General features: G+C 37.7%; 54 protein-coding genes and 1 pseudogene (1 of these 55 running past the window's edge). 25 read left to right on the top strand and 30 right to left on the bottom strand.

Annotated features, from left to right (window positions below; genetic code table 11):
- Window positions 1-1,614: the 5' portion of a glycosyltransferase gene (locus GQO80_RS11120; RefSeq protein WP_157208436.1), read on the bottom strand. It extends 705 nt beyond the left edge of the window; only the first 1,614 of its 2,319 coding nucleotides appear in the window; the start codon lies at window positions 1,612-1,614; its stop codon lies beyond the left edge, outside the window.
- A 264-nt stretch (window positions 1,615-1,878) separates the two neighbouring features.
- Here GQO80_RS11120 and GQO80_RS11115 point away from each other — a divergent pair, with 264 nt between their 5' ends.
- Both GQO80_RS11115 and GQO80_RS11110 read left to right on the top strand, forming a co-directional pair.
- On the top strand, window positions 1,879-2,724 hold the full coding sequence (locus GQO80_RS11115; RefSeq protein WP_157208435.1) for an SDR family oxidoreductase: 846 nt from the start codon (window positions 1,879-1,881) through the stop codon (window positions 2,722-2,724).
- Between the two features lie 216 nt (window positions 2,725-2,940).
- Complete coding sequence (locus tag GQO80_RS11110; RefSeq protein ID WP_157208434.1) at window positions 2,941-3,453, top strand: hypothetical protein; 513 nt, start codon at window positions 2,941-2,943, stop codon at window positions 3,451-3,453.
- A 178-nt stretch (window positions 3,454-3,631) separates the two neighbouring features.
- Here the strand turns inward: GQO80_RS11110 and GQO80_RS15965 are convergent.
- The 6 genes and pseudogenes from GQO80_RS15965 to GQO80_RS11085 form a co-directional block, all read right to left on the bottom strand.
- A pseudogene (locus GQO80_RS15965) lies at window positions 3,632-3,736 on the bottom strand (hypothetical protein); the annotation flags it as partial.
- Window positions 3,737-3,872: 136 nt separating this feature from the next.
- Window positions 3,873-5,348 (bottom strand): aminotransferase class V-fold PLP-dependent enzyme, encoded by a 1,476-nt coding sequence (locus GQO80_RS11105; protein ID WP_232333164.1) that lies wholly within the window; start codon window positions 5,346-5,348, stop codon window positions 3,873-3,875.
- A 22-nt stretch (window positions 5,349-5,370) separates the two neighbouring features.
- Window positions 5,371-7,401, bottom strand: a complete 2,031-nt coding sequence (locus GQO80_RS11100; protein ID WP_157208433.1) for a protein-disulfide reductase DsbD family protein — start codon at window positions 7,399-7,401, stop codon at window positions 5,371-5,373.
- Window positions 7,402-7,419: 18 nt separating this feature from the next.
- Window positions 7,420-7,866: a protein-disulfide reductase DsbD domain-containing protein gene (locus GQO80_RS11095; protein ID WP_157208432.1), complete on the bottom strand. Its 447-nt coding sequence runs from the start codon at window positions 7,864-7,866 to the stop codon at window positions 7,420-7,422.
- A 3-nt stretch (window positions 7,867-7,869) separates the two neighbouring features.
- Window positions 7,870-10,716: a M16 family metallopeptidase gene (locus tag GQO80_RS11090; RefSeq protein ID WP_232333163.1), complete on the bottom strand. Its 2,847-nt coding sequence runs from the start codon at window positions 10,714-10,716 to the stop codon at window positions 7,870-7,872.
- 302 nt (window positions 10,717-11,018) lie between these two features.
- Window positions 11,019-11,345 (bottom strand): DUF4292 domain-containing protein, encoded by a 327-nt coding sequence (locus GQO80_RS11085; protein ID WP_198037770.1) that lies wholly within the window; start codon window positions 11,343-11,345, stop codon window positions 11,019-11,021.
- On the opposite strand from GQO80_RS11085, the gene GQO80_RS16010 reads away from it, so the two are divergent.
- From GQO80_RS16010 to GQO80_RS11035, 10 genes are all read left to right on the top strand, one after another.
- A complete protein-coding gene (locus tag GQO80_RS16010; protein WP_394351006.1) occupies window positions 11,289-11,477 on the top strand; it encodes a sigma factor-like helix-turn-helix DNA-binding protein in 189 nt (62 codons plus the stop codon). The two genes, GQO80_RS11085 and GQO80_RS16010, sit on opposite strands and share 57 nt — an antisense overlap.
- Window positions 11,478-11,680: 203 nt before the next feature.
- Entirely contained in the window at window positions 11,681-12,331 is a 651-nt protein-coding gene (locus GQO80_RS11075) for a DUF47 domain-containing protein (RefSeq protein WP_157208430.1), read from the top strand.
- A gap of 19 nt (window positions 12,332-12,350) precedes the next feature.
- Window positions 12,351-14,147 carry an inorganic phosphate transporter gene (locus GQO80_RS11070; protein ID WP_157208429.1) on the top strand — a complete coding sequence of 599 codons (1,797 nt, stop codon included), beginning with the start codon at window positions 12,351-12,353 and terminating at the stop codon, window positions 14,145-14,147.
- 31 nt (window positions 14,148-14,178) lie between these two features.
- Entirely contained in the window at window positions 14,179-15,546 is a 1,368-nt protein-coding gene (locus tag GQO80_RS11065; protein WP_198037769.1) for an OprO/OprP family phosphate-selective porin, read from the top strand.
- 20 nt (window positions 15,547-15,566) lie between these two features.
- Window positions 15,567-17,120, top strand: coding sequence for a lamin tail domain-containing protein (locus GQO80_RS11060; RefSeq protein ID WP_157208427.1), 1,554 nt, complete (start codon window positions 15,567-15,569; stop codon window positions 17,118-17,120).
- Between the two features lie 104 nt (window positions 17,121-17,224).
- On the top strand, window positions 17,225-17,977 hold the full coding sequence (locus tag GQO80_RS11055; RefSeq protein ID WP_157208426.1) for an SdiA-regulated domain-containing protein: 753 nt from the start codon (window positions 17,225-17,227) through the stop codon (window positions 17,975-17,977).
- 19 nt (window positions 17,978-17,996) lie between these two features.
- Complete coding sequence (locus GQO80_RS11050) at window positions 17,997-18,638, top strand: hypothetical protein (protein WP_157208425.1); 642 nt, start codon at window positions 17,997-17,999, stop codon at window positions 18,636-18,638.
- A 2-nt stretch (window positions 18,639-18,640) separates the two neighbouring features.
- Entirely contained in the window at window positions 18,641-19,111 is a 471-nt protein-coding gene (locus GQO80_RS11045; RefSeq protein WP_157208424.1) for a CYTH domain-containing protein, read from the top strand.
- 70 nt (window positions 19,112-19,181) lie between these two features.
- Window positions 19,182-20,780 carry an SLC13 family permease gene (locus tag GQO80_RS11040; RefSeq protein ID WP_157208423.1) on the top strand — a complete coding sequence of 533 codons (1,599 nt, stop codon included), beginning with the start codon at window positions 19,182-19,184 and terminating at the stop codon, window positions 20,778-20,780.
- 8 nt (window positions 20,781-20,788) lie between these two features.
- Window positions 20,789-22,246 (top strand): hypothetical protein, encoded by a 1,458-nt coding sequence (locus GQO80_RS11035; RefSeq protein WP_157208422.1) that lies wholly within the window; start codon window positions 20,789-20,791, stop codon window positions 22,244-22,246.
- A gap of 129 nt (window positions 22,247-22,375) precedes the next feature.
- On the opposite strand, the gene GQO80_RS11030 is transcribed toward GQO80_RS11035, so the two are convergent.
- The 5 genes from GQO80_RS11030 to pelA (GQO80_RS11010) form a co-directional block, all read right to left on the bottom strand.
- Window positions 22,376-23,122 (bottom strand): rhamnogalacturonan acetylesterase, encoded by a 747-nt coding sequence (locus GQO80_RS11030; protein ID WP_157208421.1) that lies wholly within the window; start codon window positions 23,120-23,122, stop codon window positions 22,376-22,378.
- Window positions 23,123-23,127: 5 nt separating this feature from the next.
- Window positions 23,128-25,125, bottom strand: coding sequence for a pectate lyase (gene pelA / locus GQO80_RS11025; protein WP_157208420.1), 1,998 nt, complete (start codon window positions 25,123-25,125; stop codon window positions 23,128-23,130).
- A 21-nt stretch (window positions 25,126-25,146) separates the two neighbouring features.
- Entirely contained in the window at window positions 25,147-25,917 is a 771-nt protein-coding gene (locus GQO80_RS11020) for a cupin domain-containing protein (protein ID WP_157208419.1), read from the bottom strand.
- 162 nt (window positions 25,918-26,079) lie between these two features.
- Complete coding sequence (locus tag GQO80_RS11015) at window positions 26,080-28,794, bottom strand: T9SS type A sorting domain-containing protein (protein WP_232333162.1); 2,715 nt, start codon at window positions 28,792-28,794, stop codon at window positions 26,080-26,082.
- Window positions 28,795-29,092: 298 nt separating this feature from the next.
- On the bottom strand, window positions 29,093-30,658 hold the full coding sequence (gene pelA / locus GQO80_RS11010) for a pectate lyase (RefSeq protein WP_157208418.1): 1,566 nt from the start codon (window positions 30,656-30,658) through the stop codon (window positions 29,093-29,095).
- Between the two features lie 272 nt (window positions 30,659-30,930).
- Between pelA (GQO80_RS11010) and GQO80_RS11005 the strand changes: the two genes are divergently transcribed.
- On the top strand, window positions 30,931-31,854 hold the full coding sequence (locus tag GQO80_RS11005; RefSeq protein ID WP_157208417.1) for an alpha/beta hydrolase: 924 nt from the start codon (window positions 30,931-30,933) through the stop codon (window positions 31,852-31,854).
- Between the two features lie 108 nt (window positions 31,855-31,962).
- Here GQO80_RS11005 and GQO80_RS15770 read toward each other — a convergent pair whose 3' ends face one another.
- The 16 genes from GQO80_RS15770 to GQO80_RS10930 all read right to left on the bottom strand — a co-directional run bounded on the left by GQO80_RS15770 (window position 31,963) and on the right by GQO80_RS10930 (window position 40,888).
- On the bottom strand, window positions 31,963-32,106 hold the full coding sequence (locus GQO80_RS15770; protein WP_198037768.1) for a hypothetical protein: 144 nt from the start codon (window positions 32,104-32,106) through the stop codon (window positions 31,963-31,965).
- Between the two features lie 32 nt (window positions 32,107-32,138).
- A complete protein-coding gene (locus GQO80_RS11000; protein ID WP_157208416.1) occupies window positions 32,139-32,300 on the bottom strand; it encodes a DUF1328 domain-containing protein in 162 nt (53 codons plus the stop codon).
- Window positions 32,301-32,403: 103 nt separating this feature from the next.
- Window positions 32,404-32,865 (bottom strand): ferritin-like domain-containing protein, encoded by a 462-nt coding sequence (locus tag GQO80_RS10995; protein WP_157208415.1) that lies wholly within the window; start codon window positions 32,863-32,865, stop codon window positions 32,404-32,406.
- 19 nt (window positions 32,866-32,884) lie between these two features.
- The gene (locus tag GQO80_RS10990; RefSeq protein ID WP_157208414.1) at window positions 32,885-33,370 is read right to left on the bottom strand and encodes a hypothetical protein; all 486 of its coding nucleotides are present in this window, start codon (window positions 33,368-33,370) and stop codon (window positions 32,885-32,887) included.
- 16 nt (window positions 33,371-33,386) lie between these two features.
- The gene (locus tag GQO80_RS10985) at window positions 33,387-34,046 is read right to left on the bottom strand and encodes a hypothetical protein (protein ID WP_157208413.1); all 660 of its coding nucleotides are present in this window, start codon (window positions 34,044-34,046) and stop codon (window positions 33,387-33,389) included.
- Window positions 34,047-34,079: 33 nt separating this feature from the next.
- Window positions 34,080-34,430, bottom strand: coding sequence for a hypothetical protein (locus tag GQO80_RS10980; protein ID WP_157208412.1), 351 nt, complete (start codon window positions 34,428-34,430; stop codon window positions 34,080-34,082).
- Complete coding sequence (locus GQO80_RS10975) at window positions 34,417-34,827, bottom strand: hypothetical protein (protein WP_157208411.1); 411 nt, start codon at window positions 34,825-34,827, stop codon at window positions 34,417-34,419. The genes GQO80_RS10980 and GQO80_RS10975 overlap by 14 nt, the downstream gene beginning before the upstream one ends.
- A 3-nt stretch (window positions 34,828-34,830) precedes the next feature.
- Window positions 34,831-35,112, bottom strand: a complete 282-nt coding sequence (locus tag GQO80_RS10970; protein WP_157208410.1) for a YtxH domain-containing protein — start codon at window positions 35,110-35,112, stop codon at window positions 34,831-34,833.
- Window positions 35,113-35,189: 77 nt separating this feature from the next.
- Complete coding sequence (locus tag GQO80_RS10965; protein ID WP_157208409.1) at window positions 35,190-35,342, bottom strand: lmo0937 family membrane protein; 153 nt, start codon at window positions 35,340-35,342, stop codon at window positions 35,190-35,192.
- 31 nt (window positions 35,343-35,373) lie between these two features.
- The gene (locus tag GQO80_RS10960) at window positions 35,374-35,898 is read right to left on the bottom strand and encodes a DUF4142 domain-containing protein (protein ID WP_157208408.1); all 525 of its coding nucleotides are present in this window, start codon (window positions 35,896-35,898) and stop codon (window positions 35,374-35,376) included.
- A 206-nt stretch (window positions 35,899-36,104) separates the two neighbouring features.
- Entirely contained in the window at window positions 36,105-37,895 is a 1,791-nt protein-coding gene (locus GQO80_RS10955; protein ID WP_157208407.1) for a CHASE3 domain-containing protein, read from the bottom strand.
- The gene (locus GQO80_RS10950) at window positions 37,895-38,341 is read right to left on the bottom strand and encodes a response regulator (RefSeq protein WP_157208406.1); all 447 of its coding nucleotides are present in this window, start codon (window positions 38,339-38,341) and stop codon (window positions 37,895-37,897) included. The genes GQO80_RS10955 and GQO80_RS10950 overlap by 1 nt, the downstream gene beginning before the upstream one ends.
- 21 nt (window positions 38,342-38,362) lie before the next feature.
- The gene (locus GQO80_RS10945) at window positions 38,363-38,926 is read right to left on the bottom strand and encodes a helix-turn-helix domain-containing protein (protein WP_157208405.1); all 564 of its coding nucleotides are present in this window, start codon (window positions 38,924-38,926) and stop codon (window positions 38,363-38,365) included.
- A gap of 67 nt (window positions 38,927-38,993) precedes the next feature.
- Entirely contained in the window at window positions 38,994-40,106 is a 1,113-nt protein-coding gene (locus GQO80_RS10940) for an AI-2E family transporter (RefSeq protein ID WP_157208404.1), read from the bottom strand.
- A 100-nt stretch (window positions 40,107-40,206) separates the two neighbouring features.
- Window positions 40,207-40,392: a CsbD family protein gene (locus GQO80_RS10935; RefSeq protein WP_157208403.1), complete on the bottom strand. Its 186-nt coding sequence runs from the start codon at window positions 40,390-40,392 to the stop codon at window positions 40,207-40,209.
- A 25-nt stretch (window positions 40,393-40,417) separates the two neighbouring features.
- A complete protein-coding gene (locus tag GQO80_RS10930; RefSeq protein ID WP_157208402.1) occupies window positions 40,418-40,888 on the bottom strand; it encodes a Dps family protein in 471 nt (156 codons plus the stop codon).
- A gap of 310 nt (window positions 40,889-41,198) precedes the next feature.
- Between GQO80_RS10930 and ubiE the strand changes: the two genes are divergently transcribed.
- A complete protein-coding gene (ubiE, locus tag GQO80_RS10925; protein WP_157208401.1) occupies window positions 41,199-41,924 on the top strand; it encodes a bifunctional demethylmenaquinone methyltransferase/2-methoxy-6-polyprenyl-1,4-benzoquinol methylase UbiE in 726 nt (241 codons plus the stop codon).
- A 4-nt stretch (window positions 41,925-41,928) separates the two neighbouring features.
- Window positions 41,929-42,657: a type IX secretion/gliding motility protein PorT/SprT gene (gene porT / locus GQO80_RS10920; protein ID WP_157208400.1), complete on the top strand. Its 729-nt coding sequence runs from the start codon at window positions 41,929-41,931 to the stop codon at window positions 42,655-42,657.
- Window positions 42,658-42,800: 143 nt separating this feature from the next.
- Here porT and GQO80_RS10915 read toward each other — a convergent pair whose 3' ends face one another.
- Window positions 42,801-43,532: a TrmH family RNA methyltransferase gene (locus tag GQO80_RS10915; RefSeq protein WP_157208399.1), complete on the bottom strand. Its 732-nt coding sequence runs from the start codon at window positions 43,530-43,532 to the stop codon at window positions 42,801-42,803.
- Window positions 43,533-43,796: 264 nt separating this feature from the next.
- Here GQO80_RS10915 and tamL point away from each other — a divergent pair, with 264 nt between their 5' ends.
- The 6 genes from tamL to GQO80_RS10890 all read left to right on the top strand — a co-directional run bounded on the left by tamL (window position 43,797) and on the right by GQO80_RS10890 (window position 50,537).
- On the top strand, window positions 43,797-46,352 hold the full coding sequence (gene tamL, locus GQO80_RS10910) for a translocation and assembly module lipoprotein TamL (RefSeq protein WP_157208398.1): 2,556 nt from the start codon (window positions 43,797-43,799) through the stop codon (window positions 46,350-46,352).
- A 134-nt stretch (window positions 46,353-46,486) separates the two neighbouring features.
- The gene (gene fbaA, locus GQO80_RS10905) at window positions 46,487-47,557 is read left to right on the top strand and encodes a class II fructose-bisphosphate aldolase (RefSeq protein ID WP_157208397.1); all 1,071 of its coding nucleotides are present in this window, start codon (window positions 46,487-46,489) and stop codon (window positions 47,555-47,557) included.
- A 284-nt stretch (window positions 47,558-47,841) separates the two neighbouring features.
- A complete protein-coding gene (gene accD, locus GQO80_RS10900; protein ID WP_157208396.1) occupies window positions 47,842-48,699 on the top strand; it encodes an acetyl-CoA carboxylase, carboxyltransferase subunit beta in 858 nt (285 codons plus the stop codon).
- A 164-nt stretch (window positions 48,700-48,863) separates the two neighbouring features.
- Window positions 48,864-49,223 (top strand): hypothetical protein, encoded by a 360-nt coding sequence (locus GQO80_RS10895; RefSeq protein WP_157208395.1) that lies wholly within the window; start codon window positions 48,864-48,866, stop codon window positions 49,221-49,223.
- A gap of 626 nt (window positions 49,224-49,849) precedes the next feature.
- Complete coding sequence (locus GQO80_RS15765) at window positions 49,850-50,008, top strand: hypothetical protein (protein WP_198037767.1); 159 nt, start codon at window positions 49,850-49,852, stop codon at window positions 50,006-50,008.
- Window positions 49,998-50,537 carry a GNAT family N-acetyltransferase gene (locus tag GQO80_RS10890; protein WP_157208394.1) on the top strand — a complete coding sequence of 180 codons (540 nt, stop codon included), beginning with the start codon at window positions 49,998-50,000 and terminating at the stop codon, window positions 50,535-50,537. Before GQO80_RS15765 ends, GQO80_RS10890 begins: the two co-directional genes overlap by 11 nt.
- Window positions 50,538-50,773: 236 nt before the next feature.
- Here the strand turns inward: GQO80_RS10890 and GQO80_RS10885 are convergent, their stop codons facing one another.
- Entirely contained in the window at window positions 50,774-51,874 is a 1,101-nt protein-coding gene (locus GQO80_RS10885; protein ID WP_157208393.1) for a sensor histidine kinase, read from the bottom strand.
- A 145-nt stretch (window positions 51,875-52,019) separates the two neighbouring features.
- Between GQO80_RS10885 and rpsO the strand changes: the two genes are divergently transcribed.
- The 4 genes from rpsO (at window position 52,020) to lnu(I) (ending at window position 57,418) form a co-directional block, all read left to right on the top strand.
- The gene (gene rpsO / locus GQO80_RS10880) at window positions 52,020-52,289 is read left to right on the top strand and encodes a 30S ribosomal protein S15 (protein WP_157208392.1); all 270 of its coding nucleotides are present in this window, start codon (window positions 52,020-52,022) and stop codon (window positions 52,287-52,289) included.
- A gap of 339 nt (window positions 52,290-52,628) precedes the next feature.
- Window positions 52,629-54,893: a polyribonucleotide nucleotidyltransferase gene (locus GQO80_RS10875; protein ID WP_157208391.1), complete on the top strand. Its 2,265-nt coding sequence runs from the start codon at window positions 52,629-52,631 to the stop codon at window positions 54,891-54,893.
- Between the two features lie 352 nt (window positions 54,894-55,245).
- The gene (locus tag GQO80_RS10870; protein WP_157208390.1) at window positions 55,246-56,367 is read left to right on the top strand and encodes a tyrosine-type recombinase/integrase; all 1,122 of its coding nucleotides are present in this window, start codon (window positions 55,246-55,248) and stop codon (window positions 56,365-56,367) included.
- A 280-nt stretch (window positions 56,368-56,647) separates the two neighbouring features.
- The gene (gene lnu(I), locus GQO80_RS10865; protein ID WP_135071929.1) at window positions 56,648-57,418 is read left to right on the top strand and encodes a lincosamide nucleotidyltransferase Lnu(I); all 771 of its coding nucleotides are present in this window, start codon (window positions 56,648-56,650) and stop codon (window positions 57,416-57,418) included.
- Window positions 57,419-57,671: the final 253 nt, after the last annotated feature.

The following is a 57,671-nucleotide window of genomic DNA, read 5'->3' as shown; positions in this document are numbered from 1 at the left end:
TTCCATTAAATAAAACGTATAGCCTAATGCCCAAATAGCTCTGCCGTTGGCGTCTTCTAGGTTTACTTCATTATTTTGATGGGTAAATGCTTTATCCTTGTTCACATAATTTAAAAACAGCCCCGTGTCGCGTTGGCATTTTAAAATAAAATGGATATAGGTTTTAATCAAATTCAAATCGGCTTCGGTTCGTGTTAACTTATAATGTTCGCACATTGCAATTAGGGCTCGTGCATTATCATCTAAAGTAAAGCCAGACTCTAAATCGGGCGTGTTTATTTTTGAAAATTGGATGATGCCCACCTCCGTGGTCATGTTTTTCAAATGTTCTAAATTTATCACGGGTTTGTTATAGATTAACTTTAATGGTCTTTTGGTTTGTTCAGAAAATATTTGCGCATGGGCAATGGCGGCGTTTTCCCATGAATTTGATGAAGATGCGTGTAAACCGCTCATCTTCATAGCATGCTTTAATTCCTTGTTATTCAACAATTCATTGACTTTTTTGGCCAATTGTTTCGAATTCCCAAAGTCGAATAACAAGCCATTTTCTTTACCCAACACTTCAGTTGCATGCGGAATAGGAGTTGAAATGATGGGGCAGCCACAACTTAAAGCATAGGAAAACGTTCCACTTACCGCCTGATTGGGGTCTTTAGAGGTAAACACATAACAATCGGACAGTTGTAGATATTCCAGTAATTCGGAAAGCGGCACAAACTTATTTACAAAGCGCACATGGTTGGTTATCTTTAAGGTTTCGATTTGTTGTTGCAGGGCGTTCCTGTAAACTTCGCCTTCCTGATTTAAAAGTGTTGGATGTGTTTTACCTACTATCAAAAAAATAACATTTGGATGTTCCTTTATAATTTCCGGTAGCGCATCCAGAGTGGTCTCAATACTTTTACCAGGGCCTAAAAACCCAAAATTTGAAATAACTTTTCGGTTTTCTAAATGGTATTTTTCTTTGAGGAACGATTTTTCCTGATGTTGTACCAAATGGGTGCCATGGGCTATTATTTTTATTTTTTTCGGGTTCACGCCATAGGTGTTTATCAATAATTCAGAGGATGACCTGGTCATAACCGTTACCACATTTACCAACGACACCATTTTTTTCACATAGGTCTCCAACAAGGGGTTTGGGTGGGGCAACACCGTGTGGAAAGCCAGTATGATTGGTTTTTTTATGTTTTTCAAAAACATTAAAAAGGCTTCCTCATTATTTTTAAACAAGCCAAATTCATGCTGAACCATTACCAGTTCAATACCATCATCTGAATTTATTTTTTTAACATTATGCTCAAATGATTGGATTTCATCGGTATTTAATACCAATTCTACTTCCTTTTTATACATGTGCTTTTCTGTATGCGAATCAAGAGCACCTATTTTTACGTCTATACAGGTTGCATAGGCATTGTCAAGTGCGGTTTTTAAATCGTAGGTATAGGTGGCGATACCACATTCTCTAGGCGGGTAAGTAGAAATAAGGAGGATTTTAGGTAAATGTTCAGCCTTTGCTACCTTATGGCGTCTATTCTTTAAATCTATTTTTTGCTTTTTCGTTGGTTTTTTTGTTAATGTGATGGTGTTGGATATAGCGCGTTTCATGGTATAAATCTTTAATATTGTTTGATAAAAGTTCTGTCATTCATTTGGATTGATTTATGATAGAACCCTTTTGCCAAATTATCAATTGGAAAAAGCAGTAGTTATCCTAAAAAAGTAATTTGTTGACCCAATCAAATTGAGGACGAATTATTGACGTTTTTAGATATTAAAAGTGAATCGTTTGATAGAGTTAACTTTTGTTTTAATTAAGTTTAACAGTATCTAAACCAAGTATTTACTTTACACTTCTTAAACATTAAACAAATGAAACCTACAAAATTTCCATCGCAAAAATTGGAACAACCTGGAGATGCCCATAAAATGCAACCCAAACCCGAACTAATAAATAAAAACTATCGCGGTTCGGATAAATTAAAGTCAAAAGTAGCTTTAGTTACCGGCGGCGACAGTGGCATTGGTGCAAGTGCCGTATTGCACTTTGCGAAAGAAGGTGCTGACATAGCATTGGTTTATTTGAATGAAACCAAGGATGCCAAAAAAATAAAGAAGGAAGTAGAAGCCATGGGCAGGAAATGCCTATTAATAAAGAAGGATTTAAGAACAGAAGCGAATTGCATGGCCAGTGTTAAATCCTGTATTAAAGAATATGGCAAATTAAATATAGTAGTGAATAATGCCGCAATGCAATTTCCCCAAGACAGCTTAAAGCAAATTGATAGAAAACAATTGCTAAAAACTTTTGAGACCAATATCTATCCGTACTTTTATGTAACCAAAGCGGCCATGGAATATCTTGGTAGTGGCGATGTAATAATTAATACAAGTTCCGTTACAGCATATCGGGGCAGTAGCCATTTGGTTGATTATGCGAGCACCAAAGGAGCTATTGTGAGCTTTACAAGGTCATTATCGGCTCAATTGGCAAAAGAGAACATTCGTGTTAACGGTATTGCACCAGGCCCCATTTGGACTCCACTGATACCGGCAAGTTTTGATGATGTTACTGATTTTGGTCAAGATACACCCATGGGAAGAGCGGGCCAACCAAGTGAAGTTGGACCGGCATACGTGTTTTTGGCGAGTGAAGACAGTAGCTACATAACCGGACAGTTCATTCATATCAATGGTGGCGAAATTATTGGTGGGTAAATAATTAGTTAAGCATTATTATTTTGTAATGAAATGTTCTATTTATTACTTTCAAAACATGACCTAAAAAAAATAAATGCGTCAAATTTTTGAGCTAAGTAAATGGAAATGTTGTAATATTTCAACCTGATGCTATAATGCATTTTTCTTAATTACCAAGCATCTTTGTAATTTCAATATCAACCAACATAAAAAACAACAATCATGTTATACTCAATGAAACGTTTATTTCTTATAGGTTTTTTAATTTTTGCAACAAACGTGTTTGCCCAAACCCACGACGGTTACAAACGTAATTTTAAATATGGAATAGGCATCAATGCCGGTTTTCCATTAAACGATCCTTACACCTTTAATTTGGGTGGCGATGCTAGGGTGCAATACAATATCTCGGAAACGTATTCCATTTGTTTAACGGCTGGGTATCAAAATCTGTTTGTAGATAATGAAAAAAATTTAGGATATATACCTGTAAAAGTGGGTTATAAAACGTTTTTATTTAGCAATGAGTTTTATGTTATGGGTGAAATTGGAGGTGCCTTTTCAGCCACCAAGGCCTATAACGCCAATTCAATGCTTTTCTCCCCTAGTATTGGATATGCTACAAAAAAGGTGGACCTAAGCCTGAGATATGAGTTCGTGAAAAATTTTCCCATAATAAAAGATAATATTGCCGATACCGGGTTGGCACAACTATACCTGCGATTAGCTTATGGTTTTGATTTGTAAAAACCAGCTTTAATTGAAGAGATTCATTTAAAAATCAATGCTATAATCTCAAAAAAAAAACTTGACAACTATAAAGCTATCTAGTTTTTATTTTTCATCTGAACATTGTTTCGTTTTAATTTACACTAACTAACAGCTTCGTTATACGCTAGATTAAAAAAATTATCGGCTTCAACAAGGTAGAAACATTTGATGGCATGATATCGGATAGTTGACGCAATCGGGTTAAATTAATATCCATTATGGTGGTGTCGGCTCCCAATCCTGCTGCCATTTTTGCAGCCTAGGTGCCTGCAGGTGTTAACGAAACCCTATTTTCATTGGGTTTTATTTCTTTTGGAATACCTATTTTCATTCGTGTTAGTTGGTTGGTTAGTTAAAAGTTATTTTTACTTGTGTTGTTGTTATTAAGTTGTTTTTTAGTGTATCATAAACCAATCTTGGGCTATTTTACTTTCGGTTGTAGGTTTATCGCAATGCACATACTCATTTTTTAAAGCATGGTAGTGGTAATCTGTTTCCCATGTTTTGAAATTTTTGGCTACTGCTTCAATAGCATCGCATATAAATTCAATTTCAGCATTGGTCATGGTTGGATGCAAGGACATGCGAATCCATCCTGGGCGTTCTATTAAACAGCCTTCCAATATTTTTTTCTCGATGGATTTTGAAGTGGGCTCATCCACGTTTAAAAGATAATGCCCATAAGTACCTGCACAAGAACAGCCGCCCCGGGTTTGCACGCCAAATCGGTCATTCAATAATTTTACAATCAAGTTGTAATGCGCGTTTTCTATATAAAATGAAAACACGCTCAATCGGTTGGTGTGTTCGGGCGCCAAAATTTTTAAGTTTGGAATTCGTCTAAGCCGTTCAAAAACCAAACTGTTTAGTTCGTGTTCTCTTTCCAGTATATTTTTCACTCCCATTTCCTCTTTAAGCTTGATGGAAAGTGCAATTTTTATGGCCTGTAGAAACCCAGGGGTACCACCATCTTCGCGGGTTTCTATATCATCAATATAATCATGGTCGCCCCATGGATTGGTGTAGCTAACGGTGCCACCTCCAGGATTATCGGGCACTACATTTTTATATAATTTTTTGTTGAATATCAAAACCCCTGAAGAGCCAGGGCCCCCTAAAAATTTGTGTGGTGAAAACGTAATGGCATCCAGATACTGTTCTTCATCTTCAGGGTGCATGTTTATCTCAACATAAGGTGCCGAACAAGCAAAATCTACAAAGCACAAACCATTGTTTTGATGCATGATCTTTGCTATTTCGTGGTAATTGGTTCGTATGCCCGTAACGTTGGAGCAACCCGTTATGGCCGCTATTTTTAAGGGTATAGCTTGGTAAGTGTTCAAAAGGGTTTCCAGATGTTTTAAGCACGGTAAGCCTTCTTCATTAGACGGAATAACCACCACTTTCGCAATGGTTTCCAACCATGAGGTTTGGTTGGAGTGGTGTTCCATGTGCGACACGAATATGATGGGTTTTTTTTCTTCGGGAACTTGCGTGTGGTCTTTTAAATTTTCATTGAGCCTAATGCCCAAAATACGCTGAAATTTATTGATAGCCCCCGTCATGCCGGTTCCAACGGTAATCAACACATCATCACTTGAAGCGTTTACATGTTTTTTTATAATGGCCCGGGCATCATGGTAAGCATGCGTCATCACACTTCCGGTAATGGACGTTTCGGTATGTGTATTGGCCACATAAGGACCAATGTTATTCAATAATTTTTCCTCAATGGGCCTGTACAATCGGCCGCTTGCCGTCCAATCGGCATAAATAATTTTTTTCTTCCCGTAAGGCGATTCAAACTCCTGGTCGATACCTACAATGTGCTTCCTGAATTTAGAAAAATAAGACTCTAATCTTGTTTCCATTTGATTCATGATGGTAGCCATCTTAATTTTTAAAATTGGAAATGCCTTTTTGAAGCCACTCGTAATACACATCGGCATCGGGCGTAAACGATACCGGATCGATTAAGTTTTCTTCATTGTGATCCATCAACACATAAAAAGGCTGCGAATTTGCTTTATATTTTAATGTTTGTAGTTCACTCCATTTTTGCCCAATGTATTTCAATTGCTTACCCGGTTTTAGTTTGGATTCCACTACTTCGCTGGCCTCTAACGGACGTTTATCATCTACATACAATGAAATTAATACCACCTTGTTTTTTAAAATGTCCAATACCTTAGGGTTAGGCCACACATTTTGCTCCATTTTTCGGCAATTTACGCAGGCCCATCCTGTAAAATCTATCATTACGGGTTTGCCTACTTCTTTGGCATAGGCCAAACCTTTATCGTAATCGTTAAAGGCAACAATATCGTGTGGAGCCAATAAATGGGCACCTTCCGGTAAATTATCGTGGTTGCCGTTTGATGATGCGCTACTTGTGCTTACTTTTGAAAAACCAACCCCATACGGCGATTCGCTATAATTTTGTGGCGGCGGAAATGCGCTAATCAAATTTAAGGGCGCACCCCAAAGTCCGGGAATCATATAAATTGTGAAGGATAGCACCACCAAGCCCAAGCTTAAACGCCCCACAGAAATATGCGTTAGCGGCGAATCGTGAGGCAATTTAATTTTACCGAAAAGATACAGTGCCAACGTGCCAAAAATAGCAATCCAAATAGCTAAAAACACTTCCCGTTCCAACAGATGGGTTTGTAAAACCAAATCGGCCTGCGATAAAAACTTGAATGCCAACGCCAATTCCAAAAAGCCCAACACCACTTTAACCGTATTGAGCCATCCACCCGATTTTGGTAATGAATTTAGCCAACCCGGAAACGCTGCGAATAATGCAAACGGCAAGGCAATAGCCAATGAAAAACCTAACATACCTATAATAGGTGCAATACCGCCTTTTGAGGACGCCTCAACCAGTAAGGTACCAACAATAGGGCCCGTACAAGAAAACGATACAATTGCCAATGCCAGTGCCATAAAAAAGATACCTATAAGTCCGCCCCTATTGGCCTGGGAATCGACTTTATTGGCCCAAGAGTTGGGCAACATAATCTCGAAAGCACCCAAAAAAGAAACCGCAAAAACGATTAAAATTAAAAAGAAAATGATATTAAACCATACATTGGTAGCCAGGGCGTTTAGCGCATCGGCACCAAAAACACCCGTAACCGCCGTACCTAAAAGCACATAGATAACGATGATTGACAGTCCATAAATTATAGCATTTCTAATGCCCAAAGCCTTGGTTTTGCTTTGTTTGGTAAAAAAACTAACCGTCATGGGTATCATAGGAAACACACAAGGTGTTAAAAGTGCTGCAAACCCTGATAAAAACGCAATAAAAAAGATGGTCCAAAGTCCTTTTTTTGTGTTTTTTGAAGTTGAACTGCCCGCTAAGTTTTCTGCCTTTGAACCTGAACTTGCTTCATTACCGACGTTTTTTTCAGCATTGGGGCTTCCAGAATTTTGAAGACTTTCCCCATTATTCAAAGTAGTTTTTTCAGTTTTTGGGATATTAAAAACCAATTCCACCTCGGTTGGCGGCAAACACCTTGCATCATCGCAAACCATGAATTCCACAAAGGCTTTTATGGTACTTGTGTTTTCTTTTACTTCAACTTTCTGCTTAAAAGTGGTCGATTTTTCAAAATACTTGATTTTCATTCCGAAAACAGGATCGTCAACCGTCTTCCCTTTTTCTTCTGAAGTATTTCCTAAAATCTTAAAACCGCCTTCACTATCATCATAAGTAAATGCTGTGGGAATGGGGCCATCTTCTGGAACGTTTTGTGAATAGAGGTGCCACCCTGTTTGGATGGTAGCCTTGGAAACCAACGCATATTCAGATTCTGATAATTTTTCAACGGAGGTTGTCCATTTTACTGGGTTATAAACTTGGGCATGCCCGAACCAAATGCAAAAAAATGTAAGGAGTAGGATGGTTTTTTTCATTTTAAAAACGTCATTCTTTTATTTTATATTAAATACCAAATCGACTTCGCTGGGAGGCAAACATCGGGTATCATCGCAAACCATAAACTCTACCGTTCCCTCAACTTTAAAAGGTGCTTTATCCTTTAATTTAATACGCTGTTTAAATAGTGCCTTATTTTCAAAAAATTTAATTTGCATATTAAACACAGGATCGTTTACGGTGTGTCCTTTATCTTCCAAAGTATTGCCTTTTTTAAGGTATTTACCATTGCTTTTAAATGTAAATGTGGTGGGTATGGGCCCATCGGCCGGAACGTTTTGCGAATATAAATGCCATTTGGCATCTATGGTTGCGGTAGCCACCAATTCATACTCTGTACTCGAAATTTTGGTAACAGAAGTAGTCCATTTTACAGGTTCTAAAATTTGGGCTTGGGTGAAGCCGATGGTTAAAAATGCCAGAGCTAAAATTATTTTTTTCATTTTTTATTGTTTTGGTTTAAAGACAACTTCATACGATTTTCCGCCGTTAAGCACTTGCTTTGCAACTTCCTGAATCTCTTTTTTAGACATTTTGTTTACAATATTTTCAAAATTTGAAGGGTCGTTGATATTTTCGTTATACCTAAAGTAGGTTGAAAGCCATTGCATGTCGTAGTCGTTTTTATCTTTTGCCTGTTGGCGTTCTTTTATGAAATTTGTTTTTGTTTTGTGAAGATCATCATCATTAATCGTACCATTTGCTATTTTTTGAAGTTCTTCATTCACAATTTCCACTAATTTATCGGCCTTATCGGGGTTGCAATCAAATTGGAAAAACACCATTATTTGCGATTTAGGTTCCCTGGAAAAACTGGCGCTGGCACGTGGGCTATAAGCACCACCTTCGGCCTCCCGCACGGTTTCTGTAACCCTTAATTGCAAAATATCGCCTAGCGCATCGGTGTAAATAGCGTTTTCGGTTGAATAGGGCACTTCTTTTTTGTAAGCAATGTTTACCGATGCCTTGGGGTCTTCCATGGTTAAATAAATGTCCCTATCAATTTTGTTTGATAGCCATTCCGCGCCGTTGTTGTTAAATGTTTCCTTAGTGTTTTTTGTTGGCAAACTAGCCAAGTACGTTTGTAACAGCGGTTTTAATTGTGCCTCCTTGACATCGCCCACAATAAAAAATTCGAAATCGGACGCATCGGCAAAACGCTCATTATAGATGGTTTTTATTTTTTCAAATGAAATGTCTTTAGCATAATTTTGATCAAAAATGCGTTCTTTAGGATTGTTATTTCCGTAAAGTGCCAAAGTTAAGCTATCGCGCATTTTTTCGCCTATATCTTTACTTCTTCTAATTATATAGTTATTGATGTTGCTTTCCAACACCTTAAAAGCCTGTTCATCGAAACGCGGTTTTACGAACGACACGTGTACAAGTTGCAACATGGTTTCAACATCTTTGGTGTTTGAGCTACCCGACAGGGCTTCGGTTATATTGTATATCCCGGTGCGCACAGCCGCCGTTTTTCCTGCCAATATTTTTTGCAGGTCGGTTGCTGAAAAATCGCCCAAACCAGACATTTGTATTAGGTTACTAACCAAACTGGCCGAGGGTAAATCTTCATCTTTTAACAACGAAGTACCACCGTAGCTTAGGGCGTTTAAGGCTACTTTATCTTTTTCTTTATCTACAAATTTGTAATGCACCTTAATGCCATTGCTTAGGGTATAAGTAGTTGCATTGGTTTCTTTATTTAATGCCGATTTTTTGATAGTTCCTGGTTTGATATTTAGGTCTGAAACCAAGGTTTTTCCTGCCAATGCCTCGGTGTAAGGAGCTATGGTTGCATCGTTTTCAAGATTTGTAATGATTTGATTTACTTGGGTTTCGGTTAAATTATCTTGGTTTGCAACCCCCGTTACATTTACAAATCTGTTGTTTTTAGCAAATAATCGTTTAATGGTACTGTTCAATTCATCTGGGGTTAAGGTACCAACTATTTGTTTTGCTAAATCGTATTCTTTTTCAACAGGTGTTATGGTGCTATTGTTTAGGAAATTATTTTGAATGTCCCTTTCAATTTGGCCATGGCTCCTATCGTCTTTTTTGGCAATTTGGTTTTCGTACGAACTTGCCGTTTTTGCAACCGCCCTATCAATTTCAGGTTGGATGAAGCCATGTTTTACAGCCCTTACCACTTCGGTTAACACCTCGTTAAAAGCTTCCTTTTGTTGGTTTGGCTTAGGTGAAATTGATACTGAAAGAAGGTTTGATGTTTTCGACATTTGCCTAAAATCGATGCGTGCGCCCAAAAAACTTGCTTCCGGTTTTTGTGCTTTTTCTGAAATACGCGCAGAAAGCATACTAATTGCCATCGATTCTAATAACGAACGTTTTAAATCGGCAACCGTTTCATCTGCCCGTGACTTTTTTTGGCGAACACCAAATGTGATATTGGCGGTAGATACCTCTGGGTCGAGCCCTAAACTGTACAACAAGGTTTCGTTGTCTGGTATATCAACAATAAAACGTTCCTTAGGATTTTCAACTGCTGGTATTTTTGAAAACTTTTCAATTATTTTTTGTTCAATCTCGTTAATATCGATATCGCCAATAATGGCTATGGCCTGTAAATCGGTTCTGTACCAATCGTGATAAAAATCGCGAAGTGCCTTATAATCAAACCCTTCCACAACCGACATTAACCCTATGGGCAACCTTTTGGAATATTTTGAATGGTTGAAGGTAATGGGCAACGAGGTTTGGTACAAACGCATTTGCCCGTTTTGGCGGGTGCGCCATTCTTCTTTTATAACGCCGCGTTCTGCATCAATTTCTTCATCGGTCAACAATAAATAATGGGACCAATCTTGCAAAATGGTTAAGCAAGTTTCAACCAACCCATCTTTGGTAGGAATGTTGTTTAAATTATACACCGTTTCATCAAATGATGTGTAGGCATTGATATCCTTTCCAAAAACGGCACCATGCTTTTGCAGGGTATTTAAAATGCCCTTTCCGGGAAAATTTTGTGTGCCATTAAAAGCCATGTGCTCTAAAAAATGGGCCAAACCTTGTTGGTCGTCATTTTCCAAAATGGACCCTACATTTTGAATGATATAATAGGAAGCGGCATCTTTTACAACATCGGTACTTTTAATATAATAGGTCATGCCGTTTGGCAAAACACCTTTTTTAACACGCTCATCTACTGGTAATTTGGCGTTTAAGTCTAACGATTGGGCATTGAAAGTTTGCGAAATAACACCTATTAAAAAAAATAATAAGGCTTGTTTAATGGATACGGTTTTTATCATCTTGATTTTTTTTGATTTCATCATCTTTTATATAGAGTCTTTTTTTTTGATTTTCCCTTATTAATGAAATGTTAAATTTTATTGTTTTTATTGTGAAAAATATACAAATTCATTGAAAAACGTATAAACCAGACAATTTGAAGCGGTTTAAAGTTAAGTTTTTACTTAGATCATGTTTTGGTTTATTTACCCCAAATATCTTATTTTTTAAAACAAAAAGCTACAAAAACATAAAAGAGGACTGAAAAAACAGGTCCTCTTTTTGTCATGCTCTGTTTTATTGAGTGACTAATTCAAATATAAAACAAAATAAACGCTTAAACTGTTTAAATTTTACTTTTTTCTATGTTGCTAAAAATAACCTCATCAATAGGTTTTAAGTGTGCCTCACTTACTTTAACGGTCATGTAATTATTTAGGTTAATTGAAAAGGGTACCATAACACCATCGCTATTTTTGTAATCTTCATACTTTGTGATGGCCTCATAAGTGCCGCCGCCAGTTCTTGGACTTCCTAAAACGGTAGATATGATTTTTTTGATAAGATAAGTGTCCTTATCGATAAAGTATTTGGTGGTACTGGTTTCATCCTTGAATTGAACAACATAGCTGTTTTCATTGTTGGATGTATTTTCATCGGCGAGCGGTGCCAAGAAGTTTTTTATGAAAACAAGATTCTAGGGCTTAAATATAATGAAGTTGCCGAAAAATTGCAGATTTCAATAAAAACCGTAGAAGACCATATATCAAGAGCTTTGGGCATTTTAAAAACATGCATGAATTAAATTCAACCCAAGCACGAACACTACACACTCGCCAATTAAATTAAATCCAACTTAACTTTTTTTATATAATCCTTTGTTTTATATGTAGTTATGTTTTTTACAAACACTACATACAATTTCACAAAATTACAGCATGACAATTGTCATATTTCTCGCCTTACAACTGGCGTAACTTTATATAGTTAATTGTAAATGACTGGATTATGCTGAACATTTTTAAAACCTCAAAATCAATATCCCGTAGTATCGATGATTTTTTTGATAAGATTGACTTGGGCATTTTAAATTTCAAAAAAGGTGCTAGCAATTATATTAATGGTAACACCTTCGAGTTTGACCAAAACATAAAAGCGATAAGCATTTTAGAGAAAGAGGCCGATGCCATAAAAAGACAAATTGAAAATGATTTCTATTTACATTCCTTAATGCCCAATTACGCGAGCGATATTTTGAACTTATTGGAAGCTATCGACGATATAATAGATAGGTCGAAAGATTTATTGAGCCAATTTGATGTTGAAACACCACACGTGCCGGAATCCATAAAAAAAGATTATTTAGAACTGATATCGCTTTCATCAAAATCGGCCGAAAATGTCATTCCTGCGGCCAGGGTATTTTTTAGGTCGCCCGATGAAGTTAAGGATAGGATACAAAAAGTACTTTTTTATCATCGTGAGACCGATGTTTTATCCAATAACATCAAACGAAAAATATTTCAGGAACTGGAATCGCTTCGGCTTAGTGAAAAAATACATCTTAGGTATTTTGCGCTTCACATCGAGCAAATTTCCTATTCGGCTAAACGTGTAGCCCATCAACTTTCAACCTTAGTAATAAAAATCAAAATGTAAGTTTCGCAAAAAAAGCACTATGTTTTTATTCTTTCTGTCAAGCGGTCTTTTTTTAGGATGGACTTTAGGAGCCAATGATGCTTCTAACGTCTTCGGGTCGGCCGTGGGCTCAAAAATGATTCGCTTTAGGCAAGCTGCCATTGTTGCTTCAATCTTTGTTGTTTTGGGTGCGGTAATACAGGGGTCTGGTGCTTCCCACACATTAGAGGATTTAGGTTCGGTTTCTGCATTGGGCGGTGCTTTTACCGTGGCACTGGCTGCTGGTATTTCGGTATTTTGGATGACAAAATCCAATTTACCGGTATCTACTTCTCAAGCCATTGTTGGTGCCATTATTGGCTGGAACCTTTTCACTGGCAATCCCACCAACTATATGTCGTTAACAAAAATTGTTTCCACTTGGGTTTCAGGGCCCATTTTAGGTGGCATTTTTGCTATTTTGCTGTTCCTGCTTTTAAAATATGTTCTTCATAAAAGCAAAATCCATCTCATTAAATTGGATGCGTACCTTAAATACGGCTTGCTTATCGTAGGTGCTTTTGGTGCTTACAGCTTAGGGGCCAATAACATTGCCAATGTTGTGGGCGTATTTGTGCCTTCGGTACCAAACATCCTGCTCGATTTTGGGTTTTTCAAACTTAACGGCACGCAATTGTTGTTTTTAGCGGGTGGTTTTTCTATAGCTATGGGCATTCTTACCTATTCAAAAAAGGTGATGATGACCGTAGGAAATTCATTAATGCGCTTAAATGCCGAAACCGCCTTGGTGGTGGTATTGGCACATTCCATCGTACTGTTTGTGTTTTCTTCACAAAGCTTGTCAAACTTTTTTGTAAGCATGGGTTTGCCCGCCATACCCTTGGTTCCGGTTTCTAGTTCACAGGTTATTGTTGGTTCCATTTTAGGCATCGGCATTTTAAAAGGGGGCCGAACCATACAATTAAACGTGGTGGGCAAAATTGCGTTGGGTTGGTTGTTAACGCCAATAATTGCAGGATTAATAGCCTTTTTTGCCCTATTTTTTATGAGTAATGTTTTCAACCTAAAAGTATCTGAAAACCCATCAAGATTTGTTAAAGGCGATGTTGTTGTAGATAATACGGTTAACCACGCATACGATTCGGCTACCAAAAAAATAGAAAGTCTTGATTTATCGGCTCCCGAGCCCACGAAGATAAATTTATACAAACCCGCTGTGGTACTTTTTATTGTTGTGCTCCTAGCCCTTATTTTATACCAACTCTATATTATCAATAAATTAAAGGAAAGAAGCAAAATTGAGGAACATCAAGAGCATATTGAAAGATACAATGTGCAACAAATGATGCTGGAAACGGAGCTTAAAATAACTACCGATGCCAATTTGAAATTGGAAAAGGAAATTCATTCAAAAGAAAAAGACCTAAAGAAAATTGCCCTGGATATTACCAAAAAGAATGAAATCCTATCTACGCTCAAAGAGGAAATCCAAAAATTGAAGCAAAAACCAGAACAAAGCCTAAAATACAGCGATTTACAAGCCTTAAATGTATTGATACTCGATACCCTCAATATTGACAACGAAAGAAATTCATTAGACAAATACCTAAAAGAGCTCAACAATAGTTTTTATCAAAATCTTGAGAAAAAATATCCCGAGTTAACCGAAAACGACAAAAAGCTATGTTCCTTATTACGATTAAAATTAAGTTCAAAAGAGATAGCGTCCATTTTAAATATCATCCCCAAAAGCGTAGAAGTAAACCGATATAGACTGCGCAGAAAGATGGGGCTGGAAAAAAACGATAAACTCATAAAAATTTTAAGAAAACTATAAACGATTAAATATGAACCATAAATTAAATAAAATGAAAATTAAACTTCACACACTAGCGGTAGCATTAATCCTTTACAATATCGGGTTAAATGCTCAAGAAACGAAACAGAAGGATTCCGTAAAAGTAAACCAATACGGGCAGGAAGTTTCTGCTTTAAGCCTTAGCGGAGAATCGCAGGACGGCTTTTTAAAGTTCACCTCAAAAGACAACAGTTATGCCTTTTGGTTCGATAACAGGGTTTATTTTGATGGGGCCGTTTTTTCAAATAAAGCCTTAAACCCCATAGGAAATGGCGTAACCATCCGAAGGGCCAGATTTGCCATCAAAGCAGTAATGTGGAACAATTGGTATGGCGAAGTAGATGTTGATTTTGCCGGTTCTGCCCTAGAACTTAAAGATGCGTATTTAAAATACACCTTCGATTCGGGAAACTTCAACATTAAAGCGGGCCATTTTAGGGAAAGTTTTGGAATGGAAACCCTTACCACCTCGCGTTACCTTATGTTTTTGGAACGTTCGTATTCATCAAAATTAGATCCTTCACGTCATTTGGGTGTCCAGTTACACTATGCCAATGACAGGTATCTATTAACAGGTGGCGTGCATTTTAATACGGTTGGCGAGCTGGAAGAAGTTACGTTTTCGCAAGATGCCAATAAGGATTTAGGTAAGGATGAAGGCTATTCACTTACAGGACGAGCTGCATACCGACCCATTTTAGATGATGAAAAGGTGCTTCACTTAGGGGTTGCCGCATCTTACAGAACACCCAAAACAACCGCAGAAGTACCAGATTCTTACCGGTTCAGCACACGTTCAAACACGTCTATCAATAGGAAAAAATATATCGATACCGATGATATTTTGAATGTTGACAATATGAACCTGTTGGGCTTAGAATTGGCTGGTTCTTATAAAGGATGGATGTTTCAAGGTGAATACCGAAACGTGAACATTAACAGAATGGGTGCCTTATCGAGCATTAATTTGAATGGTTTTTACATGCAATCTGGCTATTTGCTTTTTGGTGGAAAATACAATTACAACGCTGCCGATGGCGAATATACCCGTATTACCAGAGGAAAAAAATACGGCGATTTAGAAGTAGCGCTTCGATATGATTATGTTGATGCCAACGATATGGATGCCGGCATATACGGAGGTTCGGCTGAAGGCTATACTGTGGGCTTAAACTATCACGTAAACCCTAATGTGAAATTCATGTTGAACTATAGCTATAACAACCATGACCGCTATGCCAACGGCAAAGGAAAACTGTACATTGGCCATGATATTAATGGAAACTTGACCAAAGACCCTGCAGCAGCGGTGGAAACCAAAGGAAACGCGGGCGATGATTTTGGCATGTTGGCATTGAGAATGGAAATTGATTTTTAATAATTTAAAGACAGATTAAAATGAAAAATTTAAAATATTTATTAGTGATAGCCTTATTTTCAATAATAAGCTGTGTAGAAGACGAGGTACTTCAAGATGATTCCGGACCAGTAGTTACGACTCCGGTAAAATTAAACGAAATTATGTCAACGGGCACTCCAGACTGGATCGAACTGCATAACCAAGGAACGGAAAGCATCGATTTATCTGGCTATAAACTGGCAGATAACAGTCAGGAATGGAAAATTGATAATCTTACAATTCCCGCAGGTGGTTTTGTTACTTTTGATTGCGACGATTCAAACGTACCCAATGTATCGACCAATTTTAAAATATCATCAGGTGGCGAAAAAATAACGCTATACAATGCCAGTGGTGAGGTTATAGATCAAATCACAACACCAGATATGTCTGCCCAAGTAGGCTTAACCTATGGAAGGGAAATTGATGGTGGCGATGTGTGGGTTGTTCAAAGTCCTTCCAAAGCAAAAGCAAATAGCAATGTGAACACAGTGCCCATTATCAATGCGCAATTGATTCCTGCTTTGGATGACAATTCATATTTTGATTATAAAGTATCCGCATCCGATGCAGATGGTATTAGAGATGTTAAATTATACCTAGAAATTGGTTCGGTGGCTTCTATTGTTGAAATGGCGCCCATAGGCAATGGTGAATATACTTACAGAATTCCGGCGTTAGTGAGCGATACTGCCGTAAAATATTATGTTGTTGCCACCGATGAAACGGCTAAAAAAAGCTATTTCCCAGAAACAGCGCCAACTACCAAGGCCAGTTTAACGGTTGCGAACGGTAAACCCCAGTTTGTTTCTGTTGGAATTTCAAATGAAAACCCAGCCGAAGATGAACCCATGGTTTTCACCGTAAAAACAAACGATAAAACCGGCGTAAAAGAAGTTAGGTTGTATTATGTTTTAAACGATGCCTTGGCCACTACCAAACTAACCGTTACCCTTAGCACAACCGATAATATCACCTTTACAGGTACCGTTCCGGGGCAAGCAAACAATACAAAAATAAGTTATTACCTACGAGCCGAGGACAATGCTGGTTTAAGAACCTATTTCCCAGAAGAAGTGGTAACCAATGGCGTTGTTACCAGTGCATTTAACCACGATGTAGCTTCAACATGGCCTTTTGTTAAGGTGGCGCCTTTGGCCATATTAAACCAATTGGTTATAAACGAAATACAGGCATCAGGCACTCCATTTGATTATATTGAACTTTACAACGCTACCAATGCACCCATAAATATTGGCGGTTACAAAATTTATGATTCAGGAGGTATCGCGGCTGCTTATAGCATCCCTAGCGGAACAACCATTGCTGCAAAAGGCTTTTTTGTAATTGAAACCGGAAGCGGATCGCCTCAAGGACAATTTGGTATTTCAAGCTCAGGTGAAGATATTACTTTGGTAAACGCTTCCGATGTTACGATAGACCAATTATTAAAAGATAATTGGCCCGGTATTCCTTTGGTGGCCCGAAAACTAGATGGCGCCGCTAAATGGGTGGTTCCAACAGCCGAAACAAAAGGCACTACCAATAATTAGTTTTATTGTGAATGTTGAATTAAACCGCAATTGTTAAATGATTGCGGTTTAATTAAAAAATGCCCGCATAGTGCTTACAAACCAGTTAATAGCTACTTTTAAACATGAAACATTTAAAAAAAATAGTCTGGATGCCCGTGTTGTTGCTGCTATTTTTGGTAGCATCATGTAGTAAAAATGATGCTCAGGAAACAACAAACAGTAAGTTGGAATTAGTGGCAAGTTACAAACTAAATGTTTTGGAACCTTCGGGTTTGGCCATTAACAGCGAAGGCACCGTGTTATATACCGTTAGCGATAATTCCAATAAAATATACAAATTATCCACCATTGGAAACGTACTTCAAACTTTTGGATATACTGGAAATGATTTGGAAGGTATTTCCGTAGTATCCAATACTAAACTATTGGTTGTTGAAGAACGAACAAAAGAAGTTGTGGAATATGATATGGTAACGGGCAATTATTTCAAACATAAAATAGACTACAAAAACACCGATGCCAATAGTGGTTTGGAAGGTGTGGCATATAACACAAACGACCAAACGGTATTTGTTTTAAATGAAAAAGATCCGGGATTGTTAATCCGGTTAAGGCCCGATTATACTATTTTATCTTCGGTAGCATTAAATTTTGCCTCCGATTATTCAGGGATTTTCCACGAAAGTGCCACCAACAATTTATGGATTGTAAGCGACCAAAACAAAACCATCAACAAATGTAACCTTATGGGGAAATTAATTGAAAGCTACCCTATTAATGTTACTAAAGCTGAAGGGATTGCGGTTAGTTACGATAAAATTTATGTGGTAAGTGATGCCGAGGCAAAACTGTACATATTCAAAAAACCCGATTAATAATTAATAATAAATAACAATGACAAAACCAGAAATGCAAATAGGCGAAATATCTAAACCCCGTTTTGAGTTTAGAAGTTTTGGACAGAATTTTGATGAATCAGCAAAACGGATGTCCAGATTTTCGGTGCCAATCCCAGAAAAAGTTTGGGAGCGGGAATCGGAAGAGATTTATATCATGTCAAAAGCCAACGACATCAACAACACCAAATTACGCGATGGCAAAATGGACATCAAAACCTATGTACAAACCGTTGATGGCCTAGAGCAATGGAACCCTTTAATGAAAGGCGAATTTCCTATTTCCAAAGAAGTATTATTAAACGAGGTGTTCCCTGCGTTTCAGGTAAAAATACCAGAGCTAGCAAAAAACACCTATACCGTTGAGGAATTTTTGGCCCTAATCGATGCGCACCCAGATTTACAGCGCGTGCGCGTTTACAAGCAACGTTTTGGCTACATGGTAAACAATACCCTGTGCGAAGTAGGAAACGTATTGATTAACGGTGCAAAAATTGTAACCATCAATTCCGAATCCACTGAAATAGAGGATATTAAAAAAACAATTGCAGATTGTAAACTAGAAGGCGTAGAAAACATCAACTATTTGCAGGCAATTAAAAGAGTAATAGGTTGGATTAATAAACCCTTAGCAAATTAATTATGGCACAAGAGATAGAACGAAAATTTTTGGTTAAAAGCGACGCTTTTAAACAAGAAGCAGTACACAAAATGCGAATTACACAAGGCTATTTATCGTCCGTTCCCGAAAGAACGGTACGCATTCGCATAAAAGGCGACCAAGGTTTCATTACCATTAAAGGCATAGGCAATGCATCGGGCGCATCGCGCTACGAGTGGGAAAAAGAAATCCCTGTGGAAGAAGTAAACGAACTGTTAAAAATATGCGAACCCGGTGTTATTGATAAAACACGTTTTAACGTAAAATCGGGCGACCATACGTTTGAGGTTGATGAGTTTTATGGCGACAATGAAGGTTTGGTTGTAGCAGAAGTAGAATTAGCTTCAGAAGAAGAAAACTTTAAAAAACCAGAGTGGTTGGGTGAAGAAGTTACGGGCGATGTGAAATATTTCAACTCTATGTTAATGAAAAACCCCTTTAAGAATTGGTAAAAACAAGCAGCCCGAATAGCATTTTATTCGGGCTGCTTACATTCAGTTATTGAATATTAAAACACGAAACATGGCAGAAAAATCTAAAAAAGAAGCATTTGATGTATTAGATATGCACAATTACCGCATGGAAAAACTTCCGGTAAGCGAAAAATCTAAATTTGAAAAAATATTGGCCATCGTGGGGGTTCCACTGGCTATCATTTCATTTCTTTTGATATTGTTTTTTATCGACATTCCTTTTTTACAGCATATAAACGTGGACTCCCTAAGCAAAAGTGCCGCTAAGAATTATAATGCCATAGGTTTGGAACCGTTTATTTACAGCAACAAAGCCATGTTGGCCATTTTTGCAGCCTCCTTAATTTTATGGATTACCGAGGCCATCCCAAATTACCTTACATCCTTAATCTTGATTATTGCCTTGGTACTAACCTCGGTTCTGCCCGAAGATGTGGCGTATGCACAACTGGGGCATACCGTTATGTGGCTTAATATTTTATCGTTTATCTTGGCCAGTATGCTGGTTGCCACGGGCGTAGCCAAAAGGTTCGCCTTATGGTTCATACTAAAATTTGGTAAAAATGCCTCGTCGGTTTTAATAAGTTTTATAGTTATAAACAGTGTTTTGTCGCTATTTATTTCTGCTACCACCGCAAAAGCGGCCATTTTGCTGCCCATTATGATGGTTGTTGCAGCGGTTTATGGCGCCACCAGAGGCAACAGGAATAATATGGGCCGGAATTTAATACTTCAAAACTTATTTCAAATTAATATGGGTGCCGCTTCGTTTATGACGGGTTCCGGTGCCAATTTATTGGCCGTTTCGCTTATAGCCGGGGCCATAGGAACCGATATATTTTTCTCCGAATGGATGATAGCCGCCTTTCCAGTAGCTTTAGCGCTCATGTTAATTGCTTGGATTGTAGGCACCAAAATTATCTTCCCATTAAAAAAAGAAGATCGCGTTCCAAACATTGAAGGCGGTATGGAAAGCCTAAAAAAAGAATTGGACAGTATGGGTCGGGTTTCGTTTAATGAAATAAAATCAATTATCATATTTGCCCTGATCTTGCTTTTATGGGTTACCGACAAATGGCACGGAATTAGTCCAACGGCAGTCGCATTTTTGGGAGCTATTGTTGCTTTGTTGCCCCGCGTAGGCATTATAAAATGGAATGAAGTGGATATTCCTTGGCATTTACTATTGTTCTCGGCAGGAGCTTATACTCTGGGTGCCGGTTTTAACGTAACCGATTTGCCCTCAATAGCCGTTAATGCCTTTTTTGACACCTTGGGTTTTGGTGAAAGCACCCCGTTCTGGATGCTCTATATTATTTTAACGGGGGTTATGCTCTTTAGCGCATTGTTTATGCAATCTAAAACCATGCGAACCATGATATTTATTCCTATAGCCATTGGTGTAGCCATTCGTTTCAATTTTCCAATTATGAGTTTGGCATTTCCCGTGGCCATGTTAATTGAGCATGTATATGTGCTGCCTTTTAATAGCAAACCCTCGTTGTTGTTATATTCAACAGACCATTATAGTTGGTCGGACACCTTTAAATTTGGTATCACCATGCAACTCATAGCGTGGGGCGTTTCAATTGTAATGGCCATGACCTATTTTAAATGGTTGGGCATTACACCAAACGGATTGTTTTAATTAAAGATATGCTTAAAAAATCAATAGAAATACACGATAAATTTTCTGCGGTCATCGAAGTAGCCTACGATATTCTTTCTAAAAAAAAGGTATCGGAATATACCACCATTACCTATATTTTCTTCCCGAATACGTTAAACATTAACGAAAGCAAATATCCAAAAACCAAATTTTACAATGATGTTAGGTTATTTTTAAAATACGATATCAACTACACCAATTTAGACGAATTAAGTAATGGCAAAAAATCGCTTCTGAAAAAAACAGTTGAAAAAACAGAAACCTATATCCAAAATAAAGATGAAAAAAACAGGCTATTGTTTGAACAGCATATAAAAATGCTAGCTTCAACCTATAACAATTTATTAAAACAGGAAACACAAATTCTTTTAAGTTCACACGCCATAAACAAGGAAAACATTCAACTATTTTTAAATAAGATAACGAAGGTGCTTACTGAATTTAGGTTGTTGGTTGCTAAGGTAATGGCTTCAAACATAAAAGAACACCATAAAAAAGTGGTATTATTTGCAGATGAATACATGAGCAATGCCGTAGAATTGGAGCTTATGCATTTATACATGCTATTTGAAAAAAAATTAAATGCAAAAGAAGACCTTATCGATATTATTAGCCTAATAAACTACGAGCAAAAGTATAAAAAGCAACAAGATTATGGTTCGCCAAAGGACAAAAACCTTAATGCCGAAGAGCTATTGTACAGGCGGAACCAACTAAAAAAATACATTGAAAGTGTTTTCTTTTTAAACCAGGATGTTAGAAAGGACGGTGCCGTTTACGAGCAAACCCTACTGGCCTTAGCTGCTGGTTTAGCCATGATTTTCTCTACGGGAATCGCTTTTTATTTTCAGCAAAATTATGGCAACTTTACCACACCTTTTTTTATAGCATTGGTGGTAAGCTACATGCTAAAAGATAGAATTAAAGGAACGGTTAGCGCTTTATTTATAAGCAGGTCAAACAGTTTTTTTTATGATTATAAAATTAAAATAATCAATTCGCTAGACAAAAAAATAGGCCTTTTTAAAGAAAGCTTTGGGTTTGTTCCCTTTAAAAAATTGGATCCAGAGGTTAGAAAATTAAGATTGCAAAACCAGATTATCGATATTGAGGCCAAAGCCCTAAAAGAGCACATTATTCAGTATAAAAAGAAAATCGTGCTATTTCCTGATAAATTTGGAAGCGACCTTTCCAACAATAATATTTCGGGGCTAACCGACATTACGCGCTTAAACTTTCATCGCTTTATCCAATATATGGACGACCCAAAAAAAGATTATATCTTGGTAAAAAAAGGGGCGGTTTATTCAAAATTTGCAAATAAGGTTTATCACATCAATATTGTTCAAAAATATTTTACCGCAAAAGGCGAAGTGTATTACCGGTACCGAGTTGTATTGAACAGAAATGGCATCAAACGCATTGAAAACATCACTTTAGATTAAGTTTTAAACAACTGCATCGGTTAATTTGCCTAAAGTGTAAGATGAAAAAATATTCCTTCAAAATAACACAAAAACCACCTATTGTTTTTGACCACATTACCAAATTTTTTGGTTTTTTTAACAGGATTTCTATTTAATGAAACGGGATAAACCGGGCACTTTCTTTTTTAGCTCCAAAATGGCGAGTTTTGCTACTTCATTAGCGCCCAGGGCCGATAAATGGGTATCGTCTGCTTTGGCCTCTTTATAATAGGCGTTTTCACCGGCCGCAAAATGAAGATGCAACTTTTTTGATCCTTCCACGCCATACGATTCCTCCAAACGTTCCGTAAAATATTGTAAATCTATAAAAGGCACCTTATACTCTAGGGCTACCAAACGGGTTTCCACGGGGTATTCGCCATGGGTATCAATTAATGTACCTTCTTCATTAAAATTACGCCGTACAATTGATGAAAACAATACGGGGGTTGCTCCCTTTTTCCTAGTTTCCTCTACAAATTTTATTAGATTATGGCGATAGGTAACATGCGGGTTGGTGTAACGATCGGGCGATTTTTCTTTTTGGTCGTTATGCCCAAACTGAATAAAAACATAATCGCCTTTCTTGAGGGTTTTAAGGATGGAATCCCATCGGTTTTCGGCTATAAAACTTCTACTGCTTCTTCCGTTTACGGCCCTGTTATCTATAATGGCATCTGCCTTAAAATACTGCTGCAACACTTGCCCCCAACCATGCTCCGGATTTATTTCAGGATCTTTTTTGTTGGCCATCGTAGAGTCTCCAATCATGTAAATAGTGGTGTTTTGAGCCATACAACTTGTGGCTATTACCAGTAATAGTACGATGCTATTGATTTTAATATAATTCCTCATTTTAATTATAGATTTTGATACCAAGCTGAAGTTGATTTGAGAATAGTTTCCAAGGTATATTTTTTTGCTTCAGATGCCTTTAATTGATGCGACCACACCACCCTAGCCTCTGGTTTGTAACCTTCGCCGGTACCTTGATATTCGGCATAAAACGCTAACTTTTCGGCTTCTTTATTCGACCAATTGTGCCAACCTTCTGGTTTTATATGCTTGCCAAGGTTACAGTTTATGAATACTGTTTTTGCATACGTGCGCCAGGGCCTTCCCAAAAAAACGTCGTTTACATTTTCAGGAGCGGTAAGCTTACAACCTTTAAACACATAGCCAAATTCCTGTTCCTTTGGTGTTGAGGCCGCTGTAACGTAGCCACTTGATTTACTGCTTATTTCGCAATTTTCAAAAAGAACCGTGGCTTCACCAAAAATAAAATCGACCGTACCTTCGATATAGCAATTTTTAAAATACTGTTTAAAACCTTCGCCTGCTGTATAAACCGTGTCCTGATTTCCTAAAAACGCACAATTTTCAAAATAACACCTATTGGCGATTACGGATAAGGCAATGGCTTGACCAACGGGTCCGGACGTGTTCCTGATACTGAGGTTTTTAGCCACAAAATCGTTTCCTTCAATTAAAACGGTTGCCGTGTGAAAGGTGCTGTTTCTGCCCAAATCGATCTTACCAAAATAATCATCAAAGGAAATAATGGTATTTTCTTTGCTCTCACCAATTAATGAAACCTGTGTATTCCATGAAAATACCTGTACTTTTTCATTATAGACCCCATTTTTAACATGGATAATAACGCGCTGGTACGGAAATGCCTTTGCAGCATAAATGGCTTCTTGAATGGTGTAAAAATCGCCACTGCCATCTTTGGCAACTATCATATTAAAATCGTCCTTTATAGCTTTTTTTTCTTTTATGCCATTATCGTATTTTGCTTTCCATTCGGGGTACTTTTTTAAAACTTCGCTAGCTCTATCGGTGTACCAACCATAACCGTTTCTACGCTCGTAACCTATATCGCTTAAAGCATATTTTACTATCCCATCGCGGTCGCAAAAAAATGGCCTGTTATCTTCCAATGCCATAAAGCGCGCCCATAATGGACTGGCATTGGCGTCGTTTACAATTTTCTTGTCTCTTTTTTTAGTTTGTTCATCATATTCCCAAACTTGCTTTATGCCCATTATCTTAACTTTTTCAAACCATGCAACCGCGCTGTTTATGGCTGTTTTAATAGCTTCGGTTGGGTTTTCCAAATCCATGAGCAGCAACACGATATTGGCCGATTCACTACCGCTCAAGGATGGCAATTCATAAGCCCTGGCCTTAGTGGGCTGTAAAGTTATTTCATCGTGTTGGGCACACCAAGCCGTTAAAATCCCGTTTTGTTTGTATTGTGTTTTCAAAATACAGTCAATGCCCTTGTTGAAAGCAACGTTGATTTTTTTTAGGGTTTCTTCGGAAGGTTTTATAGCATATTTTCCTGTATTCTCTTTTAAGTTTTTAAGAAGATTTAGAATGTTCACCATCGAATCATCATTAAAGGTAATATGTGTGTAATAACCTTTTTTTAACGGATAGAACTGCGGCCAACCACCAGAATCGTATTGTGCCTCAAGAATATAATCCAAGCCCGAAAGAAAGGCCATTTTATAGGTTTCATTGGCCGTTGCTCGGTACATTTTAGAAAGAAAAAGCATTTCTTGCGTGGTGGCGCCGTTATCGGTGGTAACCTCATCGGTACTGCTTTTTTGACTTTCTAATTGTAGTTTTTCTTCCTTGCTAAGCGGTTTTTGCATTTGAATGTTCTTGGGCCAACCACCAATATTTCGTTGATAGAGCAAAACATTTTCGGCAATCGCTTTGGCTTCTTGGGTTGCAAACCAAGCACTGTCCTTATTGTTGATTATAGTGCGCCATGATTTATCATGAACTTGGGCCTGTGATGAAACTATTGTGGCAATAACCGCTATGATAAAATGTTTAACTATCATTATTTTAGAGTTGATGTGGTGTTATTTCCATTTAAACGCAAAATATTTACAGGGTATTTCGCCTGCATTTCGGATACCGTGCATTAATTGTGAATTTACAAAAAACATATCGCCTGCGGTACCTCCATAAACATTTCCGTTGATGGTCATTTCGGTATTTCCAGCAATTACCAACATAATTTCGCTTTCGATATGGGTATGTGGATTATGACTTGGTCCCTGTTTGTCGAGTTGGGTAATATGCATTTCAAAACGCTCGCACATGGCTGTGGGCCTATCAAAATAAGCTATACCGCCGCCCCTTGCACTTGGTTTAAACACCAAACTATCCGGATTAAAAACCATCGACCCACCATTTGCGATGCCCCTTTCAATAACCATGGGCTTTTTAGATTTGTATCGCATCACATAATAGGTTAGGTTGGTGTTCCCTACGTTTTCAATGGTATGCGCTTCTTGTGGCATCACTAAAACCACCCCACCGGCTCCCATAGTATCACTTTTCCCTTCAATGGTAACTTTCATCAAACCTTCTTTAACAATAATGCATGTTTCAATGGCTTTGTTTGCAGTTGACTTGCTGGGTTTAGCCCCGGGAAGTTGCGTGGTTGCGTATATTTCCAAATATTCAAAATGAGGAGAAACACCCTCCAGTAACTTTCTGGGTTCGCCCTTTTCACTTTTATTTATTTGAAGTTCATTCCATTTGTAAACACCTTCTTTTACCGGTTTTAACTGGGCATTTGCCGTTACCGCGAGTAGCAAAACGATACTTGTTATTAAGGTTTTCATTTTGTTATGTGATATTATATTTTAATCGCTTCGTTTTGTGAACCTGTACTGTTATTTCCAACGCTAAAATCTGTAATAATATTTTGAGAGCACGAAAACTGGATAGATACAGAGACCCGGAAAATATAAAATTAAGTTTTTTTTTAGTACTTACTTACGCCATTAGTGAACGATGATTTTTTGAGTATGTAAAACCTGTTTCGTTTCCGAATCGAATACTTTCAAAACAAACACGCCTTGGTCATTTATGGCTATGTTTGTTTCGTTCCCGCCTTCAATAAATCCTTTTGATATTTCTTTACCTAACAAATCGAATATTACAAACTCCGAGTTCACTTGGTTGTTCTTCATCTTTATTGAAAAAGTCCCTTTATTTGGTATGGGCCAAACTTTAACATCCATACTGTTTTTTGCTTCAACCGAAAGTGCCAAATCAAAACCATTCAAAATATTTACTTTTCGTGTCATACTATCGCCTGAGGCATCAGTTACAGTAAATTCAAAAGAACCCAAACCTGTAGCTGTTGGAGTGAATTCTACCAAGTTACCTGCCAAATTAGTTGTGCCGTTAACAACATTTGAAACCGTATAAGAAACGCCATTTGTAAACCCTCTTGAAAGTTGCTGGATATTAACAACGACTTTTTCACCAGATACGGTACTGAAATGAGGCAATGACATCCAATACAGGTAATCGTCTAAACGGGTATATCCATCTAAATCGGCATCGGCATTTGCATCTGAAAAATCGCCAATTGCCGAATTTAAGTTTGTTCCAAAAATAGTTTCCCACCAGTTTGGTAAGCCGTCGTTATCAGAATCCCAATTTGCGGGTCTTGTAACAAACGGATAATTTTCATAACCACCTGCATCATCCTGATGGTCTGGAAATCCTTTTTTACCAGTTACGCTTCCAGTAACCGAGTAGCTGCCCGCTAAAGTTTCGGTTATCATTCTTTGGTCGTGGTCATCAAAAACAGGTTGGTTACAGCCCACATCCGAGAGCACGATTTTGTATGCATGTTCTGCGGTTTGTGTGGACACGTATGCAGGGAAGAATGGGCTGTCAACAAACGTTTCATATTGATAACTTGCTCCATTTGAATACTTAATTCTCCTACCCACTTCCTGATTACTTTCAGAAAAATGCCCTGGCATTACGTTTCCGTTAAAATAACAACGCTGCATGCCCGTGCCAACATTTTCATGTTCGGCTGTAAATGCATAAAACAACGTTGTTCCTGCACCAGGCTTGTAGTAATTATTAACAAAATTAACTTCTTTTGCCCCTCCATCGGTTGCTCTATTTCCCCAATTATAAACAACGTTATTGGTAATATCCAACTTTCCTGCATAATAGCCATTTCCATCCAAGCCACCACCTAAGCTCCAATTTCGCCCGTAATTGTGCGCTAATAGATTATGGTGAAAACTGCCAATATCACCACCGATAGTTGCTGCATAACCATGTTCGGTACCTGGAGGATAATTTTGATGTCCTGCGGCATTTAAAGCCTCTGAAATCAAGGTTCTTTGTAGTGTAATGTTTTTTCCTGAACGTGAACTAAAAGATTCATCAATAGTCCAACTTATAGAACAATGATCGATGATACTGTAATTTGCACCCGTTAAGCCCATACCATCAAATGTCTCACCGGCCCCTAAGCGTACTCTTATATTTTGAACCACATTATCATTACCTGTAATCCCAAATGGGGCAGACTTAATTGTAATTCCTTTACCTGGTGCAGTTTGACCTGCAATAGTTATGTAAGGCTGACTGGAAACCAAGCGCGAATTAAGCTGGATAAGCCCCGACACATTAAATACAATCGTTCTTGGCCCAATATCATTGGTAACAGCTTCACGCAAACTTCCCGGGCCGCTGTCATTCAAATTGGTTACCGCTACCACTTTGCCGCCACGTCCGCCACGTGCAAACCGTCCGTACCCTTCAGCTTCTGGAAATGCTAATTGCGCAGGACGAAAACGCCATACATTGCCTTTTACAACCTCATTAGTTGTTAATACCTCATCAATGCGCCAGTAATATGTTTCACCAGTATATAAACCATTTACTTGGAAAGAAGCACTAACTAGTTGTTGGCTGCCCTTATATTCTGAAGAAGCCGTTGTTGCAGCATCAACCGCTTCCAAACTGTTTCCAAAATAAACATTGTGCGATGCCGCATTTAAAGCAGAGGTCCATTTTAGTAAGATGTTTCCTGAATTAAGTTCAACATGTTCATCATTATGGGCTGGAATAGGATCTGTGGCCTGATTAAATATGTTTGGGGTATTGAGTTCAAAACCATTGAACATCACGTTTTTTTGGGTTTCACTACCAGAAGTCTCCGCTGCAAATAAAATTACCACATCGTTACCTGTTGTAGCTTGGAAACTTAAATATACCGATTTTGCCGAAGCTGTTGTTAATGCCCTAACTGTGGGTACTACATTGTTTTCTACTAAATTACCATTTATTGAAATATCGATGGGACTAAATGTAATCGTTTCACTATCAGTGGCATTTAAAAAAGCAAGAAGCGTATGATTTCCAGCTTGTAGTCCACTAATACGAAGTTCAATTTGCCCTCCTTGATTGGCCGTTTGCCCTTTTACCGTTACGCCATCATTCACCAATCTGGCATAATATGGTGCTTGAATACCTGTTTTATACCAGTTTGTCCCCAACCCATCACCTGCAAGACCTTTTTTTGAGACTGTAAATGTTATGCCATTGACTACCATTGTAGCCGAATTACCCGATGCAATAACCCATGGCGTATATCCAGGCTCTCCTACCTCGCTGGTACTCCTACCGGATTGATCAAAATCTATTTTTACAATAGGGCCTTGCGCATACATTGTTGACATTGAAATTAAGCAAACAAGCCCCATTGACTTAACTGCTTTTTTTATAGTTGGTATTATCATAACAATTAATTGTCTAATTACTTTTAATCTGGCACTATTTATTGGGTTATGAAACAAAAATTCATATCAGGTATAGAAGTTTCTGTTCAAATTTTTAATACTTTGGAAACAGGCGGTTTACTTAGTCGCCGCAATCATTTCAGTTCTCAAATTGAAGTGCGCCTGGTTTGCCTTCATTGTCACAAATATTTAAGACTGTCAATAAGATGGCATATCCAAACCAAGGCCCCATTCCATGTTACACGCCATGTTTATTTTTCCAAGCGGTAAACAAGGAATCAATTAATGTTGTTGGCCAGTTACCGTACCAAGCATAGCCCGTTCTACGTTCTAGCTCTATTTCCGCAAGGGTGTTTTTCTTAACCCCATCCCTACCGCAAAAAAATGGTAAATTGGTGTTTAAATCGTAAAAACGCGCCCACATGATGTTTCCCGGAGATGGAATCACAATAACATCGCTTCCTGTATTTTGTGTGGCATAACCCACAATTTTAACCGATTCAAACCAAGCAATGGCATCTTTTACCGCTTGGATGAGTTGTGGCGAAGGGTTTTCAACCAACATAAGCGTTTTAACAATCCCTACGGATTCCGACCCACTATTTGAAGGTAACTCGTAAGATCGGGCCGTGGCAGGCAACAGAGTAACTTCGTCGTGTTGTGCGCACCATGCCGTTTTTTTACCGTTTACGGTAATTTGGGTTTGTAGCATGATATCAATTCCTTTGTTAAAAGCTGTACTGGCCTTATTAATATAGGAAGGGTCCAAAACATCGGTATTATTTTTACTTTTTGAAATATCCCACATTAAATTCATCACATTTACCATAGCGTTATCGTTGTAGGTTATTTGATGCCTGTACCCACTTTTATCAGGGTAATATTGCGGCCAACCTCCGTTGGCATATTGGGCTTCAAAAAGATAATCGATGGCTTTTATGGCGGCATTTAGGTAATTGGGATTGCTGGTAGATTTATAAGCACTAAGCAATGTTCTAAGCTCACCTACGGTGTGGTTGTTATCTATGGTCGTATCGGTATTGTTCTTGGTATTGTTTGCTGTTGTTATTTCGGCAGCAGTTTGTACGCGGTCGTACCCCGAAAAATCATTATAAGGTTCTTTTGGCCAACCACCATTGCTACGTTGCCAAAGCAACATATTTTCAGCCTTTAAAATGGTATTATATGTAGGTACTACACCCGAAATATTTATTTGTAACTCTCCTTTAATACCACTGCCATCCATTGCGGTTGCCGTAACCGTTAATATACCATTTAATTTTGGCGTTAATAAACCTTCATTTGATATGGATGCAAAGGCGGTATTGGAAACCGACCAACTAATAGCTTTATTGCTTGCCGTAGCTGGCAAGATGGTTGCTGTAAGCTGTTGGGGTTGTCCGTTGGTTATATTGCTCCCGTTTATTACAATGCTTTCCACTTTAACTTGTGGGCCTTTAACACCCGCAATGGTAATGGTTTTTTCTGCTGAAACTCCTGAGCCATCATTTGCCGTAACAATTACTTTTACAGAACCATTTAAGGTTGGCGCTAAAAGTCCTGTACTTGAAATGGAAGCGATTGACGCATCGGAAACACGCCAGGTTACCGATCGGTCTGTGGCATTGTTGGGCAAAACAACCACGGTAAGTTGTTTTGCGGTGCCATCTTCTATATTGCTGCCATTAATTACAATAGTATTGACCAAAATGTTTTTTGGGTTTTCATCTACGGGGCTATCGCTGCTACACGCCAATAAAACAACGGATAAAACAAACAACAGTACTTTATTAAGCTTATTCATAAAAACAATATTAAATTAAAACCGATAACACAATCTATCAAAATGCAATCGATTACGCAATATTAAGAAAATAAAAATAAATAAAGAAATTATCTCGTTTAAAAGCACATGTTTAAATTAGTATCTTTATGATTTTAAAAAATTATACAACCACCCAGAGCATTGAGTAACCTAAATTTAATCCCTAAAAAATGAACTTTATGTGGCAGGTTTGACGGGATAGTTCTATTTTTCAAGAACAGATGCTACAACTATACTTAAACAATAAAGCTATGAAAGCAAACCTAACCATTTTTCTAACAACTTTTTTTTCAATTTCAATGATACATTCCCAAGAAACCGTTTCAATTTGGCAAACTAAAGTACCCAATGCCCTGATAAATAATCAATACATAGAAACATTTAGGCGCGATGACCAAGGAGAAGTGAATGGCATTTTGAATGTTACCGAGCCCACTTTAAAACTATTTTTGGCAAAAAACGACCAATCAAACAATACCGCCGTTGTTATTTGCCCTGGGGGTGGTTATGGGGTTTTATCGCATGAAAAGGAAGGCGACAAAATTGCGGAATGGCTTAACACCCTAGGAATTTCGGCCTTTGTTTTAAAATACCGATTGCCTAGCGACCTAATTATGGAGGATAAAACAATAGGGCCGCTTCAAGATGCCCAGGAAGCCATACGCCTGTTAAGACGAAATGCTGAACAATGGCATTTAGACCCCAAAAAGATAGGCATTATAGGGTTTTCGGCAGGAGGCCATTTAGCTTCTACAGCCTCTACACACTATAATATAAAGGTTTATGATTGCGATACAACCAGTGCGCGTCCGGATTTTTCAATACTTATTTACCCAGTTATTTCTATGGAAGCAGGGATAACACACCAAGGTTCTAAACTGAATTTATTGGGGAAAAACGCTCCTACTGATTCAGTGATGAACTATTCCAACGAAAAGCAAGTTGACAAAAACACCCCGCCCACCTTTTTGGTGCATGCAACCGATGATGCTGCTGTTCCCGTTGAAAATAGCATTCAATATTATTTAGCACTTAAGGCCAACAAGGTGCCCGCCGAAATGCACCTTTACGAACATGGCGGCCATGGGTTTGGATTGGGTACAGAGGGCACACATACCCGTTGGCCAGATGCATGCGAAAACTGGCTGAGAGCGCATCAATTAATTTCAAGATAAAACATCCATTTATTCATTAAAAAAAAACAGTTCCAAATAGGTTTTGGAACTGTTTTTTATGGCTGTTTTATGGCTTCTAATTTTTTTATAGCCATCACTTACTTTGTATTAGTTAACGGCATCTTCAATGCCATCGCCTACTTCTTCAACACCATCTTCAATTTTTTCTCCTGGTGTTTTTTTCTCTCTGCAACTGGTCATAAAAATGGTTGCTGCAAATAATAATAAAAATGCGTATGCTGCTTTTTTCATCTATTATATTTTTAAATTTTTCAATAATTTGTTTACCGTTTTACACCGCTTCGTATAAGTGATAATATAAAAAGCACTATAAATATAAAGAACAGCACTTTAGCTATTCCCGCCGCTGTACCAGCAACACCGCCAAATCCTAAAATACCGGCGACTATTGCTATGATTATGAAAGTAATCGTCCATCGTAACATGATCTATATTTTTTTAGTTAATTGAATTATGTGCGACCAACCACATGGTATGCCGATTTTCTTTAGTCGGAAGAAACGGAAGGATCTATGTAGGATGCCTTAGTTACACGGCCTCTACATCTTCAAGCGTCTTAACAGTTTCCAGGGCTGATTTTATGGTTGTTAACTGGCTAGACAGCAATTCCTTAATACCCGGACAATCATTCACTTTAGGAAGCTGTTGCTCATATTCCTCTACACTTGCTTTTTCACCTCGGATACATTCTTCCAAAAGAGCTTCATCGGTATGGGAGCTTAAGGTTGATTTTACATCAATCCAAGCGCGGTGAACGGTTCCTAATAGGGTGCCATCAGTTGCTGGGGTGGCATTCAATTCTCGTATCATAAAGTCGAGTTGTGTTGCAAAAAGGTGCCTTTGGTGCGCTTTTTGTTGCAACCAGCTTTTTAGCGCCCTGTTTTCAGATTTTTGCATGACCTGTTTATAACCTGCTTCGGCATCAAAGTTTTTTTGAAGCAGCTCTTGCAAAACGCTTACTATGTGTTCGTGTGCATTTTTTATTTCCATGGTTGTAATTTTTTAATCTTTAAAACTGAAACCTGATACCCAATGCAATATCAAGATCTAAATCGTTGTTATCATAAACTTCATCTCCAAAACCAATTTCAGGCCTGAAATCGAGCGAGAGCAGTAAAGGTATATTGAAATTGTACTCAATGCCTATGTTGCCGGCAGCAAAGACAAACGTATCGGTATCATCGTTAGGCTTATCAAAACTATAAGAGCCCAAACCGCCACCAACGCCTGCATACCAATTAAAGCCTTCATCGATGTTCCAAACCCATTGGTGCAATACGGCGAGTTTAAAACCGTCGTAATTATCGCCATCCCTCCAACCCAGGTCGAACTCCAATCGTTTATTGGCGTTCAACGCTCTTTGGTAGGATATTTCGCCCGCAAAACCATCATTGTCGCCCAAGCGCAACCCCAATGCGTTTTTTGAAATATCTTGGGCGTTTGTGGATATACTGGTTAGTAGGGCTAAAAAACTTGTAATTAAAAAGAGTTTCATTCTAAAAAAGATTTAATTATTGTTTCGCCTCGGCGTTTTCTTCAGATTTTGCACCCATTCTATTCACGGTGTACATTGGGGCAAATTTCAGTTTTAAAGCTGCAATTTTCCTGTTATCGGCACTCGATAACCCTTCGTTTTCAACGGTGTTTTTTCGGGTATCAATGGCTTCATATAATAATTTGATTTCATCCCATTGCTCGCGGGTATATGAATCCTTGTTTTTTTCAACCGTATCCACAAAATTTTGATAAACGCTTAAAATATTGTCTTTGTTGATCCAACCAAATGCCATCTGGTCGTCCACATAATCTTTTCCTAATAACGATTGGCGCATCATGGTTATTCTTTCACCTTCCATTCGTTGGTTCTCTGCCATCACTTCTGCTTTAAATTCTTCGTATTTTGAGGTGGATTTATCGATAGATTCCTGTAAATCGGCATTGTCCTCTACTGAAATAATAGCACTATTGGCCTCGGCTTTACGCGTTTCGTAGTTTCGCTCAATGGCTTCCCAGTTTGCCGAAGCTTTATCGGCAGCCACATTGCTAACGGAGTCGATGTAATTGGAATAGTTGTCCACTTTATTTTTGGCCATTTGTTTTTGTTCATCGTTACATGATGTAAGCATCAGCGCACCTGCCGCTACTGCTAAGGTTAATTTTAATGTTCTCATTTCTTTTGGTTTTAAATTGTTATAAATGGTTACTCATTGTGCATTTTCAGGCTCGTCACTTACTTTTTTTGAAATAAAATTGGTAACTCCGTATTGGAGCACGTAGCCTAATATGCTTTTAATGAAAGAATTTGACTTGCCCAACACTATTTTTTTTGAAAAATATCCGCCCGCAATACTTAGAACGGTTTTCAAAAAATTGGATTTTAGTTCGGGCAATCCCCTAAAATCCTTAATGGTTTGGTTTATAATTGTTGCTGGTTTAAAAACCTGCGAGGTTTCATAAAACTGCGCTTTAAGGTCGCGGTATTCTAGCTGCCTTCGATATTTTAAGGCCGCTATGGCTTCATCCAGCATTGCTACTTGACTTTTACGCTGCTTCATGGTTGGTGTCTTTAAATTGATGGAAATAACCAGAACCTGGATGCTTTGATTTCAACAGCTTGCTAATGAATAAATTGGCAATGGGCAATTTAATTAAGGTATCCTTAAACAAATACAATAAAATGGCCGCTACCAGATAACAAGCCGAAACCACCAGAAAACCTAGGTAGTAGGCATCCAACAAGTTGCCTATGTAAAAACTTAACCCAAAACTTAAAAACAGGGCAAACATGGCAATAACCATTACTATTAGCACGCGAGCTGCGATTGAAGAAAGCAGGTCGGATGTTTTATCCACGGCATTCAAAGCGAACAACTCAGCATTTGTTTCGGCATATTTTTTGGCTTTATCATAAAGCAATTCCACGCTTTTTGCCATGTTTCCTGTGTGATCCATGTTTTAAATTTTAGATTTAACGGTGTTTTTTACTTGCTCTTTTTCTTTTTTAAGCGCTTCTTTCCCATCTTTGGCCATCTCTTTTCCTTCCTTTACCAACGATTCGTATTTGCTGGAAACGGTATCTAAAAAATGGTCGAATTCGTTTTTCAAGGTATCCTTGGCTTCCAAGGTTTTGTTTTTTATTTTTTTTCGGGTGTTCGATCCCTTATCGGGTGCAAACAATACTCCTAGTAATGCGCCTGTGGCAATGCCTGCCAATACTCCTAATACATTTGATTTCATGATTTTTTTTGTTTTAATTATTTATTTTAATTTATAATGTTGTAATGATTCTCTTTGACGGGTTTTTACTTAAAAAGCTATACGCCCTTTCCGCCAATAAGCCTTAACAAAATGGCTACTACGGCAATGACCAATAAAATATGGATTAGCCCGCCCGCACTATAAACGAAAAAGCCCAAGGCCCACCCGATTACAAGTATAACTGCTATTAAATACAATAAACTTCTCATAATGTTCGATTTTAAATGGTTATTAATTTTCTTATTTTATTTCATTGATTTGCCTTAAACCAGCGTTCAACCTTTCTAAAGCTTTAACGGTAAACAACTTGAAATCCAAATCGTTTGTAATGGTCGATAGATAGTCTAACTGTGCTATTTGATGGTTCAATGCTGTTTGCACCTCTTGAAAATATGCCTTCAAAAAAACAGTGTCGTTTAGGGCCTTTAGTGTGTTTAAATCGCTTTTGCTGAATTTATTGGGAAGCAGGATTAATTTTTCTTCAGCCAAATCGTTCATCTCATCCTTAATTTGTTGTTGCTGCCTTTCGAGTTTTTGGACTAGCCTTTTCATACCGAAGCCAATGTTTCTTGTTAGTGCCAATTGGTTTGTTAACATCATCTGTTGGTTTAAAATTGCGATACTAGAAACCACTTTTGCCTCCTCAATGTTGGTTTTCACCCGTTCCAGGTTTGCCTTTGTACCAAACACTTCAAATTCATTGGTTGTTACTTCAAAATCGCAGCACATCAAACCCATACTCAAGGTTATTGTTAGGGCAAACATTATGAACTTGTTGCTGTTTTTATTGATTAACACGTTTTTTTTGATTTCTACATTACAAAGATGCAACGGCACTGCGCGTTTTGTGTTACAGCATTTTTGTGGATTGTTATAGAATTTCAACACCACCCATTTAGGATGTATTTTTTAAAGAAAAAAAGCCCTAAAACTATCTATTTTAAGGCTTTAAAAACGTATTGTGATTGTGATTAACCAGCTTCGGGAAGATACACCGTAAACACCGAACCTACGTTGGGTTTGCCTTGTGCCACAATAAACCCTTGGTGGTTATCGGTTATTTTTTTGCAGATAGAAAGCCCAACGCCGGTTCCAGAATATTCCTGTTTGTTGTGCAGCCTACTGAAGAGCTCAAAAATTAAGCTCGCATATTGGGGGTCGAAACCAATACCGTTATCGGTAAATGTGATTTTGTGGTACCATTTTTGGGTGGCCTTGGCCAAATTAGCATCGGTAGTTGCGGCTACTTTTGAGTAAGCCAGATGAATTTTTGGCACTTCCAATTTCTTACTGTATTTTAAAGAATTGCTCAACAAATTCAAAAATAATTGATGTATTTGAAACGGAATAACGGCCAAGGTTGGCAAGTTCTCATGGGTAATGCTGGCCTTGGTAGCCAAAATGGTTTCGGCCAAATCTTGTTTTACTTGTTCAAAAAGCGTGTTTAAATTGGTTGGGACAAATTCCTTATCGGGCTTGTTGGTTCTTGAAAACTGCAATAAATCGTCAATCAACAAACGCATTCTGGTAGCGGCTACGTTAATACGCTCTAAATATTGAAGTCCGGTTGGGCTGAAGTTTTTAGACTCTTTGTCCTGTAACCGCGATATGAAGGTTTGGATTTTTCGCAGGGGCTCTTGCAAATCGTGGCTGGCCACATAATTGAATTCTGAAAGTTCCTTGTTGTTCCTTTCCAGTTCTAAATTACGTTCTTCCAAAGCCGAGAAATTTTCAATTTCATCCGAAATATCGGTTATGTTCCCAATAATCCGTTTTTCGTCATCATTGCCTACCAATAATTTTCCATAAGCCTTTATATGTTTTACCGTACCGTTTTTCTGGATAATCCTGTAGTATATAAAAGGCAAATCTTGGTTTTTTATCATGCTCTGGTTGTCCTTAACAACCTTTTTGCGATCTTCGGGATGTACAAACTCTAAAAAATTTTCATGGCTAGCAGGAAACGCGCCCGGTTTTTCTCCCAAAACGCGGTATAAGTTATCGGAAAACGTATAGATATTGGTATCGATATGCCAAATCCAGTTACCGTGCTTGCCAATGGTTTCTAATTGGACGGTCGCTTCCTTAAAAATCAACAATTCGTTGTTAATGCCCTTTATTTTCTTTAAATCGTTGCTTATTTTATGATATGAAACCACAATCAAGAACAGGGTAAAAAGCAGCATGAGATACAAAAATAGGGGCGTAAATTTTAAATTGCTTTGGTTTTGCGCTTTACGTTGCTCGAGTTGCCTGTTTTCGAGCGCTATCATGTCGCCAATTTTTTTGGTAATGGAATCCATGATTATTTTTTCTTCAAAGAAGGTGGACTTAAAGGCTTCCGATAAGGTTTGGTTGGTTTCTACCAATGCGTTTGATTTGGTAAAATTATCAAAAAGGGCATCGATGTATTTGCTTAACACCTTAAGGTTTTCCTTTTGTGCTACGTTGTTATCTGCCGAAACCCTTAGCTGAGCAAAGGAGGCGTTTACTTTTTCCCGAGCTGTTAAGTAAGGCTCTAAATAAGTGGTGTCTTTGGTTAAAATGTAGTTTCTATACCCATTTTCGGCATCTTTTAAATAGGAAAGTACCTGTTCCAGTTCCATGTTCACCTTATAAGTGCCCACAACCAGTTTGGTGGAGTTTGTAAGATTTGAAATGTGCTTATAGGTAAAACCGCCTATTATAATGATTAGAAAGGCACTGATTAAAAAAATGGCCCTTAATATTACCGACGCTTTGGAAATTACCTTTCGTATCATTACATGCGCAGTAAAAAATTATCCTTGTTCAAGCCATTGGTATGATATTGCCAGTTAATGGAAACCACTTCTGAAAGCACTTTTTTGAGATCGTCGAAACTGCTGGGTTTTTTTATATAAATGTTGGCCCCCAGCACGAAGGTTTCCTCAATATCTTCTTCGGATGCCGATGTGGAATAAATGGCAATGGCGATATCAGACAACTTGTGGTTGGCCTTAATCTCATTTAAACATTCAATACCGTTTTTTTTTGGCATGTTCAAATCTAGGAAAAGCACCTGTGGCAATAGGGCGCCCTCGCTGTTTAGATACGCCATAAGTTCAATACCATCATTGTAAGTGTTTACTTTGGTGTTCATATTAAGTTCCTCAAAGGCATCGACAAAAAACAATCGGTCATCTTCATCATCATCTGCAAGAATAATATGGATATAATCGTTTGGCATAGTGTATTTATTATAATTGGGTTAGCTTTTTTGTTGTGCGCGATCTCTTCTTTTTGAAATAATACGTTGAAAAGCCGATGGCGTAATGCCCGTTGTGTTTTTAAACTGGGTGCTTAAATGTGCCACACTGGAGTAGTTAAGTTTGAAGGCGATTTCGGTTAAGCTCAAATCGGTAGTGAGCAAGAGCTGTTTGGTGTATTCGATTTTTTGGAGGATGATGAAATTTTCAATGGACGTATAGGTAACCTCGGAAAACAAATTGGAAAGGTAACCATAACTGTGCCCTAATTTTTCTGAAAGGTAAACCGAGCTTTTTACGTTTACGCCGGCATCTTCATTAAAAACCATATCGATAATGGCATCCTTTATTTTCTGGACCAAAATGCTTTTTTGGCTTTCAACAATTTCAATCCCAAAATCGTTCAGGGCAGCATTTAAGGCTTCGTAGTTTTCAGACGGTATCTTTTCCAGCAACTCAACTTCACCAAAGGCCAATATGCGATATTTTATATTGAATTGGTCGAGCTTGGTTTCCAATACTTTTTTACAAATGGCATTAAAATCAAACTTTATAAATAACTTCATGCAACAATTTTTAATTAACGGTAAAGTTAATAAAGGAATTTGGTTTACCCTTTATTTTGTTTTTGGGCTATTTAGCGTTTCTAATGTTTTTCCATTTTTTTAAACGTAAACGCGCCCTGGTTTGAAAATGCTTATCGACCGGTTCGCCTATTAAAAACCCGTACGCCTCGTAGCCTGGGGTATTATCGAAAATTATTTTTAGGGTCGCCGTAATTGGAAGTGCCAAAATCATGCCCGCAATACCCCAGAGCATAGAAAAAAGTATTAACGAGATAATAACCACAAAGGCATTGACGCTTACTTTCGAGCCCGTAATTTTAGGGGTTATAAAATTACCTTCCAAAAACTGTATGAACGCAAAAACACCAATAACGCCCACGGCGTACCAAGGCGAATCTTTGGTGGCCAGTGCTATTAATGCGGGCAATAACGACCCAATTGCAATGCCTATGTAAGGAATAAGCAATAACAACGCCGCCAAAAAACCAAAGAAAAACGGATTGCCAATTCCTAAAACCAACAAACCAATACTGTTTAAAAACCCAACAATTACTATCACGATAAGAAGGCCAACCAGGTAATTTTGCTGTACCAAATAAATTTTTTTAAGGATGGCGTTAAGGAATGATTTTGATTTTGTTTTGTACAACTTGTATATGAAAGTTCTAAAAAACTTACGGTAATACAAGAAGAAAAACAGGCAAATGGGTACCAAGATCAGGTTGCTTAAAAAACTGGTCGATTCGGAAAGTACCATCACAATTTTATCGAGGTTGTCCTTGATGATGTTTTCCATTTGAAATTCCTTTTGCGAAAAAAGCTGGTTATTGCGAATGTGCAGCGTATCTTCCAAACTGTTTACCGAAGCGTGGAACAGTTCTGAAAGTTTTTGTGAATAATCGGCGCTATTGCCCATAAAATTCGCAAACTGAACGCTTATTAAAAAAAACACCAATGCCGTTAAAACCAACAGTGTTATTACCGAGGTAATTGTGGCAAACAACCTGTTGAAGCGCCATTTGTTTTCGAGGAAACTTTGCAACGGAAATACCATAACGCTTAAAATAACCGCGAACAGTAAAGGCACAATAAATGGCTTGAGTACATATAAAATAAAAACCACAGCTATAAGCGAAATTAAATTTAGCGCACTGTGGTTACCGGTGTTTTTTATTGTCATATTAAATAAAATTAAAAACTGCCTAGAGGTTATACTACATAAATTCACTAACCAACCAAACTATGTATGCAATATAGTAATTCTAGACAGTTTAATTTTATTAAAGATCAGAAATAATCTGGTGAACTTCCTCTTTGGTCTTTCCAAGTTTTTCTTGAAGCCTTCCTACCAGTTCATCTTCTTTTCCTTCTGCAAAAAGCAAATCATCATCTGTTAATTTGGCGTATTTTTGCTTTAACTTTCCTTTCAATTCGTTCCAATTTCCTTTTATCTGTGTGGTATTCATAGTCAAAATTATTAATGTTAGATGTTTAAGCCAAGTATTTTCGCAAAACCCAGGCCTTGGCCTCATGGTCGCGCAACAAGGCGGTTAAAAAATCGGCCGTACCAATATCATTGGTGTCTTCCTCAATTTCAGAAATGTACTTTCTAATATCCGAAGCGGCCTGTTCGTGGTCGTTTAGCAATTCCTCTATCATGGCTTTGGGCGATGGGTTGGTTTCGCTTTCCTTTAGGGTGGCATGCTTTAAAAAGGATGCCATACTGCCTATGGCCATGCCTCCTAGCTTGCTTATTCGCTCTGCCACCTCATCAACCGCTAAGGCAATGGCGTTATACTGGTTTTCAAAAAGTTTGTGCAATTCCATAAAACTGCTTCCGGTAACGTTCCAATGGTATTTTCTGGTTTTAACATACACCACCATTTCATTTGCCAATATAACGGTAAGGGTTTTTATGATTTCCGATTTGTTTTTGTCTGTTATTCCTAATTTTGGTTTCATTTATCCTCTGTTTTTATTTTTCAACTGTAACAACCAATAAGCATCTTTTCATCCAACCCATTGGCATTGTTTGAAGTGTGCGTTACGCTTCGGTACAAATGTAAAACTGTGGTTTAAATTTGGCGTTACACAATTATTACCGTTTATTATAGAATTTTAAGGCCTCGACCTATTTTTGGTTTGAAGTTTAAAAAATTGGCGGTTGATGCATTGGGCGCATACCAAAAATTTAGGCCGATTTTAATACATTTCCGTTTTAATGCTGTTTTAAAGTAGAAATAAATTGTGTAGGTTTGCCAAAAAATAGACATTGACAAAAATTAAGCCCTACAAAAACAGCGATTTAGGAAAAAAAGAACAGGTAACCCAAATGTTTGATGCCATTTCTGGAAATTACGATGGGTTAAACCGCGTTATTTCATTTGGTATCGATATTAAATGGCGCAAAAAAGTAGTAAACCTTGTTAAGGAAAGCAAGCCCGATACTATTTTGGATATTGCCACCGGAACAGGCGATTTGGCCATTAATTTAGCCGAAACCAATGCCTCGAAAATTATTGGACTGGACATAAGCAGTGGCATGCTTGAAATTGGAAAGCAAAAAATAAAAAAGAAACACCTTGACTCTAAAATAGAGATGGTTTTGGGCGATAGCGAAAATATGCCATTTGCCGATAATAGCTTTGATGCCATTACCGTAGCCTTTGGGGTGCGCAACTTTGAAACGCTCGAAAATGGCCTTAAAGAAATTTACAGGGTACTAAAACCAAACGGCACCTTTGTTATTTTAGAAACCTCCAACCCCACCAAAACCCCTTACAAACAAGGCTATGCCTTTTATACAAAAAATGTTTTGCCGCTTATCGGGAAACTGTTTTCTAAAGATAAAAGTGCCTATAATTATTTAAGCGAATCGGCGTCTGTTTTCCCTTATGGTGAAGCGCTAAACAATATTTTACGCAAAATTGGGTTTATTAATGTTGAAGATTTTCCGCAAACCTTTGGGGTAGCAACTATTTATAAATCATCCAAATAAAACCATGAAGCATTTTTTTGCATTAGTCCTGTTTTTAATTATAAACCAAACTATTGAAGCGCAACTATTTAGGAAAGAAAAAGTAACCTATGATGCCAACCAGGGCAATGGCAGCACCGATTATAATTTATTGCGCTGGGGCTACTTTTTAGGCATTAATAATTACGATTTTAATTTTGATTATAATAACGATCTACGGGATATTTATGTAAAAAGAAGCCCTGGTTTTAGCGTGGGCTTAATAGGCAATTTGCGTATTAACGATTATCTGGACCTGCGTTTGGAACCCGGATTGTTAATTACCACCCGCGAGCTTTATTACAGCCAAACCTATTTTCAGGGAAACGCTGTTACCGAAGCTGATTTAACCCGCGAAGTAAAATCGACCTACATCCACGTACCCTTATTGTTAAAGGTTTCAACCAAACGCATCAATAACTTCAAACCCTTTATTGTTGGAGGCGTTTCTACGGCCTTAAACTTGTCGAGCAATGAAAACAACCCAAACGACAATGCTAACGGCCAGTTTAGAACCACCAAAAACAACCTGTTCTATGAACTCGGTTTTGGTATCGATTTTTACTTATATAATTTTAAGTTTACGCCTTCCATTCGGGGTCTTTTTGGCATCAATGATGAACTTGTACGCGACAACGACCCCAGAAGCCCATGGACCAGCAACATAAACAGCATGAAAAGTCGGGGTGTTTTTGTAAATTTTACGTTCCAGTAATTTTAGTTTTCAGTAGAAATGGCAATAGCAGTGGCTATTTTCAATGGCAAAATTTTGAGTGTTAAGGTTTTTTTTACAAGATATTTTCAACTGACGACCCCTTTTTTTAACTCATAACTGAAATACTGCACCTAGAAACCAAACTACCTCCTTCTAAACTCGCTCAACAAAATAGCGGTTGCGGTGGCCACATTCAAACTTTCGGTTACCTGCAAATGGCCAAATCTGGGAATGGAAATTTTTTCGGTAACCAATGCTTCCATCGTTTTAGAAATGCCATGGGCCTCATTTCCCATAAGCAGGATGGCATTGGTGGGCAGTTGTTTATTATAAACGGTTTCACCATCCATAAATGCACCAAACACGGGCAGGTTGGCTTCATTTAAAAAATCGACCAAATTCACATAACTAACAGTCACACGTGCTATAGAACCCATGGTTGCCTGCACGACCTTCGGGTTAAAACAATCAACCGTTTCATGGCTACACACCAAATGGTTTACCCCAAACCAATCGCACAGCCTAATAATGGTGCCTAAATTTCCCGGATCCCTTACGGCATCCAACGCTACAATAAGGCCTTTATTTTCAAGGGGCTTTGGGTACGGTATTTTAAAAATGGCCAAGGCTTTATTGGGCGTGGTTAAAAAACTAATGCGGTTTAAATCGGCTTCCGAAATTAAAATTTCATCCTTATAGTGGCTGTGTTTCGCACCGTTGAAAGACGTGGTGGTATATAAAGCCTCCAATTTAAAATGAGATTCTATAAGTTCCTGTATGGTTTTCATCCCTTCAACAACAAAAAAACCATCTTGTTGCCTATATTTTTTTTGCTTTAAACGCGTTATCGACTGTATTTGGCTTTTAGAGAGCATGAATTGGTTTTAAGATGTTGGTTATTAAAATAGTTGCAAACACTTGTACTGTAACCTCAAATTATTTTAATGTGTTTTTAAAAGGAAAAAATGTATTTTTGAATCGGCAAATCCCTAATTTTTATTCTAAGGCCTTAGCTTGTTCTAATTGTAACTGATTAATTTTTAATTTTATTTGAAATGGGTTATAAAAAACGCCCCCGCATCATACTACTCTCAAAACGAAGAATGGCACCGTACCTATTAAAAATTTAACATTTGCAAATGACACTTCAAGGGCCAAAAATACCACTTTTAGTTTTAATTACAACATTCCTGTTTTCCTGCGATGCCGTGAAGCGCGTGCCTGAAAACGAATACTTACTTACCAACAATACCCTATTAATAAACGGAAAAAAAGACAAAACCGAAACTTTAAACAACCTTTTATACCAAAAGCCAAATAGCAAAATACCCATTTTAGGCACCCCTTTGCGGTTACAGATTTATAATTTGGCTCGAAACAATAGGGATTCGCTATTTGAAGCATGGTTGGATGAAACCCCCAAACGCAGGGAACGGCTAACCAAACGCTTGTCAAAAAAACAATTGGACAAACTCAAGGAATCTGCCATTGGGTTTAACAATTGGTTAAAAAAAACAGGGGAAGCCCCTGTGATTGTAAACAAGGAAAAAGCCGAAAAATCGCTAAAAAAAATGGAAGCCTACTATACCAACAACGGCTGGTTTGATGTAAAGGCAGCGTACAACATTCAAAAAAACGAAACCAAGCGCGCTGAAATGGTTTATAATGTTGAAACCGGTAATCCGTATATTTTGGATACCATTACCGAAAACATCAAATCGCCCATTATCGATTCGTTGTACCACAAAATCAAGAAGAACAGTTTTATCAAAAAAAACGAACAGTACCGTTCGGCAAATTTTTCGCAGGAACGCGAGCGCATCGCTACCGAATTGCGCAATAAGGGCGTATATCATTTCAACCAAGATTATATCACTTTTGAAGTGGACACCCTTGGTACGGGCAAAAAAGTTAATGTGGACGTACTAATACAAAATCGCGCCATTAGGGCCCAAGATTCGGTAAGTCGCCAACCCTTCAATATCTACAAGATAAAAGATGTAAATATTGTTACCGATTACAGTTTTGAAAACCGCAACAAACCCTTCCAAGATTCCATATTTTACGAAGGTTACAAACTATATGGCTACAACAAAATAAGGTACCGCGCCAAGGCGCTTACCGATGCCGTTTTTATAAACCCGGGCGAAATTTTTAAAGACAGCGACCGCACGCTCACTTACAGGCACTTAAATGAATTGCGCACCTTTAAATACCCCAATATCGATTATATTGAAAACGCCAATAACACCCTAACCGACACCATTAGGCTAACGCCCTTAAAAAAGTTTAGCTTGGGCTTTAGTACCGATGCCTCTACCAGCAATATACAAACTATTGGGTTTTCATTAAACCCCAGCCTGATTATTAGGAACGTTTTTAGGGGCGCCGAAACCTTAGAACTATCGGCCATTGGGTCTATTGGGGCTTCAAAGGACAAAAACAACAGCAACGACCCGTTTTTTGATATTAATGAAATTGGCGCCGATTTAAAATTGACAATCCCACGCTTCTTTTTTCCGTTCAATACAGAAAAAATCATCCCAAAATACATGTCGCCCAGTACCCGCATCAGTTTGGCAACCACCAGTCAAACCAATATTGGATTGGACAAGCAAACCTTCAACGGCATCTTTAATTATAACTGGGTGCCTTCAGCTAAAGTAACCAACCGGCTTTCAGTATTTAACATCCAATATGTACGGAACCTAAATGTTGGGAATTATTTTAATATCTACGACAGTTCTTTCAAAAATTTAGAAAACATCGCGCTTTATTCCTACAACACTCCTTCCCAATTTATAGGTGAAGATGAAAACGGCACCTCTTTCTTAATAAAGGATCGATCGGATGATTTTATAAAAACCGTTTTGGCCGACACCAATTTTCAGGCCACAAACCCTGATAAATACCGCAGCGTAAGCAGCATTAATGAACGTAAAAACCGACTTACGGAAAACAACCTCATTCTCTCATCCAGTTTTAGCTTAACCAATGATGAACGCACCAACCTGTTTGATGAGGATTTTTCAATTTTCCGATTAAAAGTTGAACTGGCAGGAAATGTGCTTTCAAGTCTATCGGATGTGTTGGGACTGAAAAAAAACAGCGACAACCGTTACGAGATTTTTAACGTAGCCTATTCCCAATTTGTAAAAGCAGAATTTGATTATGTAAAACACTGGGATTTTGGCAGCAAAAACGTACTGGCAGCCAGAAGCTATTTTGGCATCGCTATTCCTTTGGGCAACTCCAGCAACATTCCGTTCTCGAAAAGTTTTTTTGCCGGTGGTGCCAACGATAATCGCGCATGGACCGCCTACCGTTTAGGCCCCGGAAGCTCTGAATCCAGCAACGAATTTAACGAGGCCAACCTAAAATTGGCATTAGGCGTAGAGCAACGGTTTAATGTTTTTGGAAATTTGAATGGCGCCGTGTTTGTAGATGCAGGCAACATCTGGAATGTTCTGGACGATGTAAAGAACGACAAGGCCACTTTTGATAACTTTAGCGCTTTGAAAGATATAGCCGTGGGCTCTGGGTTTGGTTTGCGCTACGATTTTAGTTTTTTTGTATTCCGCTTTGATGTTGGCTTTAAAACCTACGATCCCTCATACCCTAACCAAAACCGATGGTTCAACAATTATAACTTCGCCAACGCGGTATATAATATTGGTATAAACTATCCGTTCTAAACCCCTAAAAATTGAATCAAAACTATAACGTTTTAGTGCTCAAATATAATTTTACAATGGCAAAACCGCCACTAATTAGTTAAAAATTGATTACTTTTGGAACTTACAAACTAAAAAATAAAAATTAAATAATTATGGGACATCATAATATAAAACCGGGAGTTGCAACTGGGCAAGAAGTTCAGGCAATTTTCAAACTTGCAAAAGAAAAAGGCTTCGCACTACCAGCTGTAAACGTTATTGGCTCGAACACCATAAACGGGGTGTTAGAAACCGCCGCTGCTTTGAAAGCCCCCGTAATCATTCAATTTTCAAATGGCGGTGCCCAATTTAACGCAGGAAAAGGCCTTAATAATGATGGCCAAAAAGCCGCCATTGCAGGTGCCATTGCAGGTGCTAAGCACGTACATATTTTAGCAGAAGCCTATGGCGTTCCCGTAATTTTGCATACCGACCATTGCGCTAAAAAACTATTGCCATGGGTGGACGGCATGTTGGATGCCAGCGAAAAACATTTTGCCGAAACAGGCAAACCACTTTTTAGCTCGCACATGATTGACCTTTCGGAAGAACCCATTGAGGAAAACATCGAAATATGTAAAAAATACTTAGCACGCATGAGCAAAATGGGCATGACCCTAGAAATTGAACTTGGTGTTACTGGCGGTGAAGAAGATGGTGTGGACAACAGCGATGTAGATGATTCAAAACTATACACACAACCCGAGGAAGTGGCGTATGCCTACGAAGAACTAAGCAAGATAAGCAGCCAATTTACCATTGCAGCAGCCTTTGGAAACGTACATGGTGTTTACAAACCCGGAAACGTAAAACTAACGCCCAAAATTTTAAAGAACTCGCAAGAGTTTGTATCGAAAAAATATGGCGTTGGACATAACCATATTGATTTTGTATTCCATGGCGGTTCTGGTTCAACGGTTGAGGAAATTCGCGAAGGCATCAGTTATGGCGTTATTAAAATGAACATCGATACCGATATGCAATATGCGTTTATGAGTGGCATCCGCGATTATATGCATAGCAAAAAAGACTATTTGCAAGGTCAGATAGGAAATCCGGAAGGTGAAGATTCGCCAAACAAAAAATACTACGACCCTCGTGTTTGGATGCGTGCCGGTGAAGTTACCTTTGTTGAACGTTTGAAAAAAGCATTTGAAGATTTAAACAACGTAAATACTTTATAAAACATCGTTTTAATACGATTAGCACCTTAAAAAAATCCTGTTTGTTACAGGATTTTTTTAATTTACAGTCCTACAAATAAGCCTTTTAAGTGTTTTAAAAAAAGAATTTAAGCAATAAAATGCAGTGTACGCCCTTTCTAAATTAAAAAAAGGTTTAATTTTGTTTTAGGACTTTCGCCAGCAGTTATCACAACACCCATGCTGAAAGTCTTCACACATCACTTATTTAGTGGCTTAATTTTAACCTAAAATAGTAAATCGTAATTCATAAATCGTAAATCATTATGTCTTGGTTTAAAAGAAAAACAAAAGGAATTACCACCACAACACAGGAGAAAAAAGATACTCCCAGAGGTTTGTGGTACAAATCGCCCACCGGCAAAATTGTAGATGCTGATGAGCTTGAAAAAAATTTTTATGTAAGTCCGGAAGATGGCTACCACGTTCGCATAGGAAGTAAGGAATATTTCGAGATTCTGTTTGATGACAACAAGTTTAAGGAGCTGGATGCCAATTTAGAATCGAAAGATCCCTTAAAATTTGTCGATACCAAAAAATACCCCGAGCGCTTAAAAGCTGCCCAAGAAAAAACCAAATTAAAGGATGCCATTCGCGTGGGCGTTGGCAAGTCAAAAGGCAAGGACTTGGTAGTGGCCTGTATGGATTTTGCCTTTATTGGAGGCTCTATGGGAAGCGTTGTAGGCGAAAAGATAGCGCGCGCCGCAAACTATTCGTTAAAGCACAAAGTGCCCTTATTGGTTATTTCAAAATCGGGCGGAGCCCGTATGATGGAATCGGCACTATCCTTAATGCAATTGGCTAAAACTTCGGTAAAATTAGCGCAGTTGGCCGATGCGGGCATTCCTTACATCTCTTTGTGTACCGACCCCACAACGGGTGGTACCACGGCATCATTTGCCATGTTGGGCGACATTAATATTGCCGAACCGGGTGCCTTAATAGGGTTTGCAGGCCCACGTGTAGTAAAGGACACCACCGGTAAGGACTTGCCCGAAGGGTTCCAAACCTCTGAATTTTTGTTGGAGCATGGCTTTTTAGATTTTATTGTTTTAAGAAAAGAGCTTAAAGCAAGGGTAAACCAATATTTGGATTTAATTTTAAATCAGCCGCTAAGAGCTTAACATGAGATGTTGCCAGTAATTGAACATCGAAATTTACAACAAACGTTTTAGCATAAAATAAGCTATTTCTTGAGAGAACAAATTCCAAAAATTAAGTTTTATTTGAGAATTGGTGCTGTTAATGTGGATGTGTAAATAAGTTGGCAAACATTTGAAGAAACATTATGAAGACATTTTTAAAATTTATTTTATTTGGAGGAATTGGAATTGTTGCTTTGATTTTATTAATTGGAGTTTTTGCTTCAAACAATGACGAAAGATTAAAAATAGCTACATATGACATTCAAGAAAACCCAATATTTGCAGAAAATTTAGACTCTAAAAAAGATTACGAAGACGGTTCATATACTGTTAGATATGAAACTCTTGCAGAAAATTTAAAATCGACACACGGAATTCGGACTAAAGATTATGAATTCCAATTTAGAAAAGGATTTAAAGAACTTCACGTAATTCCAATTTTGGAAAACGGAAAACAAATAGCGAAAACAGAATTGTTTACGAAACGAAATTTGGTGGTGTAATCCCGAGACATTTGGCATTCGAACTGACCAATAAAAAAAATGAAAAAGGAATTTTTGATGTTCAATTTGACAGTGAAATAAACCCTGAAAAAGTCGTTGTTGTAAAATATTCAACGGACAATATTAATTTTTGTAAAAGAGGAGTTGTTTACAACATAATGAATCATAAAGGAAATGAATATTAAAAAAAGCGTTTGCCGTGTATAAAAAATTGCTATTTTTAGCTAAACCAATATTAGTTGCTCGTTTGCTTGCTTCTGATTTTCCTTCGGAAAATCCTCGCACACAAACACGCAACTTTCCTTATACATAAACGTTGGCAAACATATAAATTCGCACTCTTTATCAACTTACTTACTGAAATCTCTTTGTTTTTTTCCGAATTTTTTTTTAGCTTGTTTTCGGATTTTGACTTCTAAATTATCAGATTAATTCATTGTATATTTGTAACTTAATAACTAATCAACCGACTAACTTAAAAAGTGTATTTAATTGTAAAAGTTTGCATTTAACTATTTATAATCGTTCTAAATTAATACATGTTTACCATGTTTTACCACTTTATTTGGTACGCTTATTGTAGTTTTGTTGGCAACAACAAAGAAGTTTAATTAAAAAATCTTATTATGGCAAAACCTATTAAAGAAACACCCTTTCTTTCTGGTAAAGACGCCAAAAACTTTGTAAGAGAAAACAAAGAAGTTGTGAAAGTATCCAAGGAAGAAAAGGAAGAAATTAAAGCAAGTTATGAAGCATTAAAAAGAATTGCACAATTTGCTATTTGATGAATTTAAATTAATCAGATTAAAATCTGATACAAATATTTTGCCGTTCAATTGTGGAAACACAGATTTGAACGGCTTTCTTTTTGATGATGCTAAAAATTATGCCAACCAATTATTAGCTACTACTTTCATAATCCAATCCGAAACAGAAACAGTTGCCTATTTCAATTACCTTAACGACAAAATATCTCATACAGAAATAGGAAACAAAAAAACTTTTCTTGATAGAATATCTTCTATATTACCTCAAGGTAAAGATGGCTATACAAGTTATCCTGCTGTAAAAATTGGAAGATTAGCTGTGTCCCAGAATTTCAAAGGCAATGGATACGGTAGAGATATTCTAAACTTCACAAAAGCATTGTTTGTGGATAATAATCGGACAGGTTGTAAATTCATAACCGTTGATGCTTATAGAGAATCATTAGACTTTTACCTTAAAAACGGTTTTAAATACTTATCTAGTAGAGATAAAAAATCAGATACTAGATTAATGTACTTCAACTTAGGCTCATTAAATGATTATTAATTTTGCTTACGACTGTCAACAATCTGCCTAAACTCGAAGAAAAAAATTTTCAGAATGTCAATCAAATTATGAACTGATAAAAATACGTTTGGCAACACCGTATTAAAAAAAAATTGCGCGTTTATTAGCTTCTGATTTTCATTTGAAGCCGGAAATCAAAAACCTAGGATATAGATTATTGATTATCAGTTTGTCTTGCGCTTTCTTATATTAAAAATCAGTCTATATCCTGCTGCTCATCTCGAACACTGAAAGTAAACCAAAAACTCTGTGCCCACGCCTACACTACTTGTAACTTCAATTTTACCGCCCAGTGCCTCAACTTGATTTTTTGTTATAAAAAGACCAACTCCTTTTGAATCCTTATTTTTATGGAAGGTTTGGTATAGCGAAAATATTTTATTCCCAAAGGTGTTTAAATCGAGCCCCAACCCATTATCCTTAACGCTTAAAACAACAAACCCCTGCGCTTGTTTGGTGCTTAAAACAATGTGGCCTTTTCTTTCATGGTCCTTATATTTTATGGCGTTTGTTAATAAATTTAGCAAAATACTGTCTAGGTAGGCTTCCAACCCAAGCACCAAATAGCTAGGGTTTATATGGTTTTGGATGCTGCAATGGTTGTTTTTTGCCAAGGCACGTACATTATAAATGGCGTTTTCAGCAAAATCAAAAAGATTTAGGGGTTTTAAGCTTTCCTTGTTTTGATTGTTATATTTTGCTATTTCGGTTAAATGGGCAACCGTTTCCTGCAAATTGCCAATGGCCTGTTTTAAAGCCAAAAAGCTATCGTTTTCGCTGGCTTCCTTAATTTCGTCTTCAACAAAATCGGTTAAGGCCATTAAGTTGCCGGCATGGGTTCGTAAATTATGGGTAATGATTCTTGAAAAATTCAAGAGGCGTTCGTTTTGCTCCTTTACAACCTTTGCTATAATTTCCTTTTCGTTTTCTTCTTCTTTTTGTTCGGTAATATCTTGAACCTGTGCAATAAAATATTTCGGGCCATTTTGGTCTTTTACCAACGAAACCGACAATTGCGCCCAAACTAGATTGCCATTTTTTTTAAAATAGCGTTTTTGCATTTTGTAGCTTTCAATTTCTTGCCTTAAAAGGCTCCTAAACTGTTTCAAATCAATTTTCAAATCTTCTTTATGGGTTATTTCCTGAAAACTACCTTTTAAAAGCTCTTTTTCGGTATAACCTAAAATATCGCACAAACTTTTACTCACCAATAGCCATTTACCATCCAGTCCAACAATGGCTATACCGTGGTAGGCGTTGTTGAAAATTTCTGGGAGCAAATTAGCATCGAGGGCATCTGCAATAATTCTTTCCATAAAAAAACGAGTAAAAGTTTAAGTAAGTTAATTTAAAAAAAACTTTACAAAAAAAGAAGTGTTGCCTACTCATAATAAATTACTATCTTTGCGCCTCGAAAGAAAGACTTTCGGTTACATAACAATTATTTACAACAATATTAGCATGTATTTAGCAAAAGAAGTAAAAGAGGAAATCTTCGCAAAACACGGTAAAAGTGCAAACGATACGGGTTCGGCAGAAGGACAAATTGCGTTATTTACGCACCGCATCAACCATTTAACCGAGCACTTAAAAAAGAATCGCAAAGATTTTAATACCGAGCGTTCATTGGTGAAATTGGTAGGAAAGCGTCGTGCTTTACTAGATTACCTTACTAAGAAAGATATTTTAAGGTATCGTGCCATAGTAAAGGAATTAGGATTAAGAAAATAATTAAAAGAGGCTTTTTCGAGCCTCTTTTTTGTTTTTGCGTTAGGGATTGCAGTGAAAATCCTTTTGCTTTTGCAAAAGATTGTAACGGAAAGCCCGACCCTTATCCTGAAACACGTTCAGGATAAGGGTAACGCCCATATCAATAAATGTTACATTGTCATTACGAGGAAGGTAACAACGTGGTAATGCTTCCAAAAGAAACAGATGGCCACGGCAAATTAAAAAATTTGCTTCGCAATGACTTAAAATAGAAGAAGCTAATTACAGTTTTTCATTGGTCTCACAACAACTACACACAACAACACAACGACCATTGTTTAATTTGAATTAAAAAAAATTATGATTCCAAAAGTTTTTAGAGAGGTCATAGACCTAGGTGATGGACGCACAATCTCCATCGAGACCGGAAAATTAGCAAAACAGGCCCATGGCTCTGTGGTTGTACAATCAGGAAAATGCATGTTGTTATGTACCGTAGTATCAAACTACGAGGCAAGCCCGGGCATAGACTTTTTACCCCTTACCGTAGATTACCGCGAAAAGTTTGCCGCGGCAGGCCGTTACCCCGGTGGTTTCTTTAAAAGAGAGGCACGCCCAAGCGATGGTGAAGTATTGACCATGCGTTTGGTGGACCGCGTATTGCGCCCATTGTTCCCAAAAGATTACCATGCTGAAACACAAGTAATGATTCAGTTAATGTCTCACGATGAAGAAGTTATGCCCGATGCTTTGGCAGGTTTGGCAGCTTCAACAGCGATTCAATTAAGCGATATTCCTTTTGAAACACCAATCTCGGAAGTACGCGTTGGAAGAATTGATGGCAAGTTCATCATCAACCCAACCCAATCGCAATTACTAGAATCGGATATTGATATGGTTATTGGTGCCTCAACCGATTCGGTGATGATGGTGGAAGGCGAAATGAAAGAGATTTCAGAAGAAGAAATGGTAGAAGCCATTAAATTTGCACACGATGCCATAAAAGTACAATGTGCCGCACAATTAAAATTGGCCGAAGCGTTTGGCAAAAAAGAAACCCGTACCTACGAACCAGAACGTGAAGATGAAGCCTTGGCCAAAAAAGTACACGATTTAACATATAGTAAAGTGTATGAGGTAGCCAGAAAAGCATCGGCAAAACACGAGCGAAGTGCTGCCTTTGAGGCCATTAAAGAAGAAGTTAAAGCCTCTTTTACCGAAGAGGAACTAGAGGATATTGGAGGCATGGTTTCAAAATACTTCTACAAAGCAGAGAAAAAAGCGGTTCGCGACCTTACCTTAAATGAAGGCTTGCGTTTAGATGGCCGTAAAACAACCGACATTCGCCCTATTTGGTGCGAGGTTGATTATTTACCATCAACCCACGGTTCGTCCATATTTACACGTGGGGAAACCCAAGCTTTGGCAACGGTAACCTTAGGAACCTCCAGAGAAGCCAACCAAATAGACATGCCATCGTTTGAAGGCGAAGAGCGTTTTTATTTACACTACAACTTCCCTCCTTTTTCAACAGGCGAAGCGCGCCCATTACGCGGCACGTCGCGTCGTGAGGTTGGACACGGAAACTTAGCGCAACGTGCCCTAAAAGGCATGGTACCTGCCGATTGCCCATATACCGTAAGAGTTGTATCGGAAGTATTGGAATCTAACGGTTCGTCTTCTATGGCAACCGTATGTGCTGGCACCATGGCACTTATGGATGCGGGCGTTCAAATTAAAAAACCTGTTTCTGGTATCGCCATGGGCTTGATTTCGGATGCGGAAACCGGAAAATATGCCGTGCTATCGGATATTTTAGGTGATGAAGACCACTTGGGCGATATGGACTTTAAAGTAACCGGAACTGCCGATGGTATTACCGCTTGCCAAATGGACATAAAAGTTAAAGGTCTTTCTTATGAAATTTTAGTGAATGCGCTTAAACAAGCACAAGCTGGACGTTTACATATTTTAGGAAAATTAGTTGAAACCATTGCACAACCAAACGCCGATGTGAAAGCACATGCGCCTAAAATGATAACAAGAGTAATTCCTAATGCGTTTATTGGCGCCTTGATTGGTCCTGGTGGCAAAGTAATTCAAGAATTACAAAAAGCAACTAAAACAACGATCGTTATTAATGAAGACCCCATTACCGAAGAAGGTATTGTTGAAATTTTAGGAACCAACCAAGCAGGTATTGATGCCGTTTTAGCTAAAATTGATTCGTTAATGTTTAAGCCAGAAGTTGGTGGTACTTACGAAGTAAAAGTGATAAAAATGCTAGACTTTGGTGCTGTTGTTGAATATACGGACGCTCCAGGAAACGAAGTGTTGTTACACGTAAGCGAGTTAGCTTGGGAACGTACTGAAAATGTTTCGGACGTTGTGAATATGGGCGATGTATTTAATGTGAAATATTTTGGCCTAGACCCAAAAACCCGTAAAGAAAAAGTTTCGCGCAAGGCCTTGCTAGAAAAACCAGAAGGCTATGTTGCCAGACCACCTAGGGAGAACAACGATCGTGGTGGACGCGATAACCGAGGTAGGGACCATCGTGATAACCGTGGACGCGATAACCGCAGAGACGATAGAAAACCAAGAGAAGACAGAAAAGACGATTAAATTCAAATTCCGTAGGATTGAAATTCCTTATTCCGAAGGAATAAACGATGAACGCATCGGGGGAATTTAATCTGAAAGAAAAATTACATTCTTAAGTCTCTTATAAATTATAGCCTGATTCTTTCCTAATTATAAGGATTGAAACAGGCTTTTTTTTATATTTATGGTTACATTCAGAAAACGTGTCAAAGATTGAAAATATATTCATACGTTAGCATGTACTATTTTCAAATGAATCCAAATGAACGCTTACATGAGCATCTGGACCATTCCGATAGTTATCAAAACAATTGATTCTTTACATTTTTTCAAATTTTATCAATTAAATGTTTAGTGATTAAATATTCTGTTTATGGTTACCATTACCCTTGTGCCCTTGATTCATAAAAACAACCCTATAATTGCCATAAAGTTTAAATTTGATGTTGCGGTTAAAAACTATATAAAATCTTTAGAAGGCGTTTCTTGGAGCAAGACCCATCAAACGTTTTACATGGAACATACATTTTTAAACAAAAAGAAACTGTTTTACGAATTACGGTTAAAGAACTGGTATGTTGATTACAGCGCTTTGGTTCCGCAAAAAAAACAAACACCAGAGGTTGAACCCACAATGCCCGCCATTAAACTGCCCGTATTGCACGACGAGGCCCAAAACAATCTACAAAAGTACAAACGATGGATGCAGCAAAAGCAATTAAGCCAAAATACCATAAACACCTATACCGAGGTAACTTCGTTTTTTTTAAGATATGCCCAAGCAAAACAGCAAACCCTAACCTCGCGTTTGGTCGAGCAATTTAATTATGATTTTATAGTGAGGTCCAACAAATCCATTTCATACCAAAACCAGTGCATTAACGGCATCAAAAAATATTTGGAATATATGAATGCACCCTTAGAGAGCTTTTTTATTGAACGCCCCAATAAGCCCAAAAAGTTACCACAGGTTTTAAGCACCTCAGAAGTTAAGGACATTTTAAACCATATTGTTAATTTAAAGCACAAAACGCTGCTGTCGCTTATTTATTCGGCGGGGTTGCGCATTGGCGAAGCACTTCAAATACGCCTATCGGATATTGACAGCAAGCGCATGGTGATTCATATAAAATGTGCAAAGGGCAAGAAAGACCGATATACCCTACTTTCGGCGCATTTTCTGGAACTGTTGCGTTTATATTACAAAACTTACAAACCAAAGGATTATTTGTTTGAGGGTCAAGACGGTAACCTATACAGTGCCTCAAGTGCACAACAAATTTTAAAAAAGGCTGCAAGAAAAGCAAAAATAAACAAGCAAATTACCCTACATACGCTGCGGCATAGTTTTGCGACCCATTTACTTGAAAGTGGCACAGACATTAGGTACATACAAACGCTATTAGGCCATAGCAGCCCAAAAACCACGATGATTTATACCCATGTAAGTGAAACGAGCATTAGAAACATTAAAAATCCTTTTGATAATTTGTAAAATAGTATTAAGTTTGAGTTAACATGAAAATATTTACGATGCTTACTAAAAATAACCACAATAAAATAGCCACAAACCTCCGCATAGCCATCCGAAATGGAACATTTAACGGATAAAATATGGGGATATAAACAAGTTGGCGGTAATTTGAAGAAACAATTAACAACGAAAAACATTCAAGAAAATGAAGCTATAAGTAACTGTAAGATAGAATAAGAATTGAAATATCCTTTAATACGCAAAGTAGAAAGGGCGATTGTTAATATTAAAAAATTAGAAAATGACACAGTTACAAATGATTGACAAAACAAAGTCAATAGCTCAAAATGATAAAAATATTTCTGCCGTATTTATGTACGGGTCATTTACCAAAAATGAAGGGGACAAATATTCAGATATTGAATTCTACATCTTCTTGAAGGATAAAGAAAAATTTTCCGCTGAAAATTGGGTAAGCCAAATTCATCCTTTGGCATTATATTTTACCAACGAGTATGGAAGTGAAGTTGCCATTTTTGAAAATATGATAAGGGGGGAGTTTCATTTTTTGACAAACGACCAAATGGAAGTTATCAAATCGTGGGACGGTTTGGTAGAGTTTAGCGACTTTGACAAGATGATTTTAGTAGATAAAGAAGATTTATTGACTAACACGCTCAAAGAAATAAAAACTAAAGTACCTGATCGAACAACAAATGAAAATATCCTGTGGTTGAGCCAATCATTGTTGAATGTTTTACTTACAACAAGCAACTTAATTAAACGACAGGAATTTGCTCACGCTTACCAAAGCTTATCAAATGTTCAAAAATATTTACTTTGGTTAATAAGAATTGAAACATACCAAACCAAACATTGGGAAAGTCCAACAAAAAGCTTGGAAAAAGACATAGATCCATATTGGTATTCGTTATTTCAGCAGACAACATCAGAATTAGATCCGACAGATATTAAAACAGCTTTCAAGAAGACATTAACATTGACTGAAAAACTTTTTGATAATCTTGGAGTTGAAGCAAAATTAAAGGGGGTATTAAGGAGAATTGAATAAAAAAACTACCGCCAACATTGTATAAGCGTAATGCGGCCGAAGTGGCTAAAATTTGGTATTTTGGCATCTATCAAAGTTCGTGCTAGCGGACAGTGTATTGCTCCGAAAACCCGCACTACGCTTATACTTGACCGTTAGGCACAAGTTGAAAAAATGAGTAAAGAAGAAAAAATACCACACCTGAATGCTGAACAAATTAGAGCTGGAACTCAAAAAGGATTAAAGAAATACGAGAATTTGAGTTTCATTGAGC

It is taken from the genome of Mariniflexile maritimum (assembly GCF_009746565.1).
Lineage (GTDB): Bacteria > Bacteroidota > Bacteroidia > Flavobacteriales > Flavobacteriaceae > Mariniflexile > Mariniflexile maritimum.
This window is presented reverse-complemented; position numbering and strand designations above follow the sequence as displayed.

What these genes read in the sequence shown, in the direction of transcription:
- GQO80_RS11115 (WP_157208435.1), top strand. Translation starts at nt 1,879, where the DNA reads ATGAAACCTACAAAATTTCCATCGCAAAAATTGGAACAACCTGGAGAT.
- GQO80_RS11110 (WP_157208434.1), top strand. Translation starts at nt 2,941, where the DNA reads ATGAAACGTTTATTTCTTATAGGTTTTTTAATTTTTGCAACAAACGTG.
- GQO80_RS11105 (WP_232333164.1), bottom strand. Translation starts at nt 5,348, where the DNA reads ATGGAAACAAGATTAGAGTCTTATTTTTCTAAATTCAGGAAGCACATT.
- GQO80_RS11100 (WP_157208433.1), bottom strand. Translation starts at nt 7,401, where the DNA reads ATGAAAAAAACCATCCTACTCCTTACATTTTTTTGCATTTGGTTCGGG.
- GQO80_RS11095 (WP_157208432.1), bottom strand. Translation starts at nt 7,866, where the DNA reads ATGAAAAAAATAATTTTAGCTCTGGCATTTTTAACCATCGGCTTCACC.
- GQO80_RS11090 (WP_232333163.1), bottom strand. Translation starts at nt 10,716, where the DNA reads ATGATGAAATCAAAAAAAATCAAGATGATAAAAACCGTATCCATTAAA.
- GQO80_RS11075 (WP_157208430.1), top strand. Translation starts at nt 11,681, where the DNA reads ATGCTGAACATTTTTAAAACCTCAAAATCAATATCCCGTAGTATCGAT.
- GQO80_RS11070 (WP_157208429.1), top strand. Translation starts at nt 12,351, where the DNA reads ATGTTTTTATTCTTTCTGTCAAGCGGTCTTTTTTTAGGATGGACTTTA.
- GQO80_RS11065 (WP_198037769.1), top strand. Translation starts at nt 14,179, where the DNA reads ATGAAAATTAAACTTCACACACTAGCGGTAGCATTAATCCTTTACAAT.
- GQO80_RS11060 (WP_157208427.1), top strand. Translation starts at nt 15,567, where the DNA reads ATGAAAAATTTAAAATATTTATTAGTGATAGCCTTATTTTCAATAATA.
- GQO80_RS11055 (WP_157208426.1), top strand. Translation starts at nt 17,225, where the DNA reads ATGAAACATTTAAAAAAAATAGTCTGGATGCCCGTGTTGTTGCTGCTA.
- GQO80_RS11050 (WP_157208425.1), top strand. Translation starts at nt 17,997, where the DNA reads ATGACAAAACCAGAAATGCAAATAGGCGAAATATCTAAACCCCGTTTT.
- GQO80_RS11045 (WP_157208424.1), top strand. Translation starts at nt 18,641, where the DNA reads ATGGCACAAGAGATAGAACGAAAATTTTTGGTTAAAAGCGACGCTTTT.
- GQO80_RS11040 (WP_157208423.1), top strand. Translation starts at nt 19,182, where the DNA reads ATGGCAGAAAAATCTAAAAAAGAAGCATTTGATGTATTAGATATGCAC.
- GQO80_RS11035 (WP_157208422.1), top strand. Translation starts at nt 20,789, where the DNA reads ATGCTTAAAAAATCAATAGAAATACACGATAAATTTTCTGCGGTCATC.
- GQO80_RS11030 (WP_157208421.1), bottom strand. Translation starts at nt 23,122, where the DNA reads ATGAGGAATTATATTAAAATCAATAGCATCGTACTATTACTGGTAATA.
- pelA (WP_157208420.1), bottom strand. Translation starts at nt 25,125, where the DNA reads ATGATAGTTAAACATTTTATCATAGCGGTTATTGCCACAATAGTTTCA.
- GQO80_RS11020 (WP_157208419.1), bottom strand. Translation starts at nt 25,917, where the DNA reads ATGAAAACCTTAATAACAAGTATCGTTTTGCTACTCGCGGTAACGGCA.
- GQO80_RS11015 (WP_232333162.1), bottom strand. Translation starts at nt 28,794, where the DNA reads ATGTCAACAATGTATGCGCAAGGCCCTATTGTAAAAATAGATTTTGAT.
- pelA (WP_157208418.1), bottom strand. Translation starts at nt 30,658, where the DNA reads ATGAATAAGCTTAATAAAGTACTGTTGTTTGTTTTATCCGTTGTTTTA.
- GQO80_RS11005 (WP_157208417.1), top strand. Translation starts at nt 30,931, where the DNA reads ATGAAAGCAAACCTAACCATTTTTCTAACAACTTTTTTTTCAATTTCA.
- GQO80_RS15770 (WP_198037768.1), bottom strand. Translation starts at nt 32,106, where the DNA reads ATGAAAAAAGCAGCATACGCATTTTTATTATTATTTGCAGCAACCATT.
- GQO80_RS11000 (WP_157208416.1), bottom strand. Translation starts at nt 32,300, where the DNA reads ATGTTACGATGGACGATTACTTTCATAATCATAGCAATAGTCGCCGGT.
- GQO80_RS10995 (WP_157208415.1), bottom strand. Translation starts at nt 32,865, where the DNA reads ATGGAAATAAAAAATGCACACGAACACATAGTAAGCGTTTTGCAAGAG.
- GQO80_RS10990 (WP_157208414.1), bottom strand. Translation starts at nt 33,370, where the DNA reads ATGAAACTCTTTTTAATTACAAGTTTTTTAGCCCTACTAACCAGTATA.
- GQO80_RS10985 (WP_157208413.1), bottom strand. Translation starts at nt 34,046, where the DNA reads ATGAGAACATTAAAATTAACCTTAGCAGTAGCGGCAGGTGCGCTGATG.
- GQO80_RS10980 (WP_157208412.1), bottom strand. Translation starts at nt 34,430, where the DNA reads ATGAAGCAGCGTAAAAGTCAAGTAGCAATGCTGGATGAAGCCATAGCG.
- GQO80_RS10975 (WP_157208411.1), bottom strand. Translation starts at nt 34,827, where the DNA reads ATGGATCACACAGGAAACATGGCAAAAAGCGTGGAATTGCTTTATGAT.
- GQO80_RS10970 (WP_157208410.1), bottom strand. Translation starts at nt 35,112, where the DNA reads ATGAAATCAAATGTATTAGGAGTATTGGCAGGCATTGCCACAGGCGCA.
- GQO80_RS10965 (WP_157208409.1), bottom strand. Translation starts at nt 35,342, where the DNA reads ATGAGAAGTTTATTGTATTTAATAGCAGTTATACTTGTAATCGGGTGG.
- GQO80_RS10960 (WP_157208408.1), bottom strand. Translation starts at nt 35,898, where the DNA reads ATGTTTGCCCTAACAATAACCTTGAGTATGGGTTTGATGTGCTGCGAT.
- GQO80_RS10955 (WP_157208407.1), bottom strand. Translation starts at nt 37,895, where the DNA reads ATGATACGAAAGGTAATTTCCAAAGCGTCGGTAATATTAAGGGCCATT.
- GQO80_RS10950 (WP_157208406.1), bottom strand. Translation starts at nt 38,341, where the DNA reads ATGCCAAACGATTATATCCATATTATTCTTGCAGATGATGATGAAGAT.
- GQO80_RS10945 (WP_157208405.1), bottom strand. Translation starts at nt 38,926, where the DNA reads ATGAAGTTATTTATAAAGTTTGATTTTAATGCCATTTGTAAAAAAGTA.
- GQO80_RS10940 (WP_157208404.1), bottom strand. Translation starts at nt 40,106, where the DNA reads ATGACAATAAAAAACACCGGTAACCACAGTGCGCTAAATTTAATTTCG.
- GQO80_RS10935 (WP_157208403.1), bottom strand. Translation starts at nt 40,392, where the DNA reads ATGAATACCACACAGATAAAAGGAAATTGGAACGAATTGAAAGGAAAG.
- GQO80_RS10930 (WP_157208402.1), bottom strand. Translation starts at nt 40,888, where the DNA reads ATGAAACCAAAATTAGGAATAACAGACAAAAACAAATCGGAAATCATA.
- porT (WP_157208400.1), top strand. Translation starts at nt 41,929, where the DNA reads ATGAAGCATTTTTTTGCATTAGTCCTGTTTTTAATTATAAACCAAACT.
- GQO80_RS10915 (WP_157208399.1), bottom strand. Translation starts at nt 43,532, where the DNA reads ATGCTCTCTAAAAGCCAAATACAGTCGATAACGCGTTTAAAGCAAAAA.
- tamL (WP_157208398.1), top strand. Translation starts at nt 43,797, where the DNA reads ATGACACTTCAAGGGCCAAAAATACCACTTTTAGTTTTAATTACAACA.
- fbaA (WP_157208397.1), top strand. Translation starts at nt 46,487, where the DNA reads ATGGGACATCATAATATAAAACCGGGAGTTGCAACTGGGCAAGAAGTT.
- accD (WP_157208396.1), top strand. Translation starts at nt 47,842, where the DNA reads ATGTCTTGGTTTAAAAGAAAAACAAAAGGAATTACCACCACAACACAG.
- GQO80_RS10895 (WP_157208395.1), top strand. Translation starts at nt 48,864, where the DNA reads ATGAAGACATTTTTAAAATTTATTTTATTTGGAGGAATTGGAATTGTT.
- GQO80_RS15765 (WP_198037767.1), top strand. Translation starts at nt 49,850, where the DNA reads ATGGCAAAACCTATTAAAGAAACACCCTTTCTTTCTGGTAAAGACGCC.
- GQO80_RS10885 (WP_157208393.1), bottom strand. Translation starts at nt 51,874, where the DNA reads ATGGAAAGAATTATTGCAGATGCCCTCGATGCTAATTTGCTCCCAGAA.
- rpsO (WP_157208392.1), top strand. Translation starts at nt 52,020, where the DNA reads ATGTATTTAGCAAAAGAAGTAAAAGAGGAAATCTTCGCAAAACACGGT.
- GQO80_RS10875 (WP_157208391.1), top strand. Translation starts at nt 52,629, where the DNA reads ATGATTCCAAAAGTTTTTAGAGAGGTCATAGACCTAGGTGATGGACGC.
- GQO80_RS10870 (WP_157208390.1), top strand. Translation starts at nt 55,246, where the DNA reads ATGGTTACCATTACCCTTGTGCCCTTGATTCATAAAAACAACCCTATA.